Source organism: Microvirga vignae (assembly GCF_001017175.1).
In the GTDB taxonomy this organism is placed as follows: Bacteria; Pseudomonadota; Alphaproteobacteria; order Rhizobiales; family Beijerinckiaceae; genus Microvirga; species Microvirga vignae.
In genome coordinates, this window is sequence record NZ_LCYG01000021.1 from 56,632 (window position 1) to 111,962 (window position 55,331).

A 55,331-nucleotide genomic window follows, 5' to 3' on the forward strand; every position below is an offset into this window, starting at 1 on the left:
CGGGCCGGTACTTCTGAAGCGCCGGCATCGAGACGATGCGGCGGACCAGGCGCAGGGAATCCACGGCAACTTGCTGATCCTCCGGCGTCGACAGATAATTTGGCCGGATCGACGGTGCATCGGAGGCGCTGCCGCTGCGAATCCTGATGCTGCCGCGGCTCGTGGGCCGGAGGTTGCAGACGCTCGCCGTGAAAGCAGGGAAGGGGTGCGGATCGTCCCCGAACTTGTCGAGCGACAGGGGTTGAATATGAAACTGCAGATTCGGCGTGGCGTAATCGGGCGAGGAGCGGGTGAACGCACCCAGCTGAGATGGCGCCATCGTCAGCGGGCCGCGCCGAAACAGGGCATATTCAAGCGCCATGTATCCCTTTTTCACGAGCGAGCGGTAATCCTCGTTGAGCGTACGGACGCCATGAACCTTGTAGATGGGACGTAATTGCAGGTGATCCTGCAGATTCTCGCCGACGCCCGGCAGGTGCTGGATCACAGGAATGCCATGCTGCTGCAGGAGGCTGCCATTCCCGATGCCGGATAGTTGCAAAATCTGGGGAGATGCGACGGCTCCAGCAGAGAGAACGACCTCCTTGCGGGCGTAAATGCGGCGGAGAGCGCCGTTCTGCAGGATCTCGACACCTACAGCCCGATTGCCTTCAAAGAGAAGGCGTGTGGCGTGCGCGTTGATTTCCAGTTTGAGGTTGGAGCGAGACAGGGCAGGTTTCAGGAAGCCACGTGCGGCCGACCAGCGCCGGCCGTTCTTCTGGTTGACGTGGAAATAGGAAATGCCCTCGTTGCTACCCGTGTTGAAGTCAGTTGTGCGGGGAATCCCGGCCTGAACCGCGGCCTCGATGAAGGTATCGAGGATATCCCAACGCGTGCGAGGGGCCTCGACACGCCATTCTCCACCTGCACCGTGGTGCTCGCCTGCGCCGAGGTAATGGTCCAGGTGCTGACGGAAGATCGGCTTCACGTCATCCCAGCCCCAGCCTTTCAGGCCCATCTGCCGCCAGTTGTCGTAATCCTCACGCTGTCCGCGCATGTAGACCATGGCGTTGATGGCCGAGCAGCCGCCGAGCACCTTGCCGCGTGGATAGTTCAGCGCGCGTCCATTGAGGCCGGGCTCGCTCTCCGTCTTGAACATCCAGTCGGAGCGCGGATTGCCGATAGCAAACAGGTAGCCCACCGGAATGTGGTACCAGATCCAGTTGTCCTTTCCGCCGGCTTCAAGCAGGCAGACGGAATCGCGAGGATCCTTGGAGAGGCGGTTCGCCAGAACGCAGCCCGCCGAACCTCCTCCGATGATGACGTAATCAAACGTGGTGTTCTCTGACATGACACGCCTCAACCGGTAACCGTAGGCACTTTCTCAAACAGTGCCCTTAGGCTTGCGCTTCAGGAGTTCCAAAATCTCGCCCACGATACCCCGGCGGAACAGCAGCACGCAGATCACGAAGATGATGCCGATCAGCACCGTGACGGGAAAATCATAGGCGGCGAAATAATTCTGCAAGGCAATGACCAAGCCCGCTCCGACGATAGGACCAACCATGGTGCCGATGCCGCCGAGAAGGGTCATGAGAATGACCTCGCCCGACATCTGCCATTGCACGTCGGTAAGCGTAGCGAACTGGAAGACGATAGCCTTGGTGCCTCCGGCGAGACCCGCAAGCGCGGCTGACATGACGAAGGCACCGAGCTTGTAGCGATCGACCCGATAGCCGAGCGAGATGGCGCGCCTTTCGTTCTCTCGGATCGCCTTGAGAATGTTCCCGAAAGGCGAGTTCACAATGCGCCAGATGGCGAAGACGCCGAACAGGAAGATCCCGAGCGTCACGTAGTACATCGCGAGCGGCTGGTTGAGATCGATGAGGCCCAGCAGATTCCCGCGCGGCACGCCCTGAATGCCGTCCTCGCCATGGGTGAATGGCACCTGGAGGCAGATAAAGGCGAACATCTGCGAGAGCGCCAGGGTGATCATGGCGAAGTAGATGCCCTGACGGCGGATCGCCAGAAAGCCGATGATGAGGCCCATGCCGGCAGCGCCGGCCACGCCGAGCAGAATGCCGGAGAGAGGCTCCCATCCCCACACCTTGACCGCATGGGCCGTGAAGTAGGCCGCGCCGCCGAAGAAGGCCGCGTGTCCGAAGGAGAGGAGGCCGACATAGCCGATGAGCAGGTTGAACGCGCAGGCAAAGAGCGCGAAGCACAGGATGCTCATCAGGAAGACGGGGTAGAGAAAGAACGGTGCAGCAAGCAGGGCTGCCAGGGCGATGGCGCCTACCACGAGCGAGGTGGTGCGCAGTTTGGGCTGCTCAGCGAGATATTGTGTTCCAACAGCCATGATATTACTCCTCCCGCCCGAAGAGACCTGCCGGCCTGACGAGCAGAACGATGGCCATGATTACAAAGATAACGATGCTCGAGGCTTCCGGGTAGAAGACCTTGGTCAGGCCTTCCAGAACGCCGAGAACGTAGCCGGTCACGATGGCGCCGAGGATCGACCCCATGCCGCCGACAACCACCACGGCAAAGACGATGATGATGAGATTCGAGCCCATCAGAGGGCTGACCTGATATATCGGCGCCGCCAAGACGCCTGCCAGCGCGGCAAGGGCTGCACCCAGGCCGTAGGTGAGCGTCAGAAGAAGAGGGACGTTCACGCCGAAGGCCTGGACAAGCGTGGCGTTTTCCGTTGCAGCGCGAAGGTAAGCGCCAAGCCGTGTCTTCTCGATCAGCAGCCATGTGCCGACACAGATGAACAGCGAGGCAACGACCACCCAGCCGCGATAGATCGGCATGAACATGAAGCCGAGATTGAGGGCGCCGGTCAACTCGGCCGGAGGAGCATAGGGTTTGCCGGCTGCGCCGAACCAATGGCGGAAGGCGCCTTCCAGAATAAGGGCCAAGCCGAAGGTCAACAGGAGTCCATAGAGAGGATCGATGCCATAGAGACGTCTCAACATGAAACGCTCGATGACAATCGCCACCGCACCGACGATCAGCGGAGCGACAATAAGAGCCGGCCAATAGCCGATACCGACATAGGTGAGCAGGAGATAGGCCGCGAAGGCGCCGAGCATGTATTGCGCGCCGTGGGCGAAGTTGATCACCCGCAGCAGGCCGAAAATCACCGCCAGACCAAGGCTGAGCATGGCGTAGAAGGAGCCGTTGATCAGGCCGATGAGAATCTGGCCGTAAAGCGCAGGGGTGGGGACGCCGAAAATCGTATTCATACTTTACACCCCCAGCACTTCGTGGAGTTCGTCCATGCGGGCATCGAGTTCATGGCCGGGGAAGGAATTGACCATGCGCCCATCCTCCATGAGGTAGAAGCGGTCGGCGACTTTCCGCGCGAAGCGGAAGTTCTGCTCCACGAGCAGAATGGTCATGCCGCGCTTCTTCAAAGCGACGAGGACATCGCCGATGCGCTGAACGATGACGGGGGCGAGACCCTCGGTCGGTTCGTCGAGCAGGATGATCCTCGCTCCCGTGCGCAGGATGCGGGCAATCGCCAGCATCTGCTGCTCGCCGCCAGACAATTTCGTGCCCTGGCTCGAGCGGCGCTCATGCAGGTTCGGGAAGAGCGTATAGATCTCGTCCAGGCTCATTCCGCTTTCCGCAACATTCGGCGGCAGCATCAGATTCTCGGCCACGTTGAGACTGGCAAAAATGCCGCGCTCCTCGGGCACGTAGCCAATTCCTGCCTGCGCCACCTTGTGAAGGGGAAGACCGATGAGATCCTTGCCGCGCAGGCGGATCACGCCCTCGCGGCGGCGTAGGATTCCCATGATGGCACGCAATGTCGTGGTCTTGCCCGCTCCGTTACGGCCAAGCAGCGTCACGGTTTCGCCTTCGCGGATGTCGAGGTCGACGCCATGAAGAACATGGCTCTCGCCGTACCAGGCATTCAGCCCACGGATTTCGAGGAGAGGCGCGTTACTCATGCTCGGTCCCCATATAGGCTTCACGCACGCGCGGATCGGCGCTGACGGTGGCGTACGTACCGTCGGAAAGAATTTCGCCACGTGCCAGAACCGTAACGCGGTCGCAGAGATCGGCAACGACGTTCAGATTGTGCTCCACCATCAGAATCGTGCGGTTCTTGGCAACGCGACGGATCAGATCGGCAATGCGCCCGATATCTTCATGACCCATACCGGCCATGGGCTCGTCGAGCAGGAGCATGGCCGGATCCAGAGCCAGGGTTGTGGCGATCTCAAGGGCGCGCTTGCGGCCATAGGACAATTCCGCGGCCGTCAGATGCGCGTAAGACGAGAGGTTGACCGCATCGATCAATTCCATCGCGCGCTCGTCGAGACCCGAGAGGCTGCCGGATGGAAGCCAGAACTGCGTCGCGAGGCCCTTCGGGCGCTGCAGGGCAACGCGCACGTTATCGAGCACTGTGAGATGCGGGAACACGGCCGAGATCTGGAACGAGCGCACGAGGCCGAGGCGCGCCACTTCGGCGGGCTTCAGGCGTGTGATGTCGTTTCCACGAAAGTGGATCTGCCCACGCGTGGGCGTGAGAAACTTGGTGAGAAGGTTGAAGACCGTGGTCTTGCCGGCGCCGTTCGGGCCGATCAAGGCATGGATCGTTCCTTCGTTGACAGACAGCGTCACATCCTTCACCGCGACGAAGCCGCGAAATTCCATGGTGAGGCCTGTGGCGCTCAAAATCGGTTGAGTACTGACCATGTGCCGGCCGTTGATCCCGAACGATAAAGAGGTCACTAATAAAACGGCGAGGACGGCGCAAACCGTCCTCGCCGTGCGTTCTCAGAGTTACTGCGTGAGCTGGCAGCCGCTTTCGGCAGCCTTCATGTAGGCTTGGTCGCCAGGAATCGTGGCGAGCTGCTTGTACATGTCCCACTCGCTTTTGCTCTCTTCGGGCTTCTTCACCTGGAAGAGATACATGTCGTAGACCATGCGGCCATTGGGCAGCACCTTGCCGTTCTTGGTGAAAACGTCCTGGACCGGCATTTCATGCAGAGCCTTGGCAACGGCTTCCGTCTCGTCCGTGCCGACCTTCTGGATCGCTTTCAGGTACTGCGTCACGGTGGAGTAGGTGCCCACATGGATCATGTTCGGCATGCGGCCGGTCTTTTCCTGGAAGCGCTTGGCGAAGGCACGGTTCTCGTCGTTCTGATCCCAATACCAGCCCTCGGTGAGCGTCAGGCCCTGCGCGGCCTTGAGCCCAAGGCCCTTCACTTCGGCGAGGGTGAAGAGAAGGGCTGCAAGGCGGGTGCCGCCCTGGGTGATGCCGAACTCGGAGGCCTGCTTGATGGCATTGGCGGTGTCGAGACCCGCATTGGCCATGCCGATCACGTTGGCGCCGGAACTCTGGGCCTGCAGCAGGAAGGACGAGTAGTCGGTGGCTGCCAGCGGATGACGTACCGCCCCGAGAACCTGACCACCCTTCGATTTCACGAATTTGGAGGTCTGCTCTTCGAGCGAATAGCCGAAGGCATAGTCCGCGGTGAGGAAGAACCACTTGTTGCCGCCGTTCTCCACCAGCGCGCCGCCGGTGCCGACGGCAAGTGCGTGGGTGTCATAGGCCCAGTGGAAGCCGTAGGGAGAGCACTGCTTGCCGGTGAGATCGGTCGTTGCCGCACCGGTGGTCATGGTGATCTTCTTCTTTTCCTTGGAGAGGCCCTGCACAGCGAGCGCTACGGAGGACGTGGTCAGCTCCATGATGGAATCGACCTTTTCCGTGTCGTACCATTGCCGGGCGATGCTGGAGGCCACATCGGGCTTGTTCTGATGGTCGGCGCTGACGATCTCGACGGGAACGCCCAGAACCTTGCCGCCGAAATCCTGAACGGCCATGCGGGCGGCTTCCACGGAGGACTTGCCTCCGAAATCGGCATAGACGCCGGATTGATCGTTCAGGATGCCGATCTTCACCACGCCGTCGGAGGCTTGCTGGGCATAGGCCGCTTGCGCCGCAACAGTGCAGCTGAGGGCAAACAGAATTGGCTTGAGAACTCGCATCGTATCCCTTCCCTGTGTTGTTCGAGGGGGCAGGTTGGTCCTGCCTTTATCGGACGGCATGGTGGAACCCCCCACGAAGCCGGTCAAGACAAGGTAACGGCGGTATACGGCTTAGCAATGCGATTAGGGTTCATCCTTAAGTCGCAAACATTCTCAAGGTCGCGGTTTTGTGTAGGATCGGTCCCGCTCCATAGCCGAGGGCAACCCAGACCGGCGTGCAGCGCGGTATCCAGGAGAGGCCTGAGCGCCTATATCCCTGTCACCATTTCCATCATCCAGGCTGGAGTTCTCCATGACTGCTCATAATCCTCCGGAACGTCGCGTCCCCGACCTGAAGGACGCGTCCCTGCTGGTCTCTCAGGCCTATGTGGCGGGCGAGTGGGTGGGTGCCGAAGGCGGCAAGACCCTTCCCGTCACCGATCCCTTCGACGGGGCGCTGATCACCACCGTGCCGGATCTCGGGGCGGATGCCGCCCGCCGTGCCATCGACAAGGCACATGAGGTTCAAAAGGCCTGGGCCAAGCGTACAGCCAAGGAGCGCAGCCAGATTCTGCGCAAGTGGTACGACCTCATCATCGAAAATGCCGACGATCTCGCTCTCCTCCTCACCACCGAGCAGGGCAAACCGCTCACCGAGGCCAAGGGCGAGGTGGTGTCGAACGCGGCCTACATCGAATGGTTCGCGGAAGAGGCCAAGCGCATCGACGGGGACATCATTCCTGGCGCCAACCCGAGCCAGCGCATCCTGGTGCTGAAACAGCCGGTGGGCGTGTGCGCGGCGATCACGCCCTGGAATTTTCCCAATGGCATGATTACCCGCAAGGTGGGTCCGGCGCTGGCTGCCGGCTGCACCATGGTGTTGAAGCCTGCAGCGCAAACCCCTCTCTCGGCTCTCGCCCTCGCCGTCCTGGCCGAGCGGGCGGGCGTGCCCAAGGGCGCGTTCTCGGTGATCACCACCAGTGAGGCAAAGCCTATCGGCGAGGAGTTCTGCCACAACCCGACGGTGGCCAAGATCACCTTTACCGGCTCCACCAATGTCGGCCGCTGGCTGATGCGGGAAGCTGGCGACAGCATCAAGCGCCTGTCGCTGGAACTCGGCGGCAACGCACCCTTCATCGTGTTCGACGATGCGGATCTCGATGCCGCGGTGGAAGGCGCCACGGCCTCGAAATTCCGCAATGCCGGCCAGACCTGCGTCTGCGCCAACCGGATCTATGTGCAGGAGAGCGTGGCTGAGGCCTTTGCCGAGAAGCTCGCCGCCAAGGCCAAGAGTCTCAAGCTCGGCCGAGGCACGGAAGCCGGCGTCGCCATGGGACCGCTAATTGATGATCGCGCCGTGGCGAAGATGGAGGACCATGTCCAGGACGCGCTCGCCAAGGGCGGCAAGGTGCTCGTCGGCGGCAAGCGGTCGGAATTGGGCGGCACCTTCTTCGAGCCGACAGTGATGACCGGCATCACCCAGTCCATGAAAGTGACGAAGGAAGAGACCTTTGCGCCGCTCGCCCCGATCATCACCTTCAAGGACGAGGCGGATGTGATCGCGATGGCCAACGACACGGAGTTCGGCCTGGCGTCCTACTTCTATGCCAAGGACATGGCCCGCGTCTGGCGCGTGGCGGAGGCACTGGAGAGCGGCATGGTGGGCGTGAATACGCCGGCACTTGCCAACGAGATGGCGCCCTTCGGCGGCATCAAGCAGTCGGGCTTGGGCCGCGAAGGCTCCAAGTACGGCATCGAGGGTTTCCTCGAAATCAAGTATATCTGCCTCGCAGGCATCTAACCGACAGAGCCGGGCTGCACCACAGCCCGGCTTTTCCTTTTAAGCCCGGAGCGTGATGGCCACCGGCTGATGATCGGACGCAGTCGTTTCCACATCGACACGCAGATCAGTGATCCGGTCAGCCATATTCTCCGATACGAAAACGTAATCGCGGCAATGGGGTCCTTGCGGCCATTGCTTGAAATCGGCGACACCGGTCGTGGGCGCATGCGGCGCAACGCCGTGCTTGACCATCCAGGCATCCACGAATGTCGGAATGCCGGATGCAAAAGGCTTCAGCATCTCGGAATGGAGCGGATCGTCGGGGCCCAAATTGAAGTCGCCGCACACGATGGCGCCTACGGGCACCGGCAGAGTTCGATAGGGGCCCTCTGAAGTATCACGATAAGCGAGCCTGCTGCGCATCTCGTAATTCTCGTGCACCTTGCGGATATGTTCGACTTGAGCCTGACGATGCTCGACCGAATAATATTCGAGATGGCAGGTCGTCACGCGCACAGGGCCGAGGTCCGTCTGAACAGTGACTTCGAGCGCTTGTCTCTGCATGCTCCGGCATTCCGTAGCGGGCCAGGGAAGCATATGGCTTGCGATTTCCAGCACGGCCAAGCGCGAGAGGACCATGTTGCCGAAGACCTGCAGACGGCCATTCGCATCCCTGCGCTCGACGGCAGGGCGGAAGATGGGCGTGTAGCCGGGCAGGAGCGCGGCGAGAAGAGCCGGCTGATCCTCTCCGCCGTCATGCGGCGCGAAGCCGTGTGAGATCTCCTGGAAGCAGAACACGTCCGCATCGCTGAGCGCCTTTGCGGTCTCGACGATGCGCTTGAGATCGACCTTGCCGTCGCAGCCGAGTCCCCATTGAATATTCCACGTCACGAGCTTCATCAGCGGATGCCTGCACGCATGAAGGATTGAACGAATTGCCTCTGGAAGAGGAGGAAGGCCAACAGCAGCGGGGCCATGGTCATCACGGTTGCCGCGGTGATCACCGACCAATCGACACCGGTTTCTGGCGCGCCGAAGACCGCAAGACCCACCGTGAGGGGGCGGCTTTCGACGGAATTGGTGACGATGAGCGGCCAGAGGAAGTTGTTCCAGTGATAGCTGACGGAGACGAGACCGAAGGCGATGTAAGTCGGTTTGCCGAGCGGCACGAAGACGCGCCACAGCACGCCCAAGGAGGACGCACCCTCGACGCGCGCGGCCTCCACGAGCTCGTTCGGCACGCTCTTGAAGGTCTGGCGCAGCAGGAAGATGCCGAAGGCCGAGGCGATATAGGGCAGGGCAATGGCGGGGATCGTGTCGAGCAGGTTGAGAGCGCCGATGACGCGATAATTCTCAACGATCAGCACGTCAGGCATGATCATGAGCTGCACCAGCACGAGCGCGAAGAGAACATCCCGGCCGAAGAACCTGAAGCGGGCGAAGGCGTAAGCAGCCAGCGTGGCGATGACGAGCTGGCACGCAAGAACCAGGCTCACCAGCATCAGCGTGTTGACGTAATAGCGCGCAAAAGGCGCCTGCCGCCAGGCGCGGGCGAAATTGTCGAGCGTCAATGAAGCCGTCAGATCGAAGCGCGTGGCGTATTCGGAGGGATGGAACGCGCTCCACAGGCTGTAAGCCAGTGGCAGCAGCCACAGGAGCGCTAGCGCCCAGGCCACAATGGTTTCGACCGAATGACCGTTCTGTCTCATTGATAGTGAATCCTGCGGTCGAGATAGACGAACTTGGTGAGCGCCACGGCAGCCAGGATCGCGATCAGCGTCACCGTCAGCGTTGCGGCATAGGTGGTGTCCTGGAAGGTGAAGGCCACTTCGTAGATGTAGTAGAGCAGCAGCGAGCTCGCATTGTTCGGCCCGCCCTTCGTCATGATGACGAGTTGATCGACGAGCTTGAACGAGTTGATCAGCGCGTTGATCGAGATGAACAGGGTCGTCGGCATCAAGAGCGGCAGCGTCACGCGACGGAAGAAATACCAGCGACTTGCGCCTTCAACAGCGGCCGCCTCCTTCAGCTCGGGCGGGATGGTCTGGAGCGCCGCGAGATAGAAGATCATGAAGAAGCCAGCCTCCTTCCAGACCACCATGACAGCGAGGCAGGACATGACGGTCGAGGGATCGCCCAGCCAATTGTGACCGGAGAATCCGAGGCTCTTCAGAAACTGGTCGAGCAGGCCGTAATCCGGCGTGTAGAAGAACAGCCAGATATTTGCCACTGCGATCATCGGCAGAACGGTCGGCGTGAAAAAGGCAAGACGCAGGAAAGAGCGGCCCGCCATCTTCTTGTCGACCCAAACAGCCATCAGCAGAGCGAGCGCGATGCTGGTGGGAACGGTGGCGAGGGCAAAGACGATGTTGTTGCGCAAAACCTGCCGGAAGACATCGTCATCCAGCATATAGATGTAGTTCTCAAGGCCGACGAAATGAGATGCTCCACCGCGCCCGAGCGAGAAGAAGCTGTGATAGAGCGTCGCGAGGATCGGGTAATGCGTGAAGGTCGCAAGCAGAACGACGGCTGGCAGGAGAAGCAGCCATGCATTGACGTTCGTCAGCCAGGCCTTGCGTCGGGCGGCCTTGGGCTCGGCGGCGCTCATGACGGTTGCGACCATCGCACTCTCCCGCGAGATTGAAAATGTGCTGCGGCAGGTTTCCGCCGCAGCACGTGAGTTCGATTATTTGTAGCGGCTGAGGACGCGCTCGGACTGCTTCTGGGCGCTGTCGAGAGCCTCCTGCGGCGTCTGTGTGCCGGTGACGGCAGCCTGCACCGCATCGTTCATGATCTTGTAGATGCGGCCGTTCTCGTGCACCGACAGCTCGGCGACCGCATGCTGCAGCTGATCACGGGCCACGACCGCCTGCGGGAAGTCCTTGACGTAGGTCTTCATCGCTTCGGTTTCGTAGGCCGCGGGCGTCACGGCCACGTAGCCGGTCTTGATGCTCCACTCGGCGGCGCGCTCTGGAGCCGTCATCCACTTGATGAACGTCACGGCAGCCTTCTGCTGCTCAGGAGACGCGCTCTTGAACACATAGAAGTTGCCGCCACCGGTCGGAGAACCACGGCGCTCCTTGGCCGGGAGCATGGCGACGCCGAAGTTGAACTTCGCGCCTTCCTTCACCGCCGTCAGGTTGCCGGTGGTGTGCCACATCATGGCCGTCTTGCCTTCGAGAAAGTCCGCGCGCAGAGTGCCCCATTCCACGGCGCCCTTCGGCATCACGCCTTCCTTGGCAGCGAGATCGACCCAGTACTGCAGGGCCTCGACAGTCTTGGGCGCATTGAAGGAGACCTTGTTACCGGCCTCGTTCATGAGCTTCTGGCCGTTTTCGATGGCGAGCGCTTGGAGCATCCAGTAGCCGTAGCCCGTCGAAGGAATTTCGACACCCCAGCGGGTCACGTTACCGGAGGCATCCTTCTTCACGAGCTTCTTCGATATTTCGACCATCTCGGCCCAGGTTGTCGGCGGCTTCTCGGGATCGAGGCCCGCTTCCTTGAAGGCGTCCTTGTTGTAGTAGAGGACGATGGTGGAGCGCTGGAACGGGACGCTCCAGGTCTTGCCCTCGACCCGGCCGTTTTCCATGAAGGCCGGATAGAAGCTGTTCAGCCACTCCTTGCCGTCAGCACCGGCGATCTCGTCGATCGGCACGATCGCCTGCTCGTCCATCAGCGTGAAGAGATCGGTGGAGAAGAGCACCGACAGCTGCGGAGGCTGGCCGCCCTTCATGGCGGTCATGGCTTTGGTCATGGTGTCGGTGTAGTTGCCGGCGTAGACGGCTTCCACCTTGATGTCCGGATTCTCTTTCTGGAACCGCTGGACCATGTCATCAATGACCTTCGTGACAGGTCCGCCGACGGCGACCGGATAGTACATGGTCAGGTCGACCGCATGGGCGACGCTGGCGCTCAGGCTCATCACCGTCATGAGACCTGCGGTGAGCAGGGTTTTCGTCTTGAACTTCATTGTCCTCCCCCTCCGGGTTTTTAGAAGTCACACGCCTGCGGCCTTGCAAGCCGCCTGCGTTCTTTCAGAAGAAAGCCTCACCGGGGCAGGGCGCTGCCCGCACGACGCTTTCCGCTGTCCCTGTCAAACAGATGTATGTGACTGTTTTGCCATCCGAGCGCGACTTGTGCACCGGTGGGCAGCGCGCAATAGCCGGTCTGGCGGACGGAGACGGTCTCGCCCTTCACGTCGCAGAGGATGATGCTGTCGGCGCCCAGATATTCGACGGCCTTGACGGTGGCGGGAATGCCGTCATTCTCCAAGATGGAGATGTGTTCCGGCCGCACGCCCAGCATGGCGTCGTCCTGCCAGGAGATGATGTTCATGGGTGGCGTTCCGATGAAGCGCGCCGTGAAGTCGCTCGCCGGCTCGTTGTAGAGCTCGTGCGGCGCGCCGTTCTGCTCGATATGCCCGTCGCGCATCAGGATCACTCGATCGGCCATGGTCATGGCCTCGGTTTGGTCGTGCGTGACATAGACCATGGTCATGCCGAGGCGCTGCTGCAGGCTGCGGATCTCCGCGCGCATTTCGTGGCGCAGCTTGGCATCGAGGTTGGAGAGCGGCTCGTCCATGAGGCAGACCGGCGCTTCCGCGATGATGGCGCGGCCGAGCGCAACGCGCTGGCGCTGGCCTCCCGAGAGCTGTGAGGGCTTGCGTTCGAGAAGATGGCCCAAACCCACGATGTCCGCCACCTTCTTGAGCCTGGCATCCCGCTCCGCGCGTCCGACGCCGCGCACGCGCAAGCCGAAGACGATGTTTTCGGCGACGTTCAAATGCGGGAAGAGGGCATAGGACTGAAACACCATCGAGATGCGGCGCTGCGCCGGCGAGAGATGCGTGACGTCACGCCCGCCGATGGTGATGGTGCCGGAATCAACTTCTTCTAGACCAGCAATCAAGCGAAGCGTGGTGGACTTGCCGCAGCCCGAGGGGCCGAGCAGGACCAGGAACGTTCCTGCATCGGCCTTGAAGCTGATGTTGTCGACGCCGCCAACACCGCCCCATGTTTTCGATACTGCGTTGACGACAATCTCGGACATGGGCGCGACCCTTGAGACCTGAAATCAGAATGCCTGATGGCGCTTGGCGGTGAGGAGGATCTCAGCCAGTTCGGCGAAGCCGTCTCCCGAACGCCCTTTTGCAATATAGGCTGGTTTGTTCTTCAGCCGGCGCTCGAAGGCATGAATGTTGGCGACACCCACGCTGAGCGGAAAAGCGGCGAACATCGGCTCGTCATTGGGCGAGTCGCCTGCATAGATCACAGACTTCTTCGCCTCTTCCCAATCCATGCCGAACACATCGGCCAGCAGGGTCTTGGCCATGCTGAGCTTGTTATAGTCGCCGAACCAGCCGTTCACATGAATGGAGCTGACCTTGGCCTGCGCGCCATGGCGCTCGAAGATGGCGACAATCCTGTCAACTTCCGATTCCGGAAGAGCGGGAACATCTTCGCAGAAATCGATGGCAAGGTCCGCAAGGCGATACGCCTGATCGCTGGCAAGTGCCGAGCCCGGCACGGATTCAAGCACTTCCTTCTCGACGGCGTCGAGCTTGGTACGATTGCGCTTCAGCTCCTCAGGCGTGGCCCAGAAATGCTGTTGCATCTTCTTCCGCTCGCGGTCATAGCGGAAATAAAAGGCTCCATTCTCGCCCACGATGCCGTCCACGGGCCACATGCGCGCGATGTGATCGCACCAGCCGGCCGGGCGGCCCGTGACGGGAATGACGAGAAAGCCGGCGCGCTGAAGGTTTTCCAGCGCGGCATAGGCCGACGCCGTCAGCATGCCTTCCGTCGTGATGGTATCGTCGATGTCGGTAAGGATGACGCGCACGGAGCCCGCCTTTTCCGGCGGGAGCTGAGACAGGGGAATCATTCCGCCACTCCCATGACCTGGGGGCGGGGAGCGTACAAGCTGGTCACTCGCATTCGCAGGCGTTTCCTTTGAGGTGGAACTCTATCGGTCCCTTTTATGAAGCCTAGGTGACAGATACCAGCAGTTCAAGCACGCTCCTGTGGGTTGTTCCAAGGTTTTTTAGCCGGCAAATCCTTTGTTGCAGGAGGACTACGGGTTCGAGCCAATCTTTTCCTGAAGTTCCAAGTCTAGCCGGAATCGCGTAAGGTCCGTTCATGACCGACGATTCCGTAATCCTTCGTGCCCTGTTCGATGCCGCCTTGGAGGCGGCCCTTCCGGATGGAAAGTTCGATGAACGCCTGCCGTCCAAGCCGAAAGGCCGGACGATCGTCCTCGGTGCAGGCAAGGCCTCTGCGCGGATGGCAGCGACTTTCGAGGAGGCGTGGGCGAAGGCCGGTGGCACCTGCGAAGGTCTTGTCGTCACGCGCTATGGCCATGCGGTGCCCACCCGTTCCGTCGAGATCGTAGAAGCCGCGCATCCGGTTCCCGACGAGGCAGGCCTGAATGCAGCCAAACGCATTCTGGCGCTGGCTCATGAGGCGGGGCCTGACGATCTTGTCGTCTGCTTGATCTCGGGCGGAGCTTCTGCGCTGCTTTCGCTTCCTGCTGACGGCATCACCTTCGCCGACAAGCAGGATCTGAATCGGGCTCTCCTGAAATCCGGCGCGCCCATCGGCGAGATGAACCTCGTGCGCAAGTCTCTCTCCGCGATCAAGGGAGGCAGGCTCGCTGCGGCCGTCGGTCCGGCACAACTGGTCACCTATCTCATCTCCGATGTGCCGGGGGACGATCCTGCAAGCATCGGCTCCGGTCCGACGATTCCCGAGCGTGTCGATCCTGAAACCGCCTTGTCGATCCTCGCCAAATACAGCATCGATGTTCCCGTCCATGTGGTGAAGGCCATTCGCGAGAATGCTGTCGAGAGCTCGGTTGCAGGCGGCGCGGTTCATATGCTCGCGACACCCAAGATGGCGCTGGATGCTGCAGCCAGGAGAGCGCGAGAGCTCGGCTTGAACCCGCTCATTCTCGGTGATGCGATTGAAGGCGAGGCGCGCGAAGTCGGGCGCGCGATGGCGGGCGTCGCGCGATCTGCGCGGATGTATGGTGAGCCTGTTGCAGGACCTTGCGTTCTTCTGTCCGGCGGCGAAACAACTGTGACCGTTCGTGGCACGGGACGTGGTGGGCGCAACGCGGAGTTTCTGTTGTCGCTTGCGTTGTCTCTGCGGGGAGAAGCGGACATAGCTGCCATCGCTTGCGATACCGATGGCATCGATGGATCAGAGGACAATGCGGGCGCATGGTTCGATCAGGCCATGTTCGCAAGCGCCCAGGAACGGGGCGTCGATCTCGCCGCGCATCTTGCGGGCAACGATGCGTATACCGCTTTCGCGCAACTCGACAGGCTTGTCATCACGGGCCCGACCTTGACCAACGTAAACGACTTTCGCGCAATCCTCATTCGCTAAAGGATCCCGGACGCCCCTATGATGTTCCTCTCAGGGATCGTGAGGGTCACGGTTGTTCCGCGCCCTTCCTTGCTTTCGATCTGAAGGCCTCCGCCATGGAGCCTGAGGATGTGCCAAGCAAGGCTGAGACCGAGACCCGTGCCTGGATAATCCCTGGCGTTACGGCCTCGGAAGAAGGGCTGCATGAGAAAAGGCAGGTCTCTCTCGGAAATGCCAATTCCTTCGTCTTTCACTTTAATCGCGATGCCGTGTTTTTCTGCGCGCGCGGTCACCCTGATAGGTCGTTCGGGGGGCGAATACTTCATGGCGTTGGACAGCACGATCACGAGCGCCTGTTCCAGCAGGATAGAGTCTCCCACAATCGTTTCCGGAAGGCCCCGGACATCGATCTTGAAAAGACGTCCCGGCTCGTGGTTGCCCTGCTCCCTGCAGGCACGCCGAATGAGGGCTTCCGGATTAAAATCGCTCGGATTGAGAAGCATGCCGCTCGCACTAACGTGCGTATAGGACATGATCATCTCGATCAGTTCGTCCAGACGTAGACTGGCGCGCCATATCCTCTCGGCACGGCTGCGGATATCCTCGGCATTCATCCGTTCCGACCGTCGCATCAGGCCTTGTGCAAGCGCATTGATGGCCGACAGCGGCGTTCTGAGCTGATGCGCCAGCAAAGCGATGCGATCAAAAGGCTGGGCCGTCTTTTTAGCACTGGCCCGAGCGGTTGTCGGATGCGCTGCCTTCGAGGGCTTTCTAGGAGGCCTTGAAGCGGGGGACACAGGGAACTCACGTTCTATAATTATATAACGTTATGGGCGTAGGCCGTTCGAACTAGTGCGGCCGAGCGTGATGTCCATGCTTGGGAGGCTCTGAAACCTAAAATTGTATGTGGCGAGTGACTTGACGCACTAGAACCGCTTCCACTTGCTCGGAAGCGGCTCTCTTCCTTGCTCTGCCCCATTTCTCGGCGAACCGGATCCGGTTCGCCGAGAAATGCTCCAGCTCCTGAGCAATGAGGGTGCCCAGCATAGGAACCGGCTCTAGATTTGCCGCGGAAACAACGAACCCTATTCGATGTTCGATGAGATGTATTTCTGCTGGAAAATTCTTGCTGGTTGTCTGTTCACATTGATATGATCTTCCGATCATTTGAATTTTTAGTGAATTGTACTTATGCCCGAGCTTGAAACTCGACTCCTTACAAGAGCGTTAGCCCCTGAGACGCCAGAATAAGGAGAATGGTCATGGATCATGATCGCAGCGAAGGCAGCATGAAGAACATCAAGGGCCGCATGAAGGAAGGCTTGGGCAAGGCTCTGGGTGACTCCAAGATGGAAACCGAGGGCAAGATGGATAAGGCCGAGGGCCGCATTCAGAACACCATCGGCGGCATGAAGGACAGCATGCGCAAGAGCACCTGATCCTGGTGGGTTGAATGGACGGCCCGGCTCCAATGCCGGGCCTTTTTCATGAGGGCTTGTCTGCTCGGGCGATCAGAAAAGTGATGTGCTTTTCGTCCTGATGCTGCTCCATCAGGGTATCGCCCAGTTCTCTGATGAGGTTGGGCACATCGATGCCGGCGAGGGGATCCGTGCAGATCACGCGCAATTGATCCCCAGGGTTCATGGCACGCAGTGCCTTGCGGGTCCGCAGCACCGGAAGCGGACATTTCAAACCGGACAGATCCAGTTCAATCATCGCAATCCTCCTGCTCTCCGCACCCATCGTTCCCGAACCTTCTAGAGAGGAGCGACGTAATGCTCAACATGGTACTGGCGGCATCCAGCTCTTCAGGCGTGTTGATGTTGAAGAAAGGATCGAATGGCTCGATTGGCCAGGTTGCCGTAGCCGCGCCCTGAGCTTTCGCCCAGTCTTCCACACGACGCATGCCTTTGACTGTGAGCGCATGGCGCAAGTCATGACGCAGAGCAACCGGCCAGAGGCCTGTCGTGTAGTGCTCCTGTGGTCCTGAAGCCGCGTAGGCGACAGCACTTTGCGCCGTGCTGCGTGCTGCATGAAGGCGTTCAACCAGATCTGCCGGAATGAAAGGCGTGTCGCCTGGAACGCTGACAACCCATTCGATCGCCGGCTGGTTTCTGGCCGTCCATTCAAGGGCTGTCAGAATGCCCGCCAGCGGTCCAGGATGATCTGGGACGGAATCCGCCACTACGGGCAGACCAGTCGCGATAAAACGTGACGGCTCGCCATTCGCATTGAGGATCACGCACCCGCATTGCGGAGCCAGTCGCTGTTTTACGTGACCGAGAAGCGTTTGGCCCTGAAGCATCAGAAGAGGCTTGTCCCCTCCACCCATGCGCCGCGCCAGCCCGCCGGCAAGAATGACGCCCAAAGTCGCGGGATAGGGCGTCATGGCAGATTTACTCGATGACGATGCGCGGTGCGGGACGAGCCGCTGCGCCGCCGGACAGCGCGGTCCAGACCTGTTGCGCCATATCCTTGTAGATCTTGGCGTGCGGCCCACCTGGATCCGTTGCGGCAACAGGGCGTCCCGCATCGGAGAGTTCGCGGATCGTCATATTGAGCGGAACCTCGCCAAGGAAAGGAACGTCGAGACGTTCGGCTTCCTCGCGCGCGCCGCCATGGCCGAAGATATGCGAGGTCTGCCCGCAATGAGGGCAAACGAATGTCGCCATGTTCTCGATGATCCCCAGGATCGGAATCTCCACGCGCTTGAACATGGAGACGCCGCGCCGCGCATCGATCAGCGCCAGATCTTGCGGCGTGGAAACGATCACGGCACCCGCGAGAGGGGTCGCCTGCGCCATCGTGAGCTGCGCATCACCCGTGCCGGGCGGCATATCCACCACGAGCACGTCGAGATCGCCCCAGGCGACCTCACGCAGCATCTGCGTGATCGCCGACATGACCATCGGGCCGCGCCAGATCATGGCCGCATCCTCCTCCACGAGGAAGCCGATGGACATGATCTTGATCCCATAGGCTTCCATAGGTTCGAGAATACGGTTTTCGAGCAGCTTCGGCTTGCCATGAATGCCGAAGAGCTTGGGCATCGAGGGGCCGTAGATGTCGGCATCGAGCACGCCGACCTTCAGGCCCAGGGCCTTAAGGCCAAGGGCAAGGTTGCAGGCGGTGGTCGACTTGCCGACGCCGCCTTTGCCGGAGGCGACCGCAATCACATGCTTCACACCGGGAATGCGCTGGTTCTTGGGCTGCGAGGCCGCCCGTGGACGCTGTGCGGCGGCCGGGGAGGGGGACGGGGCTCCCGATCCAGCCGGACGGTCGGCGGTGAGGCTCGCGAACACACCCTTCACGCCCGGCAATCCCTGAACGGCGGCTGCTGCCGCTTGGCGGACACGCTCCATCGCCTGAGCTTCGGACGGGTCAATCGCGATCGAGAACATCACCCGCCCCGCATCGTCGATATGGACGTCGGACAAGCGTCCAGACGCCACGAGGTTCGTTCCATTGGCGTCGACCAGAACGGTCGAGAGCGCTTGCAGAACATCTTCACGGGTAATCGCCACGATGGAGGCTCCTAGGCTTTGGTCCAACAATCTCTTGAACCTCATGTATAGGTTCGCGGCGCGTCCGTTAAGGCGTTGTCTGGCCGTCATGGGCAATATCCGAACCAAAAGTCACCCTGTCCGTTGTTCAACCGATTCCTCGGGGGCCTTAACGGCCGGCCGGAAAGCTGCGCTCGCGCATCGCGGCCCCGAGATGGCGTGAAGAAATCAGGAGACGAGAATGCACCAGCACGGCCATAACGATCCCAACGCTGCGAAGCTCTACGAGCTGATCAAAGATGTGAAGATCGCCATGATGACGACGGTCGACACCGATGGCACGCTGCACAGCCGGCCCATGCATAGCATGGAGGCCGACGAGCATGGAGACCTTTGGTTCTTCACGCAGATCCAATCGCCCAAGATGACGGAGATTTCCCGCGACAGTGAGGTGAACCTGGCTTACAGCGATCCGAGTGGCCAGACCTATGTATCTGTTGCGGGCAAGGCGGAGATCGTCCGCGACAAGGCGAAGATCGAGGAGAAGTGGTCGGAGCCTCTGCGGGCTTGGTTCCCGAAAGGCACGGATGATCCGCAGATTGCCCTGATCCGTGTGCATCCCTCGAAGGGCGAGTATTGGGACAGCCCGTCTTCGACCATCGTACATCTTTATGGGTATGCGAAGGCAGCTTTGACGGGCCAGCCGCCGCATCCGGGTGATCAGGCAAAGGTCGATCTGAGCTAAGCGCTCACAAGAGCAACAAGCAATCAGGGCCGCTCAGCGGCCCTTTTTCATGCCACCTATTTGCTTCTTTCTTTACGGTCTAGCTTGGGTATAATCAAATACAATAAAACAAAGTAACCCGGAGCCGATCCGAAGGTCAAAAAGAAAACAGGAAAGGGGGCGTTCCCAGGGAGGGAAGGATGAAATCCATCTGGCTTGCCGCCGTCTCTACTGTAGCGTTCGCGTCTTCAAGTTTCGCTCAACCCGCCACTCAGCCGCCGACCAGCAATCTCGAGAGGCTTTCGTCATTCCAGAGCACGGGAACGGAGGAGCCGAAGCCTATTCCCCAGGAAGGTCGCCGTGCCGATGCCATTCGCAAGAACCTTGAGAAGATCAAGTTGCCGGCGGGCTTCAAGATCGATCTCTATGCCATCGTTCCCGATGCACGCCACATGGCGGTCGGGCCAAATGCAGGCGTTGTCTTTGTCGGAACGCGCAAGAGCAACGTTTATGTCGTGACCGATCGCGACAAGGACCGCATAGCCGATGAGGTGAAGCAGTTCGCTCCCTCCGTTCAGTTCAAGATTCCCAACGGCGTCTGCTTCTCTCGCGACGGCGTCCTCTATATCGCCGAGCAGAATCGGGTGCTTCAATTCCCGGCAGCCGAGTTCTTCTATGAGGGTCCGGATGTCGCCGCTTTCCAGGTGGTCAAGCAGGGCGAATTGATCCCGCCCGGTGAGGAAAGCTACAACCACACCGCCCGCGTTTGCCGGGTCGGACCCGACAACAAGCTCTACATCGCCCTCGGTCAGCCCTTCAACGTGCCGGCAAAGGAGAAGATGGAGCTTTATCGGAAGGTCGGCATCGGCGGCATCATCCGCCTGGATCAGGATGGCAAGAACCGAGAGGTCTATGCCACCGGCATCCGCAACTCGGTTGGCATCGAGTTCAATCCGGCGGACAAGTCCCTGTGGTTCACCGACAACCAGGTCGACGGCATGGGCGACGACCAGCCTCCCGGCGAGCTCAATCGCGCCGTTCAAGTGGGCCAGAACTTCGGCTTCCCCTATTACGGCGGCGGTATGGTTCGCACTGTCGAGTACAAGGATGACCAGGTTCCGGCTGGTACCGTTGCGCCTCAGGCCGAAATGGCAGCGCATGCGGCGGACCTTGGCCTCACCTTCTACACGGGCAAGATGTTCCCCCGGTCCTATCAAGGTGGCGTCTTCTCGGCACAGCATGGGTCCTGGAACCGTACAAAGCCGGTAGGGGCGCGGGTGATGTTCACGCCGCTCAAGCCTGATGGCACGGCCGACAAGCCACAGGTCTTCGCCGAAGGCTGGCTCAATGAGAACGGCGAATATCTCGGTCGTCCGACCGATGTCGCCGTGCTGCTCGACGGTTCGCTCCTCGTCTCGGACGACACGGCAGGCGCGATCTACCGCATCTCCTATGAAGGCCAATAGGGCTGTTCCGGCAGGCGCGCTCATTGGCGCGCCTGTTCTTCCCCAAAAGGAAATACCATGAAGAAAACTTATGCCTTGGCATTTGCCGGGGCTCTCCTGAGTTCGCTTGCCGCCGCGACAGCCGATGCGGGGGATGCGAGAGCAGGGCGCCAGAAGATCACCACGTGCCAAGCCTGTCACGGGCTGGACGGCCTCTCCAAGAACCCTGAAGCTCCGAACTTGGCGGGGCAGATCGAAGGCTATCTTGTCAAAGCGCTGGCGGAGTACAAATCCGGCGCACGCAAGAACGAGACGATGAACATTGTAGCGAAAGACCTGTCGGACCATGACATGTTCGATATCGCGGCCTATTATTCCTCCATCCAGGTTGATGTTCTGCCCCCATGAGGCAGGGATTGACGCCAACCACCCTTTCTTCAACCCAAAGCCTTCGCTATTGTCCTGCCTCCTGAAACGGCGAGGAGCAGGCGATGGTGGACATCGCAACCAGGGTCTATAACCATACCTGGAAGATCGACCCGATCGTTCGGTCGGTCCTGGACACGGACTTTTACAAGCTCCTGATGGCGCAGACGATCTTTCGCCGCCATCGGGACGTCCAGGTCACCTTCGGTATCCATAACCGCACTACCCGGATCCGGTTGGCCGACATCATCGACGCGGGCGAATTGCGCGAGCAGCTCGACCATGTGCGCAGCCTCTCCCTGACGCGTGGTGAATCCACTTGGCTGCGCGGCAACACCTTCTACGGCAAGCGCCAGATGTTCTCGCCGGAATTCATGGACTGGCTTGAGACCTTCCGCTTTCCGGAATACTTGCTGGAGAAGGAAGACGGCCAATATGTGCTGACCTTCCACGGTCCCTGGATCGAAACCACCATGTGGGAGATCCCGGCGCTCGCGATTCTCAACGAGTTGCGCTCGCGTGGCGTGTTGAGAGGCATGGGCAAGTTCGAACTCCAGGTGCTCTATGCCCGCGCCATGACACGTGTGTGGGAGAAGATCGAACGCCTCAGAAGGCTGCCGGATCTTTCCATCTCTGATTTCGGTACTCGCCGCCGCCATGGTTTCCTCTGGCAGGATTGGTGCGTGCAGGCGATGATCGAAGGGCTTGGACCGTCCTTCCTGGGCACCTCCAACTGCCTCATCGCCATGCGCCGTGAGGTGGAGGCGGTAGGTACCAACGCCCATGAGCTTCCCATGGTCTATGCGGCACTCACCGACAGCGATGAGGAATTGGCGAAAGCTCCGTATCGCGTCTTGGCCGATTGGCAGGAAGATTATGAGGGCAACCTGCGCGTTATCCTGCCCGATACATACGGCACGACGAACTTCCTGCAGAACGCTCCCGATTGGATGCCCTCCTGGACGGGTATCCGCGTCGACTCCAAGGATCCCATCGAAGGCGGTGAGGAGGCGATTGCATGGTGGCAGCAGCGCGGGCAGAACCCGAAGGAGAAACTCGCGATCTTCTCCGATGGTCTGGATGTGGATCTGATTGAGAGGATCCACCAACATTTCCGCGGCCGCATGCGCGTCGGCTACGGCTGGGGCACGCTGCTGACGAACGACTTCCGCGGCCTTGCTCCCGAGGGCGGGCTCGATCCCATCTCCATCGTCTGCAAGGTCATCTCGGCCGATGGGCGTCCGACCGTGAAGCTTTCCGACAATCCGACGAAGGCTCTGGGGCCGGAAGAGGAAATCGAGCGTTATAAGCGCGTGTTCCATGTGGGTGCGCAGATTGCGCAGCCGGTTTTGGTGTGATTGCCATGAAAGTTGATCTGAACTGCGATATAGGCGAAGGCTTCGGTCCCTGGCCCATGGGTGATGACGAGGCGATGCTCGACATCGTCTCCTCCGCGAACATCGCATGCGGTTTCCATGCGGGTGATCCGTCCATCATGTTCCGCACGGCGGAGATCGCCAAGAGCAAAGGCGTGGCGATCGGGGCGCATCCGGGCTTCAACGACCTGCATGGATTTGGACGGCGTGTGATCCGTGGAGACTCGCCCACCGAGATCGAGCGGATGATAGCCTATCAGATCGGCGCCATGCAGGCCGTTGCCGCCCTGGCCGGCCATCAGGTCACCTACGTGAAGGTCCATGGCTCGCTCAACAACATGGCGAACGAGGACGAGAGCCTGGCACTTGCGATTGCCCGCGCCATCAAGGGAGTCGATGCAAGCCTCATCAATGTGTGCATGCCGGGCCTTCTGATGGAGAAGGCATCCGAGACCGTCGGCATCCCGGTGGTGAGGGAATTCTTCGCCGATCGTACGTATGAAGACGACGGCGCGCTGACCTCCCGCAGGAAGGCCGGCTCCGTTCTGCACGATGCCGATGCTGCGGCCGAGCGCGTGCTGCGCACTCTCCAGGAGAAGGCCGTCATCACGACATCCGGAAAGCGCATTCCCATCGAGATCGACACGATCTGCGTTCATGGTGATGAGCCAAGTGCGGTCGCCATGGCGCGCACGGTCCGGGCGAAACTCGAAGCAAACGGCATCATCATTGCTCCGTTCTCTGGACGCTAGGAATGTCGTTCAAGGATCACTTCTCGACACGATCCGCTGATTACGCAACCTACCGACCAACTTATCCGCAGGCTCTGATCGATTATCTCGCTGAACAGTGCAGGCAGGCGCAGATGGCGCTCGACGTCGGGTGTGGCACCGGGCAGCTTTCCGTGCTGTTGGCGGATCGCTTCAAGTACGTGATCGCAATCGATGCCAGCGCGCAGCAGATCGAGAAAGCGGAAGCACATGAGCGTGTGGATTATCGCGTCGCGCCGGCTGAAAAGAGTGGTCTCCCCGATCAGACGGTCGATCTGATCACGGCGGCGCAGGCGGCCCACTGGTTCGATCTCGAGGCATTTTATGCGGAAGCGCGCCGTGTCGGAAAGCCGGGTGCGGTCCTCGCGCTCATCGCCTATGGCGTAATCCAGGCCGATCCGGAGATCGACCCGGTGATCCACCATTTCTATGAAGAGGTGGCCGGCCCTTATTGGCCACCGGAGCGTCGCCTTGTCGAGAATGGCTATCGCTCCTTCGACTTTCCCTTTGAGGAGTGGACTGCGCCGCCGCTGGCCATTGAGGTGCAATGGCAGGTCTCCGACCTGATTGGTTATATTGACACGTGGTCAGCGGTGCGTGGGCTTGAGAAGGCGCAAGGGCGTGAACCGTTCGAGCAGTTCCAGCGCGATCTCTCAAGTCTTTGGAACGAGCCGCAGCGTCGTCGCACGATCCGGTTTGCCTTGTCGCTGCGCATCGGGCACATCTGAAACGGCGCGGAATGCCTTCGTGAGAAACGGTTTGAGCGCGGCCAGCGTCTCTTCAGGCGCTTCCTCGGCAAGATAATGGCCGCATTCGATGCCGTGCCCTTCCACATGATCCGCCCAATCGCGCCAGACCGCCAGCACATCGTACCAGCGCTCCAACCCGTTCCTTAACCCCCATAGCGCTTGCATCGGACACGCGATGCGTCGTCCAGCCTGCTTGTCGGCTTCGTCCAGCTGCATGTCCATGGTCGCACCGGCGCGGTAATCCTCGCACATGGCATTGATGGTTTCAGGGTTGGTGTAGCAGCGCCGGTACTCTGCCAACGCCTCTGCATCGAACATCGTGCGCCCCCGACGCAAATAGAACGTGTCGGGATCAGCAGAGATCAGCGTTTCAGGAATGGGATGTGGCTGTGCGAGGAAAAACCAGTGCCAGTAACCCATCGCAAAAGCCATGTCGGTTCGCTTGAAATGCTCGTAGGTCGGCAGAATGTCGAGAACGGAGAGGGCCACGACCCGGCTGGGGTGATCGAGCGCCATACGATAGGCGCAGCGCCCGCCGCGATCGTGACCCACAACAGCAAAGCGCTCGAAGCCGAGAGCCTGCATCACCTCGACCATATCGCGGGCCATGGCGCGCTTGGAGTGGGGCTCATGATCGGGTGTAGTCGAAGGCTTGGAGCTGTCGCCATAGCCGCGCAGGTCCGCACAGACGACCGTGAAATCCTCAGCCAGGCGCGGAGCAACCTGGTGCCACATCACATGAGTCTGCGGGTGCCCATGAAGCAGCAGGACAGGCGGCCCCTTACCGCCATGGCGGAGATTGATGACGGCCTCGGATGTTTCGACCCGATGATGCGTGAAGTTCTCGAACATGGGCCGAGTGTCTTACACTTCCACGCGAGGTTCCAGCCCTACGAAAGCAGGCAAGCGGCATTCTGAGTGCAGGTCTGCATCAGCGTTCCGTCTCGCCTGTTCTGAACGATAAGACTACCAGGAGCGGCGTGTGCCGTTGTCGATATGGATGAGGCCGTTTCGGTACATCTTGATGCCGCCGACCTCAGGACGTGAGCTCAAGTAGGCCATCACGCCGCGAGTGCGGGTTCTCACCCTGAAATCGATGGCGCGGCATGAGAGATGAAGGGAATGACGCGCGCCGCCTGCACGCCAGTTCCGGCTCGTGCTGCGATGCGTGGACTCGACGCTGACGGGGCCGAACTTGCTCGCGACATCCGCCACGACTTCCTGCAGGCTGCCAGGCAGGCAGTTCGTTGGGGCGCTGGCACGCAGCGTTATCGTGCCCTGCGTCACCAGCGAGGCAAAGCCTGAGAGGGTTCGATTGTTGAGCGTGCTGGCATTGGGCAGGCTGCCCGTCGTAGCAGGATCCGTGATCCGATCATTGGAGGGCAGGCTGCTGTATTCGATTTTGGGAAGAGCTTTGGATAGGGCCCTACGAAGAGCCTTGGTCTTGGGAAGGGTTTTGGGAAGAGGATCTGTTGCGGGCGAAGGATCAGGATTGGAAATGGGAATCGGGATCACGATCCCGGTTGGTTGAGGGTATGGGCTTTGTGCATTGGCCAGATTTGGCGATAGGCCCGCAAGACAAGCGCTGGTCACGAAGGCGAGCCAAGGCGCGCGACGAACGTTCAATTCGGTGCTCATCGGGATCTCCCCGTTCTGAGCCCCCACACAAGGAACGCCGTGTGGATGGTCCTCCCAACGGCAGCAATGTTTATTGGCCAGTAAACTGGCAGTTGCGTTTACCGCTTAGGGGCAAGTACCTATGCTACTGCCTAGTTGAGGCAAGGGTAACGTAGAGAAAATCGTTTATCCAAAAGGGTTATTGGTTAGCAAAACTCTTATTTTGTAAGCGTTTTAGCCTCGCAAATATTTCTATACTTAACGTTATATGTTACAAGTCTTGATGTTATATGTTACAAATCTTGGGGTCTTGCAGGTTTCCTTGACGATACACATATCATGTTGCGAGCCGTAACATCGGCAATTGGAGACTGGAATGCCCGCTGTCCGTAGCGACCTGTTCGACGCCATCAAAGCTGCCGGCCCGAGCCGGGAGGATTCCCTTGCGCGCATCACGCTCCTGGCGAAGCTGATGGACAGCGCTTTCGTCATCCCGGGCCTGAACCGCCGCATCGGCCTCGATGCCGTCCTGGGCCTCGTCCCGGGCGTCGGCGATGCTCTTTCAGCCGCCTTGGCTAGCTATATCATCTGGGAGGCCCACCAGCTCGGCTTGCCGCGCTGGAAGATCGCCCGAATGGTGGCCAACGTGGCCGTGGATACCGCCATCGGCGCCATTCCACTGGCCGGCGACGTGTTCGACGTGTTTTTCAAATCCAACGTGCGCAACCTGCGGATCATCCACGATCACCTCGGCACGCCCAAGCGGGGTCCGAAGGAGATCGACGGTACAGCGGTCCGTATCGGCGAACGCTAAGTTGAAGTGAAGCTCAATGAAAAGCGCGGCTCAAAGGCCGCGCTTTTGCTTTATCGATGGCTTGAGATGAACTGCTTGAAGCGCTCTGATTTGGGAGCGCCGAACACCTCAGCCGGCGGACCTTCCTCTTCCACGACGCCCTTGTGAAGGAAGACCACGCGGTTCGACACGTCGCGGGCAAAGCCCATCTCATGCGTGACCACCAGCATGGTGCGGCCTTCCTCCGCGAGCGAGCGCATGACGCGCAGCACCTCGCCGACGAGTTCGGGATCGAGCGCGGAGGTCGGCTCGTCGAACAGCATCACGTCCGGGCGCATCGCGAGCGCGCGGGCAATGGCTGCGCGCTGCTGCTGACCGCCGGAGAGGTGAGAGGGGTACTGATTGCGCTTGTCGGCGATGCCGACTTTCGCCAGCAGTTCCTCGGCCTCTGCAATGCACTCGGCCTTGGGTCGCTTCTGCACATGCACGGGCGCTTCGATCACGTTCTCCAGGATCGTCATGTGGGACCAGAGATTGAAGCTCTGGAACACCATGGCGACGCGCGAGCGGATGCGGTCCACCTGGCGCTGATCCGCCGGGACCATGCCCTTGCGACCAGCTTTGAGCTTGATCGTCTCGCCACCAATGGTGACATCGCCGCCATCGGGCACTTCGAGCATGTTGATACAGCGAAGCATCGTCGACTTGCCGGAGCCGGAGGCGCCGAGGATCGAGATCACATCGCCTTCATTGGCCTTCAGCGACACTCCCTTGAGAACTTCAAGCGATCCGAAATTCTTGCGCAGGTTAGTGATCGAAACAGCAGGAACGGTCTGGGAAGACAAAGACGAAACTCCGTTAGACATGCGCGGCCTCCAGGCGCGGCTCAATGGCCGGCGGGCGGCGCAGATGAGGCGAGAGCCACCATTCGATGGCCATGATGATGCGAGTGATGATGAAGTTCAGGACGAGATAGATCGCACCTGCGACGATGAACACTTCCACGGCGCGGAACGTCTGCGAGATCATTTTGGCCGCAAGGCCCGTGACTTCCATCATGGTGATGACGGAGGCCAGCGACGTGGCCTTCACCATCAGAATAATCTCGCTGCCGTAAGCAGGCAGTGCCTGCCGCACGGCGATGGGGAAGATGATGCGGCGGAAGAGCAGGAAACCCGACATGCCGCAGGCGCGCGCGGCTTCGACCTGATGATGCGGAACCGCTTGCAGTCCGCCGCGGATGATCTCGCTGCCATAGGCCGCCGTGTTCATGGTGAGTGCGAGAACCGCACACCAATAGGGCTCACGGAAGAAGCCCCACAAGCCCAGTGCATCCAGTGTAGGCCGAAACTGTCCGAGGCCGTAATAGATCAGGAAGATCTGCACGAGCAGCGGCGTGCCGCGGAATACGAACACATAAGCCTGCGCCGGCCAGTCGAGCAGCTTGATATTCGACATGCGCATGAGCGCGAGCAGCATGGCGAAGACGGCGCCGAAAGCAATCGACGTGAAGGCGAGATTGAGGGTTAGCGGAATGCCGCCGATGAGACGCAGGAACGCTTCCTGCATGAAGGCGAAATCCATCAGGAAGCCCTCCGCATACCGCGCAGCGAATAGGTCTCCGCACGCTGGAACAGATAGGTCGAAACCCAGGTGATGACGAGGTAGAGAATCGCCGCCGTGATGTAGAAATCGAATGGACGGCGCGTGGAGCCCGCGGCTACCTGCGACTGGCGCAGAAGCTCGACGAGGCCAGTCACAGAAATCAGCGCGGATTCCTTCAGCACCAATTGCCACGTATTGCCGAGGCCGGGAATGGCATAGCGTAGGACCTGCGGTGCGATGATCCGGCGGAACATGAGCCACCGGTGCATGCCGACCGAACGGGCAGCCTCCAGCTCGCCGCGGCTGACCACTTGGAAAGCGCCGCGGAACACCTCGGCCTGATAGGCACCGGAGACAATGCCGATGGCCATGGCGCCTGTGGCGAAGGCCGGGACGCCGATGAAGCCCTCAGCGCCGAACAGGCTGCCGATGGCGCCGAGCGCTGCACTGCCGCCGAAATAGAAGAGATAGATCACAAGGAGATCGGGAATGCCGCGCAGAACGGTTGTGTAGCCGTCTGCCAGCCAGCGGACCGGCGCATTGCCGCCGATCTTGCCCCAGGCCACGAAGGTTCCGACGATGGAACCTGCGAGGAAGCCGCAGCTGGCGACCGCAATCGTCATGCCCGTCGCCGTCAGAAGAGCCCATCCCCATCCATTGGGGCCGAACCCGACGAGTTCGAAATAGCTCAGATGTTGCACGCTTTAACTTTCTTGACTGTGCCCGTCCTCTACAGCGGAAAACGGGCCATTTCCTCTCATACCCGGCTTGGCCGGAATCCGCTCCCCAGGCGAGCAGGGGCTTGCGCTGGGGGGCAATGTTTGGCCGCTCTCTTGTCAGGTTTGCGGCGTCATGTCGATCTTGAACCACTTCTCCGAGAGCTTCCGGATGGTTCCGTCATCGATTGCCGACTGGATGGCCTTGCCGAACATGCTTTTGAGTTCGGCGTCACCCTTGCGCAGACCCACCGCCACGCCCCGGCCCAGTACATCACCCGTCAAGCCGGCGCCAGCGATCACCATGTCCTTGAATTCCGGTTTTTCGGTCGAGGCCTTCAGCGCTGAATGGGCGGCGAAGATCGCATCGATGCGGCCTGCTGCAAGGTCGAGGTCGTGCTGTTCCGTAGTCTTGTATTCACGGATCGTGACCACGTCCTTGAGATATTTGTCCAGAAACTGGGCATTCACCGTCGAGCCTTGGGTGCCCACAGTCTTACCCTTCAGGAGCGGTTTCCACTCTTCGATTATCTTTTGAGCGGCTTCGGGATCCTTGTCGATGTTGATGCGCTGGCCCTGGCCCGCGAGCTTCGTGAGCGGTGAGTCCTTCAGCACGCCCCAGCCCTGAGGGCCCGAGGCGTAGGGACCAGCGAAGTCGATGGTCTCCAGGCGCTTTTCCGTGATGTTCATGCCGGCCATGATGGCATCGTATTTCTTGGCCTGAAGCGCCGGAATGATGCCGTCCCAATCCTGGGAGACGATCTCGCACTTCACCTTCATGCGGGCGCACAGGTCGTTGGCGAGGTCGATCTCGAAGCCCTCCAGCTTGCCCCCGGCGCCCGTGAAGTTCCACGGAGCGTAAGCGCCTTCGGTCGCGATCTTGACGGTCTTCTCCTGCGCGGAGGCTCCACCCATAGCGAGAGTGGAGGCCAGCAGGGTCAGACCCAGTGCCTTGAACAGTTTCATCATCGTTCCCCTGGTCAGCTTTGACTGATCCTTTTGCCCAAATGGCTGCAGCAGCGCATCATTCGGCTCCCAAAGGTAACAGCCAAAAGCCAAGCCGGCGCAAGGCCTAATCATGCCGAATCAACGGGCTAGACTGGCGTTTTCGGTCGCAGTCGACCCGTTTTCATACAAAAAGGGCGCGGCCGAGGCCGCGCCCTGGATGTGTGAAGCCTGAAACGTTAGGCCTTCGGGGAGATGTCGATCTTGAACCACTTCTCAGACAGCTTCTTCACCGTGCCGTCCTTGACAGCCGCCTGGATGGCCTCGTTGAAGGCCTTCTTCAGCTCCTGGTCTTCCTTGCGCAGGCCGACGCCGACGCCTTCACCGAGCAGGCCGCCGGTGATGGATGGGCCGACGAGAGCGTAATCCTTGAACTCGGGCTTTTCGAGGGTGCCGATGATTGCCGTGGAATCGGCGAGAACCGCATCGATGCGACCGGCAGCGAGGTCGAGATCGTGGGCCTCGGTGGTCTTGTACTCGCGGATCTCGGCCGTGCCCTTGTAGTACTTGTCGGCGAAGTTCGCGTGGATGGTCGAGCCCTGGACACCGATGGTCTTGCCCTTCACGAGCGGCTTCACGGCATCGATGGCCTTCTCGGCGGCTTCCTTCTGGGTGTCAAGGTTGAAGGCCTGGCCCGTGCCCGGCATCTTGGCGAGCGGCGAGGACTTCGGGACGAGGAAGCCGTTCGGGCCAGCGGCATAGGGGCCAGCGAAGTCGATGGTCTTCTTGCGCTCGTCGGTGATGCTCATGCCGGCCATGATGGCATCGTACTTCTTGGCGGTGAGGGCAGGGATAATGCCGTCCCAATCCTGAGCGACGATCTCGCACTTCACCTTCATGCGGGCGCACAGGTCGTTGGCGAGGTCGATCTCGAAGCCCTCCAGCTTGCCCCCGGCGCCCGTGAAGTTCCACGGAGCGTAAGCGCCTTCGGTCGCGATCTTGACGGTCTTCTGCTGGGCCGATGCTCCGCCGATTGCGAGAGCGGTGCCGAGGACGGCGAGGCCGACGGTCTTAACGAATTTCATAGTCGTTCCCTTAACTTATGGGCTCCGGATACACTTTGGAGCCTATCTTGCTCGCGGCCCTCTCAGGCCGCGCCGTGACGCAGTAACTGCCAATCTTTGGAAAAAGGCAAGGGGCCCTTGGAGGCCCTTACACAACCCGCAGGCGGATCTCGCCAAGGCCTTCGATAGCCCCGATCATGGTCTGCCCTTGCGTTACGGCGCCTACGCCTTCCGGCGTTCCGGCAAAGATCACGTCGCCCGGAGCGAGCTCGAAATACGAAGAAAGGTAAGCAATCTGCTCGGCTACGGACCAGACCATGTCCGAGAGATCGGCCTTCTGCTTTACGGCACCGTCGACGCTGAGAGAGATGGCGCCCTTGGCCGGATGCCCGGCTTCTGTGGCGGGATGGATCGGGCCGACGGGGCCTGAGAAATCGCCCGCCTTGCCGAGCTCCCATGGGCGGCGCAACTGCTTGGCCTCGTCCTGAAGGTCACGGCGGGTCATATCGAGACCGACCGCATAGCCGAAGACATGGTCGAGCGCGTCGGAAACCGGGATGTCCCGGCCACCCTTGGCGAGGACGACCACCAGTTCCACCTCGAAGTGATAGTTCTGCGTCTTGGGCGGATAGCGATGGTCAACCGTCTGACCCTCCGGCACGACCTGCAGGGCATCGGCGGGTTTCATGAAGAAGAAGGGCGGCTCGCGGGTCGGATCGCCACCCATCTCCCGCGCATGAGCGGCGTAGTTGCGGCCAACACAATAGACGCGCCGCACGGGAAGAAGGTCTCTGGAGCCTGCGATCGGGAGGGCGCTGAGCGGAGGAGTGGGGATGACGTAAGCCATGATGGTTTGCGAGAGCCTTCTGATGAAAGGGCAGGGATCGTCTTTCTCCTTCCTATACCTTGCAGTCCGCACCACAAGACGTCATGAACGGAGGCTCCACACGAGGAACGACAATGACCGCACACGGCAGCACTGGTACGGCTCTCATTGAAACCCTGAAGGCACGGCTCGGAGAGGCCTATGTGCTGACGGCGACAAGCGACATCGACGCCCACCTCACCGAGGCGCGGGGGCTGTATCGAGGCGAGGCCCTGGCCGTGGTGCGGCCTAAGGATCGTGAGGAAGTTGCATTCGTCCTGCAGGAATGCGCGAAGGCCGGCGTGCCTGTGGTGCCGCAAGGCGGCAATACGGGTCTCGTCGGCGGCGGCGTCCCTTATGGTGGCGTGGTGCTGTCGCTGACCCGTCTTGATCGCATCCGTGAGATCGATCCGGTGAATGCTACGATGACAGTCGAGGCCGGCTGCATTCTCAAGACCGTGCAGGATGCAGCGGGCGAGGCCGGTTACCTCTTTCCTCTGTCCTTGGCCTCGGAAGGCTCGTGCCGCATCGGCGGCAATCTTGCCACCAATGCCGGCGGCACCGCCGTTCTGCGCTATGGCAACATGCGTGATCTGACGCTCGGTCTCGAAGTGGTGCTGGCCGACGGCCGCATTTGGGATGGCCTCAAAGGTCTGCGCAAAGACAATACGGGATATGACCTGAAGGATCTCTTCATCGGGTCGGAGGGCACGCTCGGCATCATCACGGCTGCCGTGCTGAAGCTCTTTCCCAAACCACATGCACGTGTCACCGCGTTCATCGGCTGCGCCTCGCCCTACGATGCGCTCAAGGTGTTCCAGCGTCTGCGCGAGGCGGCAGGCGACCAGCTCACCGCGTTCGAATACATGCCGGAATTCGGCATCGAGATTGTCTTGAAGCACATGCCGGGTTCGGTGCGACCGCTTGCCGAGAAGCACAATTCCTATGCATTGATCGAGCTGTCTTCACCGCAGAAGGATGCGGACCTGCAAAGCCAGCTCGAAGCCGTCCTCGGCGAAGCCTTCGAGGAGGGCTTGGTGCAGGATGCGGTGCTGGGTTCCAGCGAGGCGCAGAGCCAGGCGCTCTGGGGGCTGCGCGAGCATCTCTCCGAGGTCCAGCGCATGGAAGGCGGATCGATCAAGCACGATGTCGCCGTGCCTGTCTCGCGTGTGGCCGAGTTCATCGATGTGGCGACGAAAGCCTGTGAGGTGGAGATGCCGGGTGTGCGTGTGTGTGCTTTCGGCCATTTCGGCGACGGCAATATTCACTTCAATCTGTCGCAGCCGGTGGGCATGGATAAGGCCAAGTATCTTAGCGAATGGGAGCGCTTCAGTCGCATCGTGCACGATATCGTGCACGACATGAATGGTTCGATCTCCGCCGAGCACGGCATCGGCCTCATCAAACGCGATGAGCTGGTGCACTACAAGGATCCGGTCGCGCTCGATCTCATGCACAGCCTCAAGCGCGCCCTCGATCCGCAGAACATCCTCAATCCCGGTAAAGTCGTAGCAGTTGGAGAGAATCTCCCGTCTGCATTCCCCAAGGTAGGATAGGGCCCATGAAAAGCATTGACCTTCTCGCTTTCGGCGAGCCGCTGATGGAATTCGCAGAGGTGCAGCGTGAGGACGAGCGCCTCTACCTTCCTGGCTTCGGTGGTGATGTTTCCAACGCCGCCGTTGCGGCAGCGCGCCAGGGTGCGAAGACTGCGATCTTCACCGCACTGGGGCGTGATTTCTTCGGGCAGGATTTTCTTGATCTCTGGCACCGCGAAGGCATCGATTGCTCAACCGTCATTTCGCGCAAGGATGGGCGAACGGGTGCCTACTTCATCAGCTATGGCGCGGACGGGCACGTGTTCTCCTATGCCCGTGCAGGATCGGCGGCGAGCCTGATCACTGTCGATGAGTTGCCGCTGATCCAGATTGCGTCCGCGCGCATCCTGCACGCATCGGGTATCACGCAGGCTATCTCGGAAAGCTGCACCGATGCGGTGTTCGCCGCGATCAACCATGCGAAAGCGAACGGAACGGTCGTGAGCTATGACACCAACCTCCGTCTGAAGCTCTGGCCGTTGGAGCGCGCCCGCGCGATCATTCATGGTGCGTCCGCCATGTCGGATATTCTTCTGCCCGGCCTCGACGATGCACGCCAGCTCACGGGGCTGGAAAGCCCTGAAGAGATCTGTGCGTTCTATCTCAATCTCGGTTGCGGCGTGGTGGCGCTGACCATGGGCAAGAACGGCACGATGGTAGCTACAAAAGAGCAGCTGGAGGTGGTCGCGGCAAAGCCTGTCGAGGCCGTCGATGCAACAGGTGCTGGCGACACATTTGACGGGGCATTTCTCGCTGAGTGGCTCCTGCATCGCGACCCGTTCCGTGCAGCGGCTTACGCCAATGCAGCTGCCGCCCTGTCGACCTTGGGCAGGGGGGCCGTTGCGCCCATGCCTCATCGGGCTGAAGTCGAGCGTTTTCTTCAAGGCTCATGAAAAACGGCGGGTCCTATGGACCCGNNTCGTGCGGAAAAGTGGACCTGGTTTTCCGTTTCAACGATGCGCTCCTCCATAAATCGAGCATCGGATGAGCCCCAAAAGTGGACTCCACTTCGGGGCTGATGCTTTAGCGGCGACGGCTCACCGAGCCGCCGGGAAGACGGCGCGCGTCTGCCATGTGCTGCTCGATATGCGGTACCACGGAAGCTGCGAACTGGCGCAGGGACGGATCGCCGCCAGCCTGAGCATAGTTCGCGTGCAGGGCCAGCGCTTCCTGGTGACCCATTCGCTGATACTGACCGTAGAGACGGTCGAACTGCGCGCCGGAGGTAGAGGCGAGCTGGTTCAGCATGGCCGTCTTTTCGGGGCTGAGCGGAACACCAACGCGGATCGGCGTGATCGAGCCGGTGGACTGCACATCGGCCGCCGAGCCGGCCGCCGCACCCGTCGTCGCGCCGACACCAGCCCCAACAGCCGCGCCGACGGGGCCGCCGACCAAGGCTCCAACGCCAGCACCCGTCAGGGCGCCGGTTGCCGTGCCGCCAGTTGCGCGTGGAGAGGTGGCCGCCGCCCCTGCAGTGGTGCCTGCAGCTGCGCCGACACCAGCGCCCACAGCGGCACCCACCGGACCACCGATGAGAGCGCCGATACCAGCACCGGCCAGCGTGCCGCCGAGCGAACCGGCGATGAACTCACCGGAAGCCGTGTAGACGGGGCGACCGCCATTCAGTGCTTGGCTGGTCATGGAGTGATCTTGGATCATCTCCTGAGCGAAGCGGCGGACAGTGGGATTACGCGAGCGCTGCAAAGCGAGCTGGCTCGAGGCAATCTCGAATGCATCGGATTGAGCCGCCATCATACGGTAAGTCTGACTATCCATGACCGCCTGGGCAAAAGCTGGTGCGGAAATGGATGCAAGCAGGGCAGCGAGAACAACATGCTTCTTCATGAGGTAACTCCTGTTTCTTGGAGCGCAGAACACCGCGCGAAGCCCGCCAGGCTTGCAAAATTCATGGGTGGCTGCTGCACCCCTTCAACGAGGAGCGATCTGGGCGGTTCCAGAAAGGAACGACATATCATCTACGCTCAAGCTCTGAATCTTTGCCAAGTTTGAAGCGTGAGCAGAACAATCAATCCTATTGGAGAGCGCTTAAGACATCGAGATCGTGACGGCTTCAACAGCCTTGGCCAGAGCCTTAGGATTGACGGAGAAGACGGCCTGAGGCGTGCCGGCTGCGGCCCACACGGTGTCGTAGACGAGAAGGTCCGGATCGATGAAGGTCTTCATGGGCTGATCATGACCGAAAGGGGGAATGCCGCCGATGGCAAAGCCTGTCCAGGCCCGTACCGTTCTGCCGTCGGGACGTGAAAGAGCCTCTCCGATGCTGTGCGCCACACCATCCTGATCGACCCGGTTCTTGCCCGACACCAGCAACAGATAAGGCGTGCCGCTCGTTGCGCCCTGGAACACGAGAGATTTGACGATCTGCGCGACGTCGCATTCACAAGCCGCCGCTGCCTCCTCGGCCGTGCGGGTCGATTGCGGCATATCACGTACATGAATCGTCGATCCGAGCTTGGCTGCAAAATCCTCCACCTTCCGGGAGCTTGAGGGAAGTGGGGCGTTCATGGACGTGCCTCGGGTTGTCTGATGCGGGCAAGAGACAGCATGCCCATACCGCCAACGGTACCGTCAGGCTTCAAGCCTCGCAATTCGGCTGTGAGCAGGAAGCCTGTTTCATCATGATCGATTGTGAAGAGATGATAGCCCGCCTTGTGCGTGAGCGTTCCTCCGCGTGCGGAAGCGGAAGGGGCTCCGACAACCGGAACAGGCCCACGCGGCCCGTCAATGTGAGCGAGCGAGCCCACGTGATTATGCCCGTGAAGAATGAGCTCAGCGCCGACACGCTTGATCATGCCCTCAAATCGCTTGGCGTCGGTCAGATTGCGTCCAGCTTCGGCCCCGCCGACGTGGGGCGGATGGTGAATGAGGACGATGCGGAAGCAGAACGGGTCTTTCCCCAGCTCAGCCAGCATTTCCTCCACATCCTTCGTTTGCTTCGACCCCACACGCCCAGTGGCCACGAAGGGGAGCGTAGGAATGGCAGAGGACAGGCCGATCATGGCTATCTTCCCGTACCGGCGAAGATAGGGAAACACAGCCTCGCGGCCGTCATCGCCGCGTGTCCACGGAGCAATCTTCTTCAGTAAACCTTCGAGCGAGCCGCGCACATACGCATCGTGATTGCCCGGCACGAAGGTGACGCGCGACGGATCGCCGAGACTTTCCATGAATATGCGCGATGTCTCCCATTCATCAGGAAGGCCGATATTGCAGGTATCGCCCGTGCAGGTGATGTGGTCTGGCTTCTGGGCGTGAATATCGGCGACGAGTTCGGCCAGCAGCTCCATGTCGTGCAGGTCCTGCCGGCTGCGGTGCCAGTTGTACCAGCCGGTCAGGCGCTTGCTCAGCAACTGCTTCAGGCGGGGCCGGGGGAGGGGTCCCACATGAGGGTCCGTGAGATGGGCAATGCGAAACATGATGGCCTAGAACAGGTGAACGGACGAGAGTTCGCCCGCCCTGCGCGTGCCGTCAAGCGTTGCCGATGAAGATGCCGGCGAGAAGCGCCAGGACGCTCGCCGGCTTTATGGGACCGCGCAGCCACGAAGAACCACGGCCCGTCTTCGGCCATACCGTCGCAGATCTCTGGGGAGGAGGAAAAGTCGGGGCTAAGGCGGTCCGCGAAAATCCGGTCAATTCGCGAGTCGCTCTCGTCGCTGATGGGGGCGAGCGAGTGACCTCGCGCTCAAGCGGTTCAGATAGTGACTTCATGGCCCCAAACAGGACGATGCCCAGAGGGGCCAGGCTGATAGCCAAGCCCCTCTGGAGCTTGGCTATCGCAAGTTCAAAGCCTTAGTACTGAGCGCCCGGGATCAGGGTCGAGTAGATCGAGCGGTCCTCAAGGTTGAGGGCCGGGGACCAGGAAAAGCGGGTCGTACGGTTGATGTAGGACAGGATCAGGGTCAGAAACATTGGAACGCCTTTGGTTGGCGTTGTGTTAGACCTTAGTAGGATGCAGGTCACGCGTTATTCCCATGGATCAGCTATGCAATGAGTGAATGTCTCCATTCATTTTCCCGTAATCTTCCCATGATTTATTCAGCAAATGTCTGACTCCGTGCCAAAGAGCAAAGCTGCCCGTTTCGTCAGCTGGGGGCTTCATACCTATTGGCGCTTTTCCCGGGGCATGACCTTGGGCGTCCGCGCAGTTGTGCTCGACGGGGGGAACCGGGTCTTCCTTATCCGGCATACCTACATGCCGGGCTGGCACCTCCCCGGTGGCGGCGTGGAAACGGGCGAGACGGCGCTCGATGCGTTGACCCGCGAGCTGCGCGAGGAAGCCTGCATCGCAACCGACGAGCTGCCGGTCCTAGCAGGTGTTTTCTTCAACCATCGGATCTCGCGGCGCGACCATGTGCTGGTCTATGTGATCCGTCGCTTCACGGTCCTGGAAGAAAAGAAGCCTGACCGGGAGATCGCTGAGGCCGGGTTCTTCCCGCTCGATCAATTGCCAGAGGGCACGACGCAGGCAACCCGCCGCCGGCTGGCTGAGATCCTCGAAGGGCAGCCTCCCTCCACCACCTGGTAAGAGAGTAGGGTTTGCGCGGCGTGCCCGACGCTGCTAGAGCATCGGACCCAAAAGTGGAGGGCGCTTTTGGGATCAATCCGATGCTCATTCTCTGTGAGTAGCGCATCGTTCGATGCGGAACCGGAGGTCCGCGTCAGCGACCCGAAGGGCCACGTCAGTGAAAACCGGATCCACTTTTGAAGCACGATGCGCTATGGCCAGAGCCACAGAAGGAAACGCCGCACCCATGACCATCATTCGGATTCAGCGACGACGACAGGGCTGCCTTCATTAGTCCGGCCGCCTTTCCTATTGTCGTCTCGCACCCTGAGTCCGTTCATGACCGAGCTTTCCCTTCTCATCCGTTCCGAGCAACCCATTGATGCCGAGGCTATCGAGCGCCTTCACGAGCGCGCCTTCGGTCCAGGCCGTTATGCCCGCACGGCCTCCCGTCTGCGGGAAGGTGCCGGCCATCTGCTCGATCTCTCCTTTACCGCTATGGTGGGCACGCTGCTGGTTGGCTCCGTCCGCCTGACGCCGGTGATGGCAGGCGAAGAGCCTGCTTTGATGCTGGGGCCGTTGGCTGTCGAGCCGGCCTTCGAGAGCAGAGGCATCGGCGCTGCCCTCATGCGCCGTTCGCTAGAGGCGGCGAAGGCAAAGGGGCATACCCTGGTGCTCCTCGTGGGCGATGAGCCCTATTACAGCCGCTTCGGCTTCAAACATGTCCCGCCGCAGCAATTGCAATTGCCGGGCCCAGTCAATCCTGCCCGCTTTCTGGCTTTGGAGCTGGCGGAGGGGGCACTCACCCGTACGAAAGGAATTGTCACGCCTCTTCCGAAAGAGGCGTGATCAGGCTCTGCGGCGGCCTTCCGTCAGCCAAGCCGCGAGCGTCGCGCCGATCAAAAGCGCAAGGCCGATGAAGCCGAGCGCCAGCGGGAAGACGGAGACGCCGCGCACGATGGCGCTTTCACTGGGCTTGAGGCCGATCCAATCGCCACCGGAGAAGCGCGAGCCGGAATGCACCACGAGGATGCGGGGCACCGTGATGCTCTGGTCACCTTCCATCGCCACGCGTCGCACGGAGCCACCGGTCGCTTCCGCTATGGGAGTGAGCGCCTCCGTATTGCTGAACACGTCCATCAGCTCGCGCGGGTTGGCGGGGCCGATGCTCACGAAGGCGATGAGCTCGCCGGAACGCACCGTGTGAAGGCCGAGTTCCTTGCCTTCGATCTCGGCCGTGAATAGACCGGGACGGCTCTCAGAGAGGGGAATGCTGCTCTCCGCGCCGCTCGGTGTCACGACGGTTACGGGTGCTGCCGTGTCCTCCATTGTCTGCCGCTCAATGCGGATGGTGCGGCCTGAAGCTGATGCGCGAAGCGCTTCCTCCTCCAGTGCCGGCTCTTTCATGAGCCAATGCGCCAGGCGGCGCAGCAGGTCCAGATGCGGGCCGCCATCCTGATAACCGCGCGCCCAAAGCCAAGCATGATCGGAGAGAAGCAGCGCAACGCGGCCCTTCTCCTCGCGTCGCAGCACGAGCAGCGGAAGATCGTTCGCCCCGGACATCAGCGTTGCGCCCGATTGCACGTCGGACCCGATGATGCGCAGCCACTCGCCCCAGGCCGGCGGTGAAGTCTCGGACCCCGGCAGATCCCGCGTCACGGGATGGCGATTGCCGGTATCGGTGATGCTGGCCTTATACGGTTGCTCGACGATGCGCCCGTTGGGGATGCCGGGAATGACCGGTGCGAGCCGCGTTTGTGCAAGGCTGCCATAGCTTGCGAATTCCGGACCTGCCGCGACAAGGATTGCGCCGCCCTCGCGCACATAGCGCACGATGTTCTCGAAATAGCTCGAAGGCAGGATGCTCTGGTTCGCGTAGCGGTCGAAGATGATCAGGTCGAAATCCTTGATCTTCTGCTGGAACAGCTCGCGGGTCGGGAAAGCGATCAGCGACAATTCGTTGATCGGCGTGCCGTCCTGCTTCTCCGGCGGACGAAGAATGGTGAAGTGCACGAGGTCCACATTGGCGTCGGACTTCAGCAGGTTGCGCCAAGTGCGTTCACCCGCATGGGGCTCGCCAGAGACGAGCAGCACGCGCAGCTTCTCGCGAATGCCTTCGATGGGAACGACGGCGCGGTTGTTCGCCTGCGTCAGCTCGTTGGGCAGGCCTTCCACTTCCAGCTCGACCACATTCGTGCCGCCATGTTCGATCTGCACCTGCAGAGAGAACGGCGTATCGGAGCGGACCTGCTGGCGGGAGAGAACCTGTCCATCACGCCGAAGCGTGACGAGGGCCGAGCCCGTGCCGCCGCGCTCCATCACCTGCGCACGGATGGTCTGCTCCTTGCCGACAATGCCGAAGCGGGGAGCCTCGATCAGCTTGATCTGCCGATCGCGCTCATCGGGACGACCCGTGACGAGGGCGTGCAGGGGCGCGCGGAATCCAAGCGCGTCGATGGAGGGCGGGATATCGTGCACCACTCCGTCCGTGATGAAGATCACACCTGCCAGACGATCCGGCGGAACATCGGCCAGGCCGTTGGAGAGGGCGGCGAACAAACGCGTTCCCTCATCGCCTCCGCTGTCATCCGCCTGGATGTAGCGCGGCTCCACATCGGCGAGCGAGCCGAAGCGCCGCTCCAGCTCCGCTCGCACCTGATCCGTCATCGCGGCGCGGTCTCCGAGGGTCTGCGAGGTCGAGCGGTCGGTGACGATGGCCACGATGTCCTTCACCTTCTCGCGCTCTTCCTGCACAAGGGACGGATTGGCGAGAGCAAGAAACACGAGCGCCAGCGCAATAGCCCGGAGGATCGCCACAGGCCCACGTGAGATGATCGCAAGGATCGCAAGCAGCGCGGCAATAGCACCAACAATCCAGAGTGCATAGGTTGGAATGAGGGGCGAGAAGCCGATCGAAAGCACTGATAACATGGCTCGCCTTACTGCCCCAGCCGCTCGAGCAGTGCGGGCACATGCACCTGGTCGGCCTTGTAGTTGCCGGTGAGTGAGTACATCACGATGTTGATGCCACTGCGGTAGGCCATCTCACGCTGGCGCTGATCGCTGCCGACAACGGGGAAAAGATATTCTCCGCGCGCACCGACAGCCCACGCGGCGGCAAGATCGTTGGAGGTGATGATGATCGGAGATACGCTGTCGCCAGAGCGGGCGGGACGGTTCTCTTCACCCTCTGCCTGAGGCGGTAGAGCTTCGACCCAGGTCTGTCCCGTGGCGTAGCGGCCGGGAAAGGAGTCGAGAATATAGAATGTCTTCGTCAGCACGTGATCTGTAGGCACCGGCTCAAGCTCAGGAATGTCGAGGGTGGCCAACATGCGCCGCAGATACTGGCCTTCGGCACTCACCGCTCCATCGGGGCGATTGTTGAAAGCATCGCGAGTATCGAAGATCACTGTGCCGCCGCCTTTCATGAAGGCGTCGAGCTTACGGATCGCCGCTTCCGATGGAACGGGCCGTGTGGCGACGATGGGCCAGTAGATGAGCGGATAGAAAGCGACCTCATCGCGCGATGGATCGATGCCGATGGGATCGCCGGGGGTCAGCGCCGTGCGCTGCGACAGAACCTGCGTCAGTCCCAGAAGGCCGGCCCTGCTCGCCTCATCGACACCCGTATCGCCAGTGATCACGTAAGCCAAGCGTGTCACAAGTGCGGGGCTCGCGCTCTCGTCAAACCGGCGCGGCCCAAGGTCCTGCGCTCGCACATCGAAGGCGGAGGTAAAGAGCATCATCGATGCGAGAAGGATGGAGGCTGCCGCGCCTGCCTTGCGCAAGCGTCCTGAAAGATTTGCGAGATGGCCACCGAGCCACAGCGAAGCCAGCGTATCAGCAAGAAGCAGGATGAGAGCGAGCATGAAGAGAGGCATGCGCAGATCGATGGTTTGAGCGCCCGCCAGTGGTGCGATCCGTGCGTTGAGCGGAGCGATGTTGAGCAGTGCGAGCTTGTCGTCCGGCAGAAGCGCATTCACGGCGAGACTTGAATCGACGGGACCATAGAAGCCCGGCGGATGCTCTCCTGTAGCGCGCTCGTTATAGTTGCGAGCCACGGCACGGGCATTCGCAGCTGGTGTTGTGAACACGCCGTAGCCATCAAGGGTTAGGCGTGGAGCAACGGTTTCGTTCTCGGCATTGCGCGCCTCCGCATTCACATCGCTCGGCGCACCAGCGAGAGCCGTGATCCGACGCAGCATGTCGACGAAGAGGCCGGAGAGCGGCAGGTTCGACCAGGTGGTGTCGGCGGTTACGTGGAAGAGCACGACGAGGCCGTCGCCACGCTTGTCTGCTGTTACGATGGGCGTTCCATCTGCCAGCGAGGCCCAGGTACGCGAGGGCAGATCGCCATCGGGCTCGGCGAGGATCTGGCGACGGATGCCGATCTCTTCCGGAACTTTCAGGCCAAAGAAGGGGCTCTCGCGCGTGAAGGGTGCAAAGGTTTTCGGCGTATCCCATGAGAGGGATCCACCGAGGCTGCGCCCGCCGCGGCGCAGGCGGACCGGCACGAGCTCGTCATTGCCCGCAGCCAAACGAGAACCCGCAAAGCGGAGCAGCAATCCGCCCTGTTCGACGAAAGCTGCCACCTTGCCGAGCGTTTCACGGTCGAGGCCGCCTACGTCGGCGAGCACGAGGATGGAAACTTGTTCCTCAATGAGCTGGTTCACTGCATCGGCCACGCCGCCGCGACCCATGCGGATTTCCGAATAGGGCGAGAGGGCGCGCTCGATGTAATAGAGCGGTGAGAGAAGCGGCTGCGTCTGGTCGGCGGTGCCGCCGAATACGAGGCCCACGCGGCGACGCTTGCCGCGCTCGTCGAGGAGGTTCACCGCACCGGCGGAACTCTCGCCGAGAATTTCAATGCGGGCGATGGCGTTTCTGATCTCCGTGGGAAGATCGAAGGCAACCGTGGTTTCGGTGGCGTTCGCGTCGAAGGTGAAGCGCATGTCGGCGAGCGGCAGGTTTTTCAGATCAAGCGCCCGCAGCGTGCCGGAATCACGCCCGTTGGGTTCCGCCCTCACGACCCGCGCGTTCAGACGCCCGCTGGCATTCTCGACACCTGCGACCGCAAGCGTGGAAGCACGCTCGGATTTGAGCACTGTGATCCGCCGACCGTCTGCCATTCGTGCCAAGCCGTCGATGAAGCCCTGTCCATCAACGCCGGCAACCCCGTCACTGATCCAAACGATCTGTGCATCAGGCGTCGCGTCCAGAAAACGCCGGACGGATTCGAGATGAGCTGCGCGATCCTGCAGATGCGGCTGCGGCTTCAAGGAGCGCAGACGCTCCAGCGTGGATCCGGGGTCCGAGGGTTCGATAGCGGCAGGCTGCTCCGCCGTGGCAATGAGAGCGACGGTGCGACCGTCGCGGCCAGCCGCCTCGATGCGCTCGGAGGCAAGATTCATCCGATCTCGCCAGTCGTGCGCAGCGGCAAGGCCATTATCCAAGACAATGAGGAGCGGCGCGCGGTTATTGTCCTCTGCCAGCGGATTCCAGATCGGACCTGCCGCAGCAAGGATGAGAAAAGCCGCGAGCAGCAGGCGCATGAGCAGAAGCCACCAGGGCGTGCGGGCCGGTGTCTCCTGTTCGGGGCGCAGATCGGCGAGGATCTTGAGCGGCGGAAAATCCACGCGCTTGGGCTGAGGCGGCGTAATGCGCAGGAGCAGCCAGATTGCAGGCAGAGCCGCGAGCGCCGTCAGGACGAGCGGAACGGTGAAGGTGAGGGGAAGGCCCAGCATGATCTAGCGCCCTCCTACAGCCGCGCCGCGGGAGGCCGACACCAAGGTCATGAGGCGCAAAGCCACCTCGCTGGCCGGTCTGTCGGTGCGATGGATCGTGAAGGTCCATCCCCGGCGGCGCGTCAGTTCCCGCAACTCGGACCGGTGCGCGTCGATCCGCTCGCGGTAGGTACGCCCCCAGGCTTCGGCATCGCCGATGCGAAGGGAAAGACCATCCTCCAGGTCGTGCAAGACAGCCTGACCTTGGAACGGGAAGGTCTCCTCGACTGGATCGACGATCATCACAAGATGGCCACGGGCGCCGCGTGAGGAGATGCCTTCCACGGTGGCTGCGATGTCGCGCACGGGCGAGAGGAAATCACTGATCAGGATGGCCTCGTGCTGCGGCGCGATGGGAGCGCTGGGCGGCAAATCCTCTTCGAGGGAAGCGCGGTCCGCCACCAATGTCTGCGCCATGGTCTCGGCGATCTGCCGGGTCGCGCGCGGTGCCATGAGGCCGAGCATGCCGATCCGCTCTCCTGCTTCCACGAAGCAACTGGCCAGAGCAAACCCCAACACGATGGCACGCTCGACCTTGGGAGCTTGCGCAAGCTCTGAGGAATAGCCCATGGAAGCGGAGCGATCGATCCAGACCCAGAGGGTCTGAGCCGTCTCCCATTCGCGTTCCCGCACATAGAGCCGGTCGTCGCGGCCGGAGCGGCGCCAGTCGATGCGCTGCGCGGCCTCGCCTGCCACGAAGGGGCGGAATTGCCAGAAGCTTTCGCCAACGCCCGCGCGCCTGCGGCCATGGATGCCGTGGGCGAGGTTGGCGGCCACCCGCCTTGCCTCCAGAACGAGGCGGGGCATGCGGTGAGCAAGCGACAGAGCGCTCTCTGTTTCCTGACGCCGCGGCGAGCGGGCGCTCTCGGGAAGGACCCGGACGCGGGCCATGACTGCGATCCTTAACTTGCCAGCCGCGCGGTGAGACGGCCGATGACGCTGCTCAGCGTCTCCCCATCGGCGCGGGCAGAGAAGGTGAGCGCCATGCGGTGCTTGAGAACAGGCTCAGCCAGCGCCATCACATCCGCAATGGAAGGCGCAACGCGCCCCTCGATCAGGGCCCTTGCACGCACGGCCAGCATCAATGCCTGGCTGGCACGGGGGCCGGGGCCCCAGAGAATCTTGTCGGTGACGCCGTCAAAAGCCTCTCCCTCGGGGCGGGCGGAGCGGACGAGATCGAGGATCGCCTCCACCACGCTCTCGCCCACCGGCAGGCGTCGCACGAGGCGCTGGGCGTTCATGAGCGCTTCGGCATTCATGACGGCGACGGGCTTGTGGTCCTCCGCACCAGTGGTCTCGATCAGGATGCGCCGCTCGGCCTCGCGGGTCGGGTAGTTCACATCGATCTGTAAAAGGAAACGGTCGAGCTGCGCCTCCGGGAGGGGATAGGTGCCTTCCTGCTCGATGGGATTTTGCGTGGCCAGCACATGGAAGGGCTGCGGCAGATCATGCCGCTCGCCGCCTACGGACACATGATGCTCCTGCATGGCCTGGAGCAGGGCGGATTGGGTGCGCGGACTCGCGCGGTTGATCTCGTCCGCCATGAGCAGCTGGGTGAAGACCGGGCCTTTCACGAAGCGGAAGGAGCGGCGGCGGTCGGCACCCTCGTCGAGGATCTCGGAACCGAGGATGTCGGACGGCATCAGATCGGGGGTGAACTGGATGCGGCGGGCGTCCAAGCCTAGAACGGTGCCCAGCGTTTCGACGAGCTTGGTCTTCGCAAGGCCTGGGACGCCCACGAGCAGGCCGTGACCGCCCGCAAGCAGGGTGATCAGGGTCTGATCGACCACGTCTTCCTGGCCGAAGATGACGGTGTGAATGGCCTCCCTGGCGCGCCCGACAGTCTCAAGCGTCGCCTCCGCATTGCGGATGATCGCGTCGTCCAGGGCGGTGGGCGCTTGAGACATGCTGGCCGTCATGAGGTCATTCTCCCTCTCGTTGCATACGCCCCCAAACACCTAGTCTGCCTTCTATCCCCATGGAGTGGCAAGAGTCGATCAGCCGCAGCGGGTAGCCGGAGGATTGGACGAAGCTCCTGGGGACTCTATGCTTAGGAACTAGCCGATGGCAGCCCTTCGTCGATCCTCAATGTTCACTTTCTTGTTCACGCTTGCGTCATGACGGATTCCAACACCCCTTCTCCCAGTTCTGCCCTGGCCCGCCTCGCGGAGGCGCTCGGCGCGGAGGCCAAGCGAAAAGGCCTTCCGCCGGTGGAGCGCTGGAACCCGCCTTATTGCGGCGAGATCGACATGCGCATCGCCGCCGACGGCTCCTGGCACTATATGGGCTCGCCCATCAACCGACCCGCGCTTGTAAGACTGTTCTCCACAGTTCTTCGCAGGGACCCGGAGCGCCATGTGCTCGTCACCCCTGTGGAGCGGGTGGGGATCACCGTCGAGGACGCCCCGTTCCTCGCCGTCGAGATGGCGGTCGAAGGGGAGGGGGAGGATCGCCAGATCGCCTTCCGTACGAATGTGGACGACCTCGTGCAGGTAGGATCCGACCATCCCCTGCGCTTCGAGCAGGAGGAGCATGGTGGCGTGAAACCTTATGTGAAGGTGCGGGGCGATCTGTGGGCGCTCGTGACCCGGGCCTTGACCATGGACCTGATTGCTTTGGCTGAGGAGCGGGAGGTCGAGGGACAGAATCTGTTCGGGGTTGTGGTGAAGGGGGCCTTCTTCCCCATCGCTTCGGCTTCCGACCTGGAGGGACTCGCATGAGGGTTGCTCCCCGGGACAAGCCGGATTTCCTGGCGCTGGCTTCCGAGCGGCTGCGCCATGAGCCGCCGCATGTGGAGGATGCGCTTGCCAATCCGCGCGGCGACCACAGCCTCGACAATGTGCCCCTGGCCTATCCCTTGGAGCCCAAGCCCGCCGCCGTGCTGGTGCCTGTCGTGATGCGGGAGGAGCCGGCTTTGCTGCTCACCGAGCGTTCCGCTCACTTGCGCCAGCATTCGGGCCAGATCGCCTTTCCCGGCGGACGGGTCGACCCGTCCGACGAATCGATCCTCGCGGCGGCCTGCCGTGAGGCTGAAGAGGAGATCGGGCTCGACAGTCGCTTCATCTCGCCCCTCGGCTATCTCGATGCCTATCTCTCCACCACCAATTACCTGGTCATTCCAGTCGTGGCGCGGGTCTCGCCATCCTATACGCTCAATCTCAATCACAACGAGGTGGCTGATGCCTTCGAGGTGCCCTTGAGCTTCCTCATGGACCCGGCACGTCACGAGCTTCATTCGCGTGAGTGGAAGGGCAGGCTTCGGCGCTATTACGCGATGCCCTACGAGGGGCGGTATATCTGGGGCGTGACCGCGGGCATCATCCGCAATCTCTACGAGAGGCTCTACACTCCATGACACGCGCGTTCCTGCAGGGATTGGTGCTGTTCTTCCTGCCTTTCGTTCTCTTCGGCCTTTATCTCGTCATCCGCCGTCGCAACGCTCTGGCTTGGTCCTCCTGGAGCGATCAATCGTTCTGGCTCGCCATCGCGGGCCTTGCTATGGTCATCGCCTCGCTCATCGTCACAGGCTTGGTGACCGAGCGTCATACCGGCGCCTTCGTGCCGCCCCACATCGAAAATGGACGAGTCGTCCCGGGACAGTTTCAGTGAGTGAGACCCTCGATCACAAGGCGCTTCTTGGCCTGCTGGAGCGCCCGCAGCTGCGGCGCCTGCTTGAAGCCTTCAACAACCATGGCGAAGAGACGCGTATCGTGGGCGGGGCCGTACGCAATGCCCTGCTCGGCCGGCCTGTCACGGAGGTGGATTGCGCGACCACCATGCTGCCTGACGTCATGGTCAGGCGGGCGCATGACGCCGGGTTCAAACCTGTTCCGACCGGCATCGACCACGGCACTGTGACTGTCGTCGTCGACGGCGAACCCTTCGAGGTCACTACCCTGCGCGTGGATGTGGAAACGGACGGGCGCTATGCGGTCGTGCATTTCGGGCGCGACTTCGTGCGTGATGCAAGGCGGCGCGATTTCACCATCAACGCCCTCTCGCTTGGTCTTGACGGAAAGCTCTACGACTACACTGATGGTGTTGCCGATCTTAAAGAGCGGCGTGTGCGCTTCATCGGCGATGCGCATAAGCGCATTCGCGAGGATTTCCTGCGCATCATGCGCTTCTTCCGCTTCCATGCGGAATATGCGGAGGGTGAGCCCGATGCGGAAGGCCTCGAGGCATCGGGGATCGAGCGACAGGGATTGGCCATTCTCTCAAAGGAGCGAATCCGCCACGAGTTGCTCAAGCTTCTCGTGGCACGGCGGGCGGAAGAGACACTTCGTGTGCTGAGCCATTACGGTTTTCTCACGTGGCTGATTGCCGGTGCCGCCGAGTTCGGGCGCTTCAGCAGAGTGGCTGCGTTCGACAAGGACAACCCGGTTGCGATCTGGCGTCTCGCGGCGCTTGCCATGATGGTCGAGCAGGATGCGGATCGCCTGCGCGAGCATCTCAGGCTCTCGAATGACGAGCATAAGAAGCTCGTGACCTATGCGCGGTTGCTTGTCGTTCTGAAAACCTGGGCCTTGCCGCTCGATGCAAGCGCGATCCGCCGCCTCGTGGCCGATCATGGCGTCGAGACGTTGAGTGCCGTTCTCGCCGCCATCGATGGAGAGCCTTCACCCCACATCAATGGGGATGCGTTGAGCGCCCTTGAGCGCTATCGAAGCGGTGAGGAGAGCTTGCCGGCTTTCCCTTTGCGTGGCGCCGATCTGGTGGAGCGCGGTATTCCGAAAGGGCCGAAGGTCGGTGAGATCCTCGGCTTAGCTCGTCAAGCCTGGCTCTCTGAAGGATGTCGGACGGATGAGTCTTACGCGAAGGATTTGTTGGAGCGGATTTTGGCTCGCGCCTAAACACTAAGTCATGGCCGGGCTTGTCCCGGCCATCCACGTCTTAAGGCCACCTCAAAGGCATGGATCCCCGGAACAAATCCGGGGACGACGGAGGAGAAAAGGCAGTCACATGGTCCCGGATTCTGCTTCGCTGTCTCGGGATGTGTGCTTGTGACCTACGGCCACCTCACCGTTGGCGGCATCGAAGACAGGATCGAAGCGATGTTGCCGCCGGTCTTCAGGCCGAAGATCGTGCCGCGATCATAGAGCAGGTTGAACTCGACATAGCGGCCGCGGCGTATCTGCTGCTCGAAGCGGTCTCCTTCCGTCCAGTTCTTCGTTACATTGCGGCGCACGATCTCGGGATAGATCTTCAGAAAGGCCTCGCCCACGTCCTTGGTGAAGGCAAGGTCCTCGTCCGGATTTCCGGTCCAGTGGTAATCATAGAAGATGCCGCCGATGCCGCGCGGCTCATGGCGGTGCTTGAGATAGAAATACTCATCGCACCACTTCTTGTACTTCTCATAAGAGCCTTCAGGCGCATGGCGACGGCAGGCACCCTCCATGGCGGCATGGAAACCGATGCTGTCAGGATCCTCCTGCGTGCGGCGACGGTCGAGCACGGGCGTGAGATCGGCACCGCCGCCGAACCAGGATTTCGTCGTCACCACGAAGCGCGTGTTCATGTGAACGGTAGGCACATTCGGGTTCCATGGGTGGGCGATGAGCGAGATGCCGCCGGCCCAGAAGCGCGGGTCCTGGTCGGAGCCCGGAATCTGGCCGCGGAACTCCGGAGCGAACTCGCCATGCACGGTCGAGACATGCACGCCCACCTTCTCGAATACACGGCCCCGCATCATGGACATGACGCCGCCGCCACCCGGCGCGCCGCTGTGGTCCTTGCGCTCCCAGGGCGTGCGCTCGAAACGGCCGGGCTCCGAGGCCTCCGAGGGCAGGGGAGCCGTGACTTCGTCCTCAAGCTGCTCGAAGGCGGCGCAGATCCGGTCGCGGAGAGAGACAAACCAGAGAGGGGCTTCGATCTGCAGGCGCTCGATATCGGCTTTGTCGGTCATGGGGTCGCCTCAGCTTTCAATAGGGGTGGGATTAGGGAAGGCCCCCGTCTGCCGCAAGGCTTCGCCGAGGATCATGGCCGCGGTGACGGCCACGTTGAGCGAGCGCATGCCCGCCTGCATGGGCACAATGATCCGGGCATCCGCAGCCTCATGGACCTCGTCCGGCACGCCGGCAGACTCGCGACCCACCAGGATGATGTCCTCAGGCTCATACCGGAAATCGGTGTAGGGCACGGCGCCTTTGGTGGTCGCCAGCACCAGCCGGCCCTGTCCCTCGCGCCGCCATTCCTCGAAGGCACGCCAGGAAATGTGACGTGTGATCGTCACGTGATTGAGGTAATCCATCCCGGAGCGGCGCAAGTTCCGGTCCGACACGTCGAAGGCCGCAGGCTCGATGATCTCGACCGGCACGCCGAGGCAGGCGGCCAGGCGCAGCATGGTGCCGGTGTTCTGCGGGATGTCCGGCTGGAAAATGGCAAGACGAGGCATGGCATCGTCATCGGGGCAGGCGCGGCCGACGTCAAGTGAACGCTTTCGGTCCCGCCCGTGTTAAAGCTGGGGACTTGAGAACAGGAATCGGGGAAGGGAATGTTCCGGTGGCTGGAAAAGCGGGTTGATCCGTTCGCTCCGTTCAATGAGAACGAGACGCCGCCGAACAGGGTGGGGAGCTTTACCTGGCATTATCTCAAGCCGGTGCGCTTCTGGCTGGTGATCCTCTTCTTTGTCGCGCTGACCGTCGGCCTCTTCGAATCATCCCTCTACATTCTGCTGGGCTGGCTGGTGGATATCCTGGCCAATTCCACGCCGGACCGGGTCTGGGCCGAGCACGGCGCCACCCTGACGATGATGGCGGCTCTCGTCGTTTTTGTCAGGCCAGCCCTGAATTTTGCGCATGAGCTGATCTCCAACCAGGTGATCATCGCGCAGAGCACCAACATGATCCGCTGGCGGACCCATGTTTACACGCTGGGCCATGCGGTGAGCTATTTCCAGGCCGATTTTGCGGGCCGCCTCGCCAACCGCATCATGCAGGGCGGCGGCGCAATCCGCAGCATTGCGGTGACTCTCATCGATACGCTGCTCTACGTGGCGATCTATGCCGTCACGGCCCTTGGAGTCTTTACAAGCGTCAGTCCCTGGCTTGCCTTGCCCATGGGGCTCTGGATCATAGGCTACATCGTTCTCCTGCGGTTCTTCGTTCCTCAGGCGAAGGAGCGCTCGCTCAAGGTGGCCGATACCCGCTCGGCTCTCGTGGGCAGGGTGGTCGACAGCTACACCAATATCCTGACGGTGAAGCTTTTCGCCCGAGGGGCCGAGGAGCGCTCGGCCGTCAAGGAGGCGGTGGGGGCCAACACGGATGCCTTCCTCCATTCGTTGCGGCTGAACTCCACTGTCTCGGGCCTTCTGTCCGTCATGAACAGCCTGCTGCTTGCCGCCACTGGAGGCCTCTCGGTGCTCCTGTGGAGCCGGGGCGTCATGACGAGTGGTGAGGCGGCGTCCGGGCTTGCCCTTGTCATGCGTATCCTCGCCATGTCCGGCTGGGTCATGCACACGGTTCGTGACGTGTTCGAGAATATCGGCACGATCCAGGAAAGCATGCAGACCATCGCCCGCCCGCATGGCCTGGTGGACGTGCCGCAGGCTCCACACCTGAAGGTTAGCCGGGGCGAGATTCGCTTCGAGGACGTGTCTTTCCATTATGGAAAGGAAGGCGGCGTCATCGAGGGATTGAGCCTCACGATCCGCGCCGGCGAGAAGGTCGGACTCGTCGGCACCAGCGGCGCGGGCAAGACCACCATCACTTCTCTTCTCCTGCGCCTTCATGACGTCGAGGGCGGGCGTATCCTCATCGATGGGCAGGACATCTCCAAGGTGTCCCAGGATTCCCTGCGTTCCTCCATTGCCGTGGTTACCCAGGACACCTCGCTCCTGCACCGCTCGATCCGGGACAACATTGCCTATGGCAGGCCTGGAGCCACGGACCGGGAGATCATCGAGGCGGCCCGCCTCGCCCATGCCCACGACTTCATCATGGGACTTGAGGATCACCGCGGACGGCGCGGATATGACGCCCATGTGGGCGAGCGGGGCGTGAAGCTCTCCGGCGGTCAGCGCCAGCGCATCGCCGTTGCCCGCGTGATCCTGAAGAATGCACCCATCCTGGTGCTGGACGAGGCCACCTCCGCCCTGGATTCGGAAGTCGAGGCAGCGATCCAGGAATCTCTGGCGACGCTCATGGAGGGCAAGACGGTGCTCGCCATTGCCCACCGCCTCTCGACCATTGCGGCGCTCGACCGCCTCATTGTTATTGAGGAGGGACAGATCGTGGAGGAGGGGAGCCACGCGGAGCTGCTTCGGGCCGGTGGGCTCTATGCCCGACTCTGGCGGCGCCAGTCGGGTGGCTTCCTTGGGGCACGGGAGGGAGAAGGGGCTCCGGAGCCGGTGTCGCTCTAGAGCCTCGCACGTGAGAAATGGACTTGCACTTTTGGGATTGATCCGATGCTCATTCTTGAGAGCAGCGCATCGTTGGACGCGGAAAACCGGGGCCACTTTTCGCTGACGCGGCCCTTCGGGTCCGCATGATGCGCTAGGAAACAGGTTGGAACATCTCCAAACCGCCTATGGACAGCGGGGCGTGGCCGTGCCAAAGAGCCACCGCGCGGCGACTCCCAGTCGCATTGCGTGCGCGTTGACGCGTATGCTTGTTCCTTCGAGCTAGGAACTGGCGTGCCGAATGCCTTGTCTCGCAAGGCATTGAAGACGTGCGGTTCTCGTTTTTGTTCAATGCTGGAGAGCCACGTGGCCGAGACCACCACTCATGTCGCTGAGCCGACACGGCGCGATTTCCTTTACATCGCCACGGGCGCAGCCGCCGTTGTCGGCGGAGCAACCCTGGTATGGCCCTTCGTTCAGTCCCTGGCGCCCGACGCGGCGACGGTGGCTGCAGGTGCCCCCGTCGAAGTCGACCTGACCCCGATCGCCGAAGGGCAGATCGTGAAGGTCTTCTGGCGCGGCAAGCTGATCTTCATCCGCCACCGCACGGCCGAGGAGATCAAGGCGGCCGAGGACGTGAACGTGGCTTCGCTGCGCGATCCGCAGCCTGATTCCGCTCGCGTGAAGGAAGGCAAGGCGCAGTGGCTCATCGTCTATGGCAACTGCACCCATCTGGGCTGCGTGCCGCTCGGACAGCAGGGCGAATATCACGGCTGGTTCTGCCCGTGCCACGGCTCGGTGTTCGACACCTCCGGTCGCGTCCGCGGTGGTCCGGCTCCCATCAATCTGCCGATCCCGCCCTACACCTTCGCGTCCGACACGAAGATCATCATCGGCCAAGAAGCCACGGCGTAACCCAAGCGACGATCAGGCGACATCCATGAGCCAGCATCCTACAACCTACGTTCCCAAGAGCGCCTTCGGTAAGTGGTTCGAGAGCCGCTTGCCCCTCGCAGGCCTCATCCATTCCTCGTTCATCGCCTTCCCGGTGCCGCGGAACCTCACCTATTTCTGGACCTTCGGCGCCATCCTGGCGTTCATGCTCGTCGCGCAGATCGTGACGGGCGTTTTCCTGGCCATGTACTACACGCCGAATGCGGCGATGGCCTTCCAGTCCGTCGAGCACATCATGCGCGACGTGGAGTTCGGCTGGCTCCTCCGCTACCTGCACGCCAACGGCGCTTCGATGTTCTTCGTCGCGGTCTACGTGCATATCTTCCGCAACTTCTACTACGGTTCCTACAAGGCGCCGCGCGAAGTGCTCTACATCCTGGGTGTGATCATCTTCCTCCTGATGATGGCCACCGCCTTCATGGGTTACGTGCTTCCCTGGGGCCAGATGAGCTTCTGGGGCGCCACCGTGATCACGAATCTCTTCTCGGCGATCCCGGTCGTCGGCGACACCATCGTCAGCTACCTCTGGGGCGGCTACTCGGTGGGCAACCCGACGCTCAACCGCTTCTTCTCTCTGCACTATCTGCTGCCGTTCATGATTGCGGGCGTCGTCGCCCTGCACATCTGGGCGCTGCACGTGCCGGGCCAGAACAACCCGACCGGCATTCCGATCAAGTCGGGCAAGGACGCTGTTCCCTTCACCCCCTACGCGACGATCAAGGACATCTTCGCCGTCGTCGTGTTCATGCTCTTCTTCGCCTACTGGGTGTTCTACATGCCGAACTATCTCGGCCATGCGGACAACTACATTCCGGCGAACCCGGCGGTCACGCCCGCGCACATCGTGCCCGAGTGGTACTTCCTGCCCTTCTACGCGATCCTGCGCGCCATCCCGGACAAGCTCGGCGGCGTCATTGCCATGGGCGCGGCGATCGTGATCTGGTGCTTCATGCCCTGGCTCGACACCTCGAAGGTGCGCTCCACGGCCTACCGCCCGCTCTACAAGCAGTTCTTCTGGCTGTTCGTGGTGGTCTGCTTCCTGCTCGGCTGGCTGGGCTCCCGTCCGGCCGAGGGCTGGTACGTGATCGCGTCGCAGATCTGCACGGCGTACTACTTCGCCCACTTCCTGATCGTCCTGCCGGTGCTCGGCTTCGTCGAGCGTCCGCTGCCGCTGCCGAATTCGATCCTCGAATCCGTCATGGGCGTGCAGAAGGTCGGGGCCGGCGTGCCGGCCGGCGCCAATGCCGAGCCGTCGTCCAAGGGCTGATGCGAGCGTTGAGGAATAGAACAATGATGAAGCGTACTCTTCTCATCGCCGCCGCCGTTCTCGGCCTCTCGGCCCCGGCCTTCGCTGCCGGCGAGACCCCGGTCCCGCCGCAGCTGAAGTGGAGCTTCCAGGGTCCGTTCGGCACCTTCGACCGCGCTCAGCTGCAGCGCGGCTTCAAGGTCTACCGGGAGGTCTGCTCCTCCTGCCACGGCCTGAGCTATGTGGCTTTCCGCAATCTGTCGCAGCCCGGCGGCCCGGAATTCTCCGAGGCGCAGGTGAAAGCGCTCGCTGCGGAGTATAAGATCCAGGACGGCCCGAACGAGGCCGGCGACATGTTCGAGCGTCCCGGCCGTCCGGCCGACCACTTCCCGGCTCCGTTCCCGAACGAGAACGCGGCGGCTTCGGCCAACGGCGGCAAGGCTCCGCCGGATCTGTCCCTGATGCCGAAGGCCCGCACCTATGAGCGCGGCTTCCCCTGGTTCGTCACGGACGTGTTCCGCCAGTATTCCGAGAACGGCGCCGATTACTTGGTCGCGCTGCTCCACGGCTACGAGGAAGCTCCGGCCGGCTTCCAGGTTCCGGAAGGCGGTCACTACAACCACTACTTCCCGGGCCACGTGATCGCCATGCCGAAGCCGCTCAGCGACGGCCAGGTCGAATATCCGAAGAACGAGGCCGGCCAGCCTCAGGCTCCGGAGACGGTCGAGCAATACGCCAAGGACGTGACCGCCTTCCTCACCTGGACGGCGGAGCCGCACCTCGAGGCCCGCAAGCGCCTCGGCTTCCAGGTCATGCTGTTCCTGCTGGTGCTCTCGGGCCTGCTCTACTTCACGAAGAAGAAGGTGTGGGCGAAGGTGGGCGGCGAGGTCGAAGGCCACGCCACCCCGCCGATGACGCACAATCCGTAATTCCGAGAAAGGCCCCGTAAAATCGGGGCCTTTTTCTTTCGATCCTATGGGGTCAACGAACCCAAATAGCTGAATAGTGTTGTCAAATTGGACTTTGTCCCTGGAGACAACATGCACCTGCGCTTCAAGACATCGGACGTCGTTCATCTCGTCCTGCTGATGGTCAGTCTGGGAGCGACGTCCTACGTCGCTTATCAGGTCGTCGGCTTTCTCGGGATAGGTGTCCTCGGTCTGATCATCGGGGTC

The 55,331-nt window shown here is 61.5% G+C and carries 56 protein-coding genes (2 of these 56 only partly in view); 23 read left to right on the top strand and 33 right to left on the bottom strand.

The annotated features are described in order from the left end of the window. From AA309_RS09690 to AA309_RS09715, 6 genes are all read right to left on the bottom strand, one after another. On the bottom strand, nt 1-1,330 hold the 5' portion of the coding sequence (locus AA309_RS09690) for a GMC family oxidoreductase (protein ID WP_047188805.1). It extends 311 nt beyond the left edge of the window; the window shows 1,330 of its 1,641 coding nt (coding positions 1-1,330); its start codon is at nt 1,328-1,330; the stop codon falls past the left edge of the window. A gap of 33 nt (nt 1,331-1,363) precedes the next feature. Next, nucleotides 1,364-2,338 carry a branched-chain amino acid ABC transporter permease gene (locus AA309_RS09695; protein ID WP_047188806.1) on the bottom strand — a complete coding sequence of 325 codons (975 nt, stop codon included), beginning with the start codon at nt 2,336-2,338 and terminating at the stop codon, nt 1,364-1,366. A gap of 4 nt (nt 2,339-2,342) precedes the next feature. Then, nucleotides 2,343-3,230, bottom strand: a complete 888-nt coding sequence (locus tag AA309_RS09700; RefSeq protein WP_047188807.1) for a branched-chain amino acid ABC transporter permease — start codon at nt 3,228-3,230, stop codon at nt 2,343-2,345. Nucleotides 3,231-3,233: 3 nt separating this feature from the next. Next, nucleotides 3,234-3,941: an ABC transporter ATP-binding protein gene (locus tag AA309_RS09705; protein WP_047188808.1), complete on the bottom strand. Its 708-nt coding sequence runs from the start codon at nt 3,939-3,941 to the stop codon at nt 3,234-3,236. Then, nucleotides 3,934-4,692 carry an ABC transporter ATP-binding protein gene (locus tag AA309_RS09710; RefSeq protein WP_047188809.1) on the bottom strand — a complete coding sequence of 253 codons (759 nt, stop codon included), beginning with the start codon at nt 4,690-4,692 and terminating at the stop codon, nt 3,934-3,936. Before AA309_RS09710 ends, AA309_RS09705 begins: the two co-directional genes overlap by 8 nt. A gap of 87 nt (nt 4,693-4,779) precedes the next feature. Next, nucleotides 4,780-5,988, bottom strand: coding sequence for an ABC transporter substrate-binding protein (locus AA309_RS09715; protein WP_047188810.1), 1,209 nt, complete (start codon nt 5,986-5,988; stop codon nt 4,780-4,782). 292 nt (nt 5,989-6,280) lie between these two features. Between AA309_RS09715 and AA309_RS09720 the strand changes: the two genes are divergently transcribed. Then, nucleotides 6,281-7,768 carry an NAD-dependent succinate-semialdehyde dehydrogenase gene (locus AA309_RS09720; RefSeq protein WP_047188811.1) on the top strand — a complete coding sequence of 496 codons (1,488 nt, stop codon included), beginning with the start codon at nt 6,281-6,283 and terminating at the stop codon, nt 7,766-7,768. 39 nt (nt 7,769-7,807) lie between these two features. On the opposite strand, the gene AA309_RS09725 is transcribed toward AA309_RS09720, so the two are convergent. The 6 genes from AA309_RS09725 to AA309_RS09750 form a co-directional block, all read right to left on the bottom strand. Beyond that, nucleotides 7,808-8,650: an endonuclease/exonuclease/phosphatase family protein gene (locus AA309_RS09725; RefSeq protein ID WP_047188812.1), complete on the bottom strand. Its 843-nt coding sequence runs from the start codon at nt 8,648-8,650 to the stop codon at nt 7,808-7,810. After that, nucleotides 8,650-9,459 (bottom strand): carbohydrate ABC transporter permease, encoded by an 810-nt coding sequence (locus tag AA309_RS09730; protein ID WP_047188813.1) that lies wholly within the window; start codon nt 9,457-9,459, stop codon nt 8,650-8,652. The genes AA309_RS09725 and AA309_RS09730 overlap by 1 nt, the downstream gene beginning before the upstream one ends. Then, complete coding sequence (locus tag AA309_RS09735; protein ID WP_200901973.1) at nt 9,456-10,373, bottom strand: carbohydrate ABC transporter permease; 918 nt, start codon at nt 10,371-10,373, stop codon at nt 9,456-9,458. Before AA309_RS09735 ends, AA309_RS09730 begins: the two co-directional genes overlap by 4 nt. 63 nt (nt 10,374-10,436) lie before the next feature. Next, on the bottom strand, nt 10,437-11,720 hold the full coding sequence (locus AA309_RS09740) for an ABC transporter substrate-binding protein (protein WP_052954606.1): 1,284 nt from the start codon (nt 11,718-11,720) through the stop codon (nt 10,437-10,439). 77 nt (nt 11,721-11,797) lie between these two features. Then, a complete protein-coding gene (locus tag AA309_RS09745; RefSeq protein WP_047188814.1) occupies nt 11,798-12,799 on the bottom strand; it encodes an ABC transporter ATP-binding protein in 1,002 nt (333 codons plus the stop codon). 24 nt (nt 12,800-12,823) lie between these two features. After that, nucleotides 12,824-13,633: an HAD family hydrolase gene (locus tag AA309_RS09750; RefSeq protein ID WP_047188815.1), complete on the bottom strand. Its 810-nt coding sequence runs from the start codon at nt 13,631-13,633 to the stop codon at nt 12,824-12,826. Nucleotides 13,634-13,887: 254 nt separating this feature from the next. Here AA309_RS09750 and AA309_RS09755 point away from each other — a divergent pair, with 254 nt between their 5' ends. Next, nucleotides 13,888-15,138, top strand: coding sequence for a glycerate kinase type-2 family protein (locus tag AA309_RS09755; RefSeq protein WP_047188816.1), 1,251 nt, complete (start codon nt 13,888-13,890; stop codon nt 15,136-15,138). Here AA309_RS09755 and AA309_RS09760 read toward each other — a convergent pair. Next, on the bottom strand, nt 15,135-15,914 hold the full coding sequence (locus AA309_RS09760) for a sensor histidine kinase (protein ID WP_084731050.1): 780 nt from the start codon (nt 15,912-15,914) through the stop codon (nt 15,135-15,137). The genes AA309_RS09755 and AA309_RS09760 overlap by 4 nt on opposite strands. Before the next feature lie 465 nt (nt 15,915-16,379). On the opposite strand from AA309_RS09760, the gene AA309_RS09765 reads away from it, so the two are divergent. Next, nucleotides 16,380-16,556: a CsbD family protein gene (locus AA309_RS09765; protein WP_047188818.1), complete on the top strand. Its 177-nt coding sequence runs from the start codon at nt 16,380-16,382 to the stop codon at nt 16,554-16,556. Between the two features lie 46 nt (nt 16,557-16,602). On the opposite strand, the gene AA309_RS09770 is transcribed toward AA309_RS09765, so the two are convergent. The 3 genes from AA309_RS09770 to AA309_RS09780 are packed head-to-tail and all read right to left on the bottom strand — an operon-like array spanning nt 16,603 to nt 18,641. Beyond that, nucleotides 16,603-16,833, bottom strand: coding sequence for a sulfurtransferase TusA family protein (locus AA309_RS09770; protein WP_047188819.1), 231 nt, complete (start codon nt 16,831-16,833; stop codon nt 16,603-16,605). Beyond that, nucleotides 16,826-17,506, bottom strand: coding sequence for a molybdenum cofactor guanylyltransferase MobA (gene mobA / locus AA309_RS09775; RefSeq protein ID WP_047188820.1), 681 nt, complete (start codon nt 17,504-17,506; stop codon nt 16,826-16,828). The genes AA309_RS09770 and mobA overlap by 8 nt, the downstream gene beginning before the upstream one ends. Before the next feature lie 7 nt (nt 17,507-17,513). After that, nucleotides 17,514-18,641, bottom strand: coding sequence for an Mrp/NBP35 family ATP-binding protein (locus AA309_RS09780; protein ID WP_047188821.1), 1,128 nt, complete (start codon nt 18,639-18,641; stop codon nt 17,514-17,516). A gap of 220 nt (nt 18,642-18,861) precedes the next feature. On the opposite strand from AA309_RS09780, the gene AA309_RS09785 reads away from it, so the two are divergent. From AA309_RS09785 to AA309_RS09810, 6 genes are all read left to right on the top strand, one after another. After that, nucleotides 18,862-19,365: a pyridoxamine 5'-phosphate oxidase family protein gene (locus AA309_RS09785; protein WP_047188822.1), complete on the top strand. Its 504-nt coding sequence runs from the start codon at nt 18,862-18,864 to the stop codon at nt 19,363-19,365. Nucleotides 19,366-19,544: 179 nt separating this feature from the next. After that, complete coding sequence (locus tag AA309_RS09790) at nt 19,545-20,810, top strand: PQQ-dependent sugar dehydrogenase (RefSeq protein ID WP_047188823.1); 1,266 nt, start codon at nt 19,545-19,547, stop codon at nt 20,808-20,810. A 57-nt stretch (nt 20,811-20,867) separates the two neighbouring features. Beyond that, a complete protein-coding gene (locus AA309_RS09795) occupies nt 20,868-21,197 on the top strand; it encodes a c-type cytochrome (protein WP_047188824.1) in 330 nt (109 codons plus the stop codon). A gap of 83 nt (nt 21,198-21,280) precedes the next feature. Further along, nucleotides 21,281-22,573 carry a nicotinate phosphoribosyltransferase gene (gene pncB, locus AA309_RS09800; RefSeq protein WP_047188825.1) on the top strand — a complete coding sequence of 431 codons (1,293 nt, stop codon included), beginning with the start codon at nt 21,281-21,283 and terminating at the stop codon, nt 22,571-22,573. A gap of 5 nt (nt 22,574-22,578) precedes the next feature. Continuing rightward, nucleotides 22,579-23,343: a LamB/YcsF family protein gene (locus AA309_RS09805; protein WP_047188891.1), complete on the top strand. Its 765-nt coding sequence runs from the start codon at nt 22,579-22,581 to the stop codon at nt 23,341-23,343. Between the two features lie 2 nt (nt 23,344-23,345). Next, a complete protein-coding gene (locus AA309_RS09810) occupies nt 23,346-24,089 on the top strand; it encodes a class I SAM-dependent methyltransferase (protein ID WP_047188826.1) in 744 nt (247 codons plus the stop codon). Here AA309_RS09810 and AA309_RS09815 read toward each other — a convergent pair. Together AA309_RS09815 and AA309_RS31850 are read right to left on the bottom strand one after the other, a co-directional pair. After that, nucleotides 24,015-24,962, bottom strand: a complete 948-nt coding sequence (locus AA309_RS09815) for an alpha/beta fold hydrolase (RefSeq protein ID WP_084731054.1) — start codon at nt 24,960-24,962, stop codon at nt 24,015-24,017. The two genes, AA309_RS09810 and AA309_RS09815, sit on opposite strands and share 75 nt — an antisense overlap. A 114-nt stretch (nt 24,963-25,076) precedes the next feature. Further along, nucleotides 25,077-25,748: a D-Ala-D-Ala carboxypeptidase family metallohydrolase gene (locus AA309_RS31850; RefSeq protein ID WP_052954607.1), complete on the bottom strand. Its 672-nt coding sequence runs from the start codon at nt 25,746-25,748 to the stop codon at nt 25,077-25,079. 355 nt (nt 25,749-26,103) lie between these two features. Between AA309_RS31850 and AA309_RS09825 the strand changes: the two genes are divergently transcribed. Next, nucleotides 26,104-26,541: a DUF4112 domain-containing protein gene (locus AA309_RS09825; RefSeq protein WP_052954608.1), complete on the top strand. Its 438-nt coding sequence runs from the start codon at nt 26,104-26,106 to the stop codon at nt 26,539-26,541. Between the two features lie 50 nt (nt 26,542-26,591). Here AA309_RS09825 and AA309_RS09830 read toward each other — a convergent pair whose 3' ends face one another. From AA309_RS09830 to AA309_RS09855, 6 genes are all read right to left on the bottom strand, one after another. Next, nucleotides 26,592-27,386, bottom strand: coding sequence for an ABC transporter ATP-binding protein (locus AA309_RS09830; RefSeq protein ID WP_047188827.1), 795 nt, complete (start codon nt 27,384-27,386; stop codon nt 26,592-26,594). Further along, on the bottom strand, nt 27,379-28,104 hold the full coding sequence (locus tag AA309_RS09835; RefSeq protein ID WP_047188828.1) for an ABC transporter permease: 726 nt from the start codon (nt 28,102-28,104) through the stop codon (nt 27,379-27,381). The genes AA309_RS09830 and AA309_RS09835 overlap by 8 nt, the downstream gene beginning before the upstream one ends. Then, nucleotides 28,104-28,826 (bottom strand): ABC transporter permease, encoded by a 723-nt coding sequence (locus AA309_RS09840; RefSeq protein WP_047188829.1) that lies wholly within the window; start codon nt 28,824-28,826, stop codon nt 28,104-28,106. Before AA309_RS09840 ends, AA309_RS09835 begins: the two co-directional genes overlap by 1 nt. Before the next feature lie 135 nt (nt 28,827-28,961). Next, nucleotides 28,962-29,807 (bottom strand): lysine/arginine/ornithine ABC transporter substrate-binding protein, encoded by an 846-nt coding sequence (locus AA309_RS09845; RefSeq protein ID WP_047188895.1) that lies wholly within the window; start codon nt 29,805-29,807, stop codon nt 28,962-28,964. 218 nt (nt 29,808-30,025) lie between these two features. Continuing rightward, the gene (locus tag AA309_RS09850; protein WP_047188830.1) at nt 30,026-30,871 is read right to left on the bottom strand and encodes a lysine/arginine/ornithine ABC transporter substrate-binding protein; all 846 of its coding nucleotides are present in this window, start codon (nt 30,869-30,871) and stop codon (nt 30,026-30,028) included. Between the two features lie 127 nt (nt 30,872-30,998). Next, the gene (locus tag AA309_RS09855; RefSeq protein WP_047188831.1) at nt 30,999-31,697 is read right to left on the bottom strand and encodes a fumarylacetoacetate hydrolase family protein; all 699 of its coding nucleotides are present in this window, start codon (nt 31,695-31,697) and stop codon (nt 30,999-31,001) included. A gap of 113 nt (nt 31,698-31,810) precedes the next feature. Here AA309_RS09855 and AA309_RS09860 point away from each other — a divergent pair, with 113 nt between their 5' ends. Further along, nucleotides 31,811-33,271 (top strand): FAD-binding oxidoreductase, encoded by a 1,461-nt coding sequence (locus AA309_RS09860; protein ID WP_047188832.1) that lies wholly within the window; start codon nt 31,811-31,813, stop codon nt 33,269-33,271. 5 nt (nt 33,272-33,276) lie between these two features. Beyond that, the gene (locus AA309_RS09865) at nt 33,277-34,203 is read left to right on the top strand and encodes a sugar kinase (RefSeq protein WP_047188833.1); all 927 of its coding nucleotides are present in this window, start codon (nt 33,277-33,279) and stop codon (nt 34,201-34,203) included. Between the two features lie 130 nt (nt 34,204-34,333). On the opposite strand, the gene AA309_RS09870 is transcribed toward AA309_RS09865, so the two are convergent. From AA309_RS09870 to AA309_RS09880, 3 genes are all read right to left on the bottom strand, one after another. Then, on the bottom strand, nt 34,334-35,155 hold the full coding sequence (locus AA309_RS09870) for a DUF4142 domain-containing protein (RefSeq protein ID WP_047188834.1): 822 nt from the start codon (nt 35,153-35,155) through the stop codon (nt 34,334-34,336). Between the two features lie 201 nt (nt 35,156-35,356). Further along, nucleotides 35,357-35,836 carry a YbaK/EbsC family protein gene (locus AA309_RS09875; RefSeq protein WP_047188835.1) on the bottom strand — a complete coding sequence of 160 codons (480 nt, stop codon included), beginning with the start codon at nt 35,834-35,836 and terminating at the stop codon, nt 35,357-35,359. Next, entirely contained in the window at nt 35,833-36,747 is a 915-nt protein-coding gene (locus AA309_RS09880) for a metallophosphoesterase family protein (protein ID WP_047188836.1), read from the bottom strand. The genes AA309_RS09875 and AA309_RS09880 overlap by 4 nt, the downstream gene beginning before the upstream one ends. Nucleotides 36,748-37,373: 626 nt before the next feature. Here AA309_RS09880 and AA309_RS09885 point away from each other — a divergent pair. Then, on the top strand, nt 37,374-37,856 hold the full coding sequence (locus AA309_RS09885; RefSeq protein ID WP_047188837.1) for an NUDIX domain-containing protein: 483 nt from the start codon (nt 37,374-37,376) through the stop codon (nt 37,854-37,856). Between the two features lie 318 nt (nt 37,857-38,174). Continuing rightward, complete coding sequence (locus AA309_RS09890; protein WP_047188838.1) at nt 38,175-38,684, top strand: GNAT family N-acetyltransferase; 510 nt, start codon at nt 38,175-38,177, stop codon at nt 38,682-38,684. On the opposite strand, the gene AA309_RS09895 is transcribed toward AA309_RS09890, so the two are convergent. From AA309_RS09895 to AA309_RS09910, 4 genes are read right to left on the bottom strand one after another with little or no spacing between them, the layout of a single operon-like run. Further along, nucleotides 38,685-40,757 carry a membrane protein gene (locus AA309_RS09895; RefSeq protein ID WP_047188896.1) on the bottom strand — a complete coding sequence of 691 codons (2,073 nt, stop codon included), beginning with the start codon at nt 40,755-40,757 and terminating at the stop codon, nt 38,685-38,687. It lies immediately after the preceding gene. Between the two features lie 17 nt (nt 40,758-40,774). Further along, complete coding sequence (locus AA309_RS09900; protein WP_047188839.1) at nt 40,775-43,579, bottom strand: DUF4159 domain-containing protein; 2,805 nt, start codon at nt 43,577-43,579, stop codon at nt 40,775-40,777. A 3-nt stretch (nt 43,580-43,582) separates the two neighbouring features. Then, nucleotides 43,583-44,509 (bottom strand): DUF58 domain-containing protein, encoded by a 927-nt coding sequence (locus tag AA309_RS09905; protein WP_047188840.1) that lies wholly within the window; start codon nt 44,507-44,509, stop codon nt 43,583-43,585. Nucleotides 44,510-44,520: 11 nt separating this feature from the next. Further along, the gene (locus tag AA309_RS09910; protein WP_047188841.1) at nt 44,521-45,537 is read right to left on the bottom strand and encodes an AAA family ATPase; all 1,017 of its coding nucleotides are present in this window, start codon (nt 45,535-45,537) and stop codon (nt 44,521-44,523) included. 198 nt (nt 45,538-45,735) lie between these two features. Between AA309_RS09910 and AA309_RS09915 the strand changes: the two genes are divergently transcribed. Genes AA309_RS09915 through AA309_RS09930 form a run of 4 tightly spaced genes read left to right on the top strand, consistent with a single transcriptional unit; the run spans nt 45,736 to nt 48,471 of the window. Next, entirely contained in the window at nt 45,736-46,338 is a 603-nt protein-coding gene (locus AA309_RS09915) for a DUF1285 domain-containing protein (RefSeq protein ID WP_047188842.1), read from the top strand. Further along, the gene (locus AA309_RS09920) at nt 46,335-46,973 is read left to right on the top strand and encodes a CoA pyrophosphatase (protein ID WP_047188843.1); all 639 of its coding nucleotides are present in this window, start codon (nt 46,335-46,337) and stop codon (nt 46,971-46,973) included. The genes AA309_RS09915 and AA309_RS09920 overlap by 4 nt, the downstream gene beginning before the upstream one ends. Beyond that, nucleotides 46,970-47,227 (top strand): DUF6111 family protein, encoded by a 258-nt coding sequence (locus tag AA309_RS09925; protein WP_047188844.1) that lies wholly within the window; start codon nt 46,970-46,972, stop codon nt 47,225-47,227. The genes AA309_RS09920 and AA309_RS09925 overlap by 4 nt, the downstream gene beginning before the upstream one ends. After that, nucleotides 47,224-48,471, top strand: a complete 1,248-nt coding sequence (locus AA309_RS09930; RefSeq protein ID WP_047188845.1) for a CCA tRNA nucleotidyltransferase — start codon at nt 47,224-47,226, stop codon at nt 48,469-48,471. Before AA309_RS09925 ends, AA309_RS09930 begins: the two co-directional genes overlap by 4 nt. Nucleotides 48,472-48,626: 155 nt before the next feature. Here AA309_RS09930 and hemF read toward each other — a convergent pair whose 3' ends face one another. Further along, complete coding sequence (hemF, locus tag AA309_RS09935; protein WP_047188846.1) at nt 48,627-49,523, bottom strand: oxygen-dependent coproporphyrinogen oxidase; 897 nt, start codon at nt 49,521-49,523, stop codon at nt 48,627-48,629. Between the two features lie 9 nt (nt 49,524-49,532). Beyond that, nucleotides 49,533-50,012, bottom strand: coding sequence for a tRNA (cytidine(34)-2'-O)-methyltransferase (locus AA309_RS09940; RefSeq protein WP_047188847.1), 480 nt, complete (start codon nt 50,010-50,012; stop codon nt 49,533-49,535). A gap of 99 nt (nt 50,013-50,111) precedes the next feature. Between AA309_RS09940 and AA309_RS09945 the strand changes: the two genes are divergently transcribed. From AA309_RS09945 to AA309_RS09965, 5 genes are all read left to right on the top strand, one after another. Continuing rightward, nucleotides 50,112-51,977, top strand: a complete 1,866-nt coding sequence (locus AA309_RS09945; protein WP_047188848.1) for an ABC transporter ATP-binding protein — start codon at nt 50,112-50,114, stop codon at nt 51,975-51,977. Between the two features lie 330 nt (nt 51,978-52,307). Beyond that, a complete protein-coding gene (gene petA / locus AA309_RS09950) occupies nt 52,308-52,871 on the top strand; it encodes a ubiquinol-cytochrome c reductase iron-sulfur subunit (RefSeq protein ID WP_047188849.1) in 564 nt (187 codons plus the stop codon). Nucleotides 52,872-52,896: 25 nt separating this feature from the next. Next, complete coding sequence (locus tag AA309_RS09955) at nt 52,897-54,177, top strand: cytochrome b (RefSeq protein WP_047188850.1); 1,281 nt, start codon at nt 52,897-52,899, stop codon at nt 54,175-54,177. Between the two features lie 23 nt (nt 54,178-54,200). Next, a complete protein-coding gene (locus AA309_RS09960; protein WP_200901974.1) occupies nt 54,201-55,085 on the top strand; it encodes a cytochrome c1 in 885 nt (294 codons plus the stop codon). Between the two features lie 111 nt (nt 55,086-55,196). Then, on the top strand, nt 55,197-55,331 hold the 5' end (the start) of the coding sequence (locus AA309_RS09965) for a hypothetical protein (protein ID WP_047188852.1). Its footprint extends 234 nt past the window's final position; the window shows 135 of its 369 coding nt (coding positions 1-135); the start codon lies at nt 55,197-55,199; its stop codon lies off the right edge, out of view.

Excerpts from the sequence above, each read along its gene's own strand:
- AA309_RS09695 (WP_047188806.1), bottom strand. The coding sequence starts at position 2,338 with ATGGCTGTTGGAACACAATATCTCGCTGAGCAGCCCAAACTGCGCACC.
- AA309_RS09700 (WP_047188807.1), bottom strand. The coding sequence starts at position 3,230 with ATGAATACGATTTTCGGCGTCCCCACCCCTGCGCTTTACGGCCAGATT.
- AA309_RS09705 (WP_047188808.1), bottom strand. The coding sequence starts at position 3,941 with ATGAGTAACGCGCCTCTCCTCGAAATCCGTGGGCTGAATGCCTGGTAC.
- AA309_RS09710 (WP_047188809.1), bottom strand. The coding sequence starts at position 4,692 with ATGGTCAGTACTCAACCGATTTTGAGCGCCACAGGCCTCACCATGGAA.
- AA309_RS09715 (WP_047188810.1), bottom strand. The coding sequence starts at position 5,988 with ATGCGAGTTCTCAAGCCAATTCTGTTTGCCCTCAGCTGCACTGTTGCG.
- AA309_RS09720 (WP_047188811.1), top strand. The coding sequence starts at position 6,281 with ATGACTGCTCATAATCCTCCGGAACGTCGCGTCCCCGACCTGAAGGAC.
- AA309_RS09725 (WP_047188812.1), bottom strand. The coding sequence starts at position 8,650 with ATGAAGCTCGTGACGTGGAATATTCAATGGGGACTCGGCTGCGACGGC.
- AA309_RS09730 (WP_047188813.1), bottom strand. The coding sequence starts at position 9,459 with ATGAGACAGAACGGTCATTCGGTCGAAACCATTGTGGCCTGGGCGCTA.
- AA309_RS09735 (WP_200901973.1), bottom strand. The coding sequence starts at position 10,373 with ATGGTCGCAACCGTCATGAGCGCCGCCGAGCCCAAGGCCGCCCGACGC.
- AA309_RS09740 (WP_052954606.1), bottom strand. The coding sequence starts at position 11,720 with ATGAAGTTCAAGACGAAAACCCTGCTCACCGCAGGTCTCATGACGGTG.
- AA309_RS09745 (WP_047188814.1), bottom strand. The coding sequence starts at position 12,799 with ATGTCCGAGATTGTCGTCAACGCAGTATCGAAAACATGGGGCGGTGTT.
- AA309_RS09750 (WP_047188815.1), bottom strand. The coding sequence starts at position 13,633 with ATGATTCCCCTGTCTCAGCTCCCGCCGGAAAAGGCGGGCTCCGTGCGC.
- AA309_RS09755 (WP_047188816.1), top strand. The coding sequence starts at position 13,888 with ATGACCGACGATTCCGTAATCCTTCGTGCCCTGTTCGATGCCGCCTTG.
- AA309_RS09765 (WP_047188818.1), top strand. The coding sequence starts at position 16,380 with ATGGATCATGATCGCAGCGAAGGCAGCATGAAGAACATCAAGGGCCGC.
- AA309_RS09770 (WP_047188819.1), bottom strand. The coding sequence starts at position 16,833 with ATGATTGAACTGGATCTGTCCGGTTTGAAATGTCCGCTTCCGGTGCTG.
- mobA (WP_047188820.1), bottom strand. The coding sequence starts at position 17,506 with ATGACGCCCTATCCCGCGACTTTGGGCGTCATTCTTGCCGGCGGGCTG.
- AA309_RS09785 (WP_047188822.1), top strand. The coding sequence starts at position 18,862 with ATGCACCAGCACGGCCATAACGATCCCAACGCTGCGAAGCTCTACGAG.
- AA309_RS09790 (WP_047188823.1), top strand. The coding sequence starts at position 19,545 with ATGAAATCCATCTGGCTTGCCGCCGTCTCTACTGTAGCGTTCGCGTCT.
- AA309_RS09795 (WP_047188824.1), top strand. The coding sequence starts at position 20,868 with ATGAAGAAAACTTATGCCTTGGCATTTGCCGGGGCTCTCCTGAGTTCG.
- pncB (WP_047188825.1), top strand. The coding sequence starts at position 21,281 with ATGGTGGACATCGCAACCAGGGTCTATAACCATACCTGGAAGATCGAC.
- AA309_RS09805 (WP_047188891.1), top strand. The coding sequence starts at position 22,579 with ATGAAAGTTGATCTGAACTGCGATATAGGCGAAGGCTTCGGTCCCTGG.
- AA309_RS09810 (WP_047188826.1), top strand. The coding sequence starts at position 23,346 with ATGTCGTTCAAGGATCACTTCTCGACACGATCCGCTGATTACGCAACC.
- AA309_RS09815 (WP_084731054.1), bottom strand. The coding sequence starts at position 24,962 with ATGTTCGAGAACTTCACGCATCATCGGGTCGAAACATCCGAGGCCGTC.
- AA309_RS31850 (WP_052954607.1), bottom strand. The coding sequence starts at position 25,748 with ATGAGCACCGAATTGAACGTTCGTCGCGCGCCTTGGCTCGCCTTCGTG.
- AA309_RS09825 (WP_052954608.1), top strand. The coding sequence starts at position 26,104 with ATGCCCGCTGTCCGTAGCGACCTGTTCGACGCCATCAAAGCTGCCGGC.
- AA309_RS09830 (WP_047188827.1), bottom strand. The coding sequence starts at position 27,386 with ATGTCTAACGGAGTTTCGTCTTTGTCTTCCCAGACCGTTCCTGCTGTT.
- AA309_RS09835 (WP_047188828.1), bottom strand. The coding sequence starts at position 28,104 with ATGGATTTCGCCTTCATGCAGGAAGCGTTCCTGCGTCTCATCGGCGGC.
- AA309_RS09845 (WP_047188895.1), bottom strand. The coding sequence starts at position 29,807 with ATGAAACTGTTCAAGGCACTGGGTCTGACCCTGCTGGCCTCCACTCTC.
- AA309_RS09850 (WP_047188830.1), bottom strand. The coding sequence starts at position 30,871 with ATGAAATTCGTTAAGACCGTCGGCCTCGCCGTCCTCGGCACCGCTCTC.
- AA309_RS09855 (WP_047188831.1), bottom strand. The coding sequence starts at position 31,697 with ATGGCTTACGTCATCCCCACTCCTCCGCTCAGCGCCCTCCCGATCGCA.
- AA309_RS09860 (WP_047188832.1), top strand. The coding sequence starts at position 31,811 with ATGACCGCACACGGCAGCACTGGTACGGCTCTCATTGAAACCCTGAAG.
- AA309_RS09865 (WP_047188833.1), top strand. The coding sequence starts at position 33,277 with ATGAAAAGCATTGACCTTCTCGCTTTCGGCGAGCCGCTGATGGAATTC.
- AA309_RS09870 (WP_047188834.1), bottom strand. The coding sequence starts at position 35,155 with ATGAAGAAGCATGTTGTTCTCGCTGCCCTGCTTGCATCCATTTCCGCA.
- AA309_RS09875 (WP_047188835.1), bottom strand. The coding sequence starts at position 35,836 with ATGAACGCCCCACTTCCCTCAAGCTCCCGGAAGGTGGAGGATTTTGCA.
- AA309_RS09880 (WP_047188836.1), bottom strand. The coding sequence starts at position 36,747 with ATGTTTCGCATTGCCCATCTCACGGACCCTCATGTGGGACCCCTCCCC.
- AA309_RS09885 (WP_047188837.1), top strand. The coding sequence starts at position 37,374 with ATGTCTGACTCCGTGCCAAAGAGCAAAGCTGCCCGTTTCGTCAGCTGG.
- AA309_RS09890 (WP_047188838.1), top strand. The coding sequence starts at position 38,175 with ATGACCGAGCTTTCCCTTCTCATCCGTTCCGAGCAACCCATTGATGCC.
- AA309_RS09900 (WP_047188839.1), bottom strand. The coding sequence starts at position 43,579 with ATGCTGGGCCTTCCCCTCACCTTCACCGTTCCGCTCGTCCTGACGGCG.
- AA309_RS09905 (WP_047188840.1), bottom strand. The coding sequence starts at position 44,509 with ATGGCCCGCGTCCGGGTCCTTCCCGAGAGCGCCCGCTCGCCGCGGCGT.
- AA309_RS09910 (WP_047188841.1), bottom strand. The coding sequence starts at position 45,537 with ATGACGGCCAGCATGTCTCAAGCGCCCACCGCCCTGGACGACGCGATC.
- AA309_RS09915 (WP_047188842.1), top strand. The coding sequence starts at position 45,736 with ATGACGGATTCCAACACCCCTTCTCCCAGTTCTGCCCTGGCCCGCCTC.
- AA309_RS09920 (WP_047188843.1), top strand. The coding sequence starts at position 46,335 with ATGAGGGTTGCTCCCCGGGACAAGCCGGATTTCCTGGCGCTGGCTTCC.
- AA309_RS09925 (WP_047188844.1), top strand. The coding sequence starts at position 46,970 with ATGACACGCGCGTTCCTGCAGGGATTGGTGCTGTTCTTCCTGCCTTTC.
- hemF (WP_047188846.1), bottom strand. The coding sequence starts at position 49,523 with ATGACCGACAAAGCCGATATCGAGCGCCTGCAGATCGAAGCCCCTCTC.
- AA309_RS09940 (WP_047188847.1), bottom strand. The coding sequence starts at position 50,012 with ATGCCTCGTCTTGCCATTTTCCAGCCGGACATCCCGCAGAACACCGGC.
- AA309_RS09945 (WP_047188848.1), top strand. The coding sequence starts at position 50,112 with ATGTTCCGGTGGCTGGAAAAGCGGGTTGATCCGTTCGCTCCGTTCAAT.
- petA (WP_047188849.1), top strand. The coding sequence starts at position 52,308 with ATGCTGGAGAGCCACGTGGCCGAGACCACCACTCATGTCGCTGAGCCG.
- AA309_RS09955 (WP_047188850.1), top strand. The coding sequence starts at position 52,897 with ATGAGCCAGCATCCTACAACCTACGTTCCCAAGAGCGCCTTCGGTAAG.
- AA309_RS09960 (WP_200901974.1), top strand. The coding sequence starts at position 54,201 with ATGATGAAGCGTACTCTTCTCATCGCCGCCGCCGTTCTCGGCCTCTCG.